Genomic DNA, 57671 nt, shown 5'->3' with positions numbered 1-57671 from the left:
CTGAAACCCGCAGGACCTCTGAGACCCCGTCCACGGTCACGCCCACCTTGATGCTGCCCATCGTGACGATGATGATTCGCGTCTGGCGCGTATCTTCTTTTGGCTGCAGGGCAAAGCGCGAACGCAGATCGATCACCGGCAAGACACTGCCCCGCAGGTTTGTGACTCCTTTTACATAAAAAGGAGATTGCGGCAGTTGTGTGATCGCCTGCATCTTGATGATGCTCTCAACCACAGCGATGTTGATGCCGTAGAATTCATTTGCCAGTTCAAAGATCACGAGTTGTTGTTCCATATTTTTATCTCCACAGAGTTATTTCAATTGACGGATCTGATCATTGATTTATCGCTGATCCCATAAAAAAAGTAAATTTTTTACCAAAAATTGCGAAAGAAACCCATTGTTTTTGCCATGCTTTAGTATAGGTTCAAAGGGGAGATTCTCAATTCGTTTAACTACGTAAAAACCGCATGTAAAACTACTTAATATTTGAAAGGAAGCCTGTGCAACCCATCAACTCGGTTTCTGGTTTATTGGAATTAAGTACTAATACGGATGGCAGGATTGCGATAATTCCGCTATTATGATTTTATGGTGTAAAAAAACCGACGTTAGTTGGCTTGGACAAGTCGGGTTGGAAGGAATGTGCTCATGGGCAAAATAATTCGGATCTTATTTATTGAGAACCAGCCTTCTGATGCAGAGCTGGCAATGAAAGAGATCACAAAAGAACTTACGGATTGTGAATTCCAGCGTGTGGAGACCGAGTTGGAATTTTTGGAAGCAGTCATAAAATACGAGCCGGATCTGGTACTTTCCGATTATTGGCTGCCGCATTTTAGCGGCATGCGGGCACTGGAAGTGTTACAGGAAATTGCGCCGCTGACTCCCCTGATCATCTACACCGAATCGAAAAATGAAGATATTGCTGTAGAGTGTATGAAAGCGGGGGCAGTTAACTACATCATCAAGGAAAACCTAAAACGTCTGGGGACAGCTGTAATTCACGCGCTTTCTGAGAAAAAAATGCAAACTGAGCAAAAAAAAGCCGAGGAAAAATTACTCGACTCGGAAAGCAAATTACGCAAGGCGCAGCACTTCGCCCACATGGGCAGTTGGACATGGAATATCAAGACCAATCACCTTGACTGGTCGGATGAGATGTACAACATATTTGGCCTGGAAAAAGAAACATTCTCAGGAGATCTTGCTGAAGTGATCGCGCAGGCGATCCACCCGGAAGATCGCGCTGCAGTGGAACAAAGCAACCTTTCAGTGATCACCCAAGGCAAGCCCGTGCCGCTGGAATATCGCATCATATGGAACGACGGCTCCGTTCATGTTGTCTGGGCTGAAGCCGGTGAGATAGTACTTGATGAAACGGGTGCGCCAAGTTTATTGAGCGGTACTGTCCAGGAAATAACCGAACGTAAGCGGAATGAAGAAATTCTGCAAAAAAGTGAAGCCAGCTTCAGATCGATCTTCGAAAAGACAGCCACCGGGTATGTTCTAACAGCCCTGGACGGCCGTCTGTTAAAAGTAAACGCTGCAATGGCCGATATGCTCGGCTATACGATGGATGCATTACAAGAAGTCAATTTTCAGGATATTACCCACCCAGACGATATTTCCATCAGCGCCGAAAGCGTTCGCAGCCTTCTAGCGGGGGAAAAGGATACATGTCAATTTGAGAAGCGATACCTGCATTGGAATTCCACGACTGTCTGGACATTTGTAAACACCACCCTGGTGCGAGATGAACAAAATATCCCGCTTTATTTTATAACCAGCGTCACCGATATTACCGCACGCAAACAAGCGGAAGATGCATTACAGGAAAGTCAAAACAGATATCAATTAGTATTTGAAAATTCCGGTACCACGAATGCAATTTTTAATAGGGAATGCCGGCTTATTTTACAAAACAGCCTGTCCAGAAAAAGCCTGGGGATAAAGGCCAATGAAGCATTGGGAAAAACAGCGCTGGAGATATTCGGACCCGAACGCGGGCCGACCGTTACCGAACGCATGCAGCGTGTCCTGGCCTCAGGTGTGACCGAATCCTTTGACACTGAGTTTAACCTGCCTTCAGGAAAAAAGTGGTTTCATTCCACCTACCAGCCGGTCTTTGACGAACAACACGCTTTGGTTGGGATACAAGTGATCTCGCAAGAGATTACCGAACGTAAACAAGTGGAAGAAAAGCTGTATTTACAGAGCGCCATGCTGGAGGCATCGGCAAATGCCATCGTCATTACCAAGGTTGATGGAACCATTCAATGGGCGAATCCGGCTTTTACTGCTTTGACCGGATATCGATTTCCCGAAGAAGTTTTTGGGAACAATCCGCGTGAATTGATCAAATCAGGCAGGCAGGATCAAGCGTTTTATAAGAACTTATGGAACACCATATTGGCTGGAAAAGTATGGCATGGCGAATTGGTCAATCGCCGAAAAGATGGCACGCTTTATGACGAGGAAATGACGATCACGCCCGTAAGGAACGAGGCCGGCGAAATTGCTCATTTCATTGCCGTCAAATCGGATATCACTGAACGAAAGAAGGTGGAAGAAGCGCTTCGCCAAAGCGAAGAAAGACTACGATTGTCGCTGCACGCAGCGAACCAGGGTTTGTACGATCTCAATGTTCAAACTGGGGAGGCAATCGTTAATGATGAATACGCACAAATGCTTGGTTATGATCCGAAAACTTTTGTGGAAACAAATACTGCATGGATCGAACGTCTGCACCCTGATGATCGCGAGATCACATCAAAGGCGTATTCGAACTATGTCAGTGGTCTCTTGCCAGAATATCGGGTTGAATTTCGTCAAAAGACGAAGTCTGGAAACTGGAAGTGGATCCTCTCCCTCGGCAAGGTAGTGGAGTGGAGCAAGGAAGGAAGCGCCCTCAGAATGCTGGGAACCCACACCGACATCACAGAGCGTAAACAAGCCGAGGAACTGATCCGTCAACATACCAGCGAATTGGAAACGCGGGTGGAAAAACGCACTGCCGATCTCAGCCGAGTCAACGCTGACCTTGCGCGGGCTTTACGATCACGGGATGAATTCCTCGCGAGTGTGAGCCATGAATTACGCACCCCTCTCACAGGCATTCTAGGTCTTTCTGAAGCGATGCTGTTGAACACGTATGGACCTTTGAACGATCGGCAGAAAAATACTTTATCCATGATCGAGGAAAGCGGCCGTCATTTGCTTGAGCTGATCAACGATATACTTGACCTTTCCAAGATCGAGGCGGGGAAACTGGAACTGCACTTTGCTCCCTGCATACTTGCAGATGTGTGCCAGGCGAGCCTGCAAATGGTAAAGGGAATGACCCAACATAAGAAACAGAATCTGCATTACTCTCCTGCGGTAGACCCTGTCATGATTGACGCAGACGCGCGCCGTCTAAAACAAATTCTTGTAAACCTGCTCAGCAATGCCGTTAAATTCACCCCGCCAAATGGAGAATTGGGATTGGAAGTTCAAGCAGATGAAACCGAGCAAGTTATCCGTTTAATCGTTTGGGATAAAGGCATTGGTATAAAAACTGAAGACCTATACAAGCTCTTTAAACCTTTTGTGCAAATCGACAGCAGCCTCGCACGTGAATACGCCGGCTCGGGACTTGGATTATCTCTGGTTCAGCGCCTTACTGAAATGCACAACGGAAGCATTGCAGTCGAAAGCGTAACTGGACAGGGCAGCCGTTTCATTGTTACATTACCCTGGGCGTATCAACGCGCCGTGCCAGCCCCCGTCCCATCACATTATGAATCTGGTTCCGGAATGCCCTCTGAGAATTCGCACCCGCCTTTAATCATGCTTGCAGATGATCACGAATTGGTTTTGCAGGTCATCGCAGAATTTCTTGAAGTAAATCAATATCGTGTGATCAAGGTTCGTAACGGTTACGAGCTGCTGGAGAGGGTCGAAGAAATCCATCCTGACATCCTGCTGGTCGATATCCAAATGCCCGGCATGGATGGGCTGGAAACGATTCGCCGTGTACGTTCCCATGCTGATCCATTGGTCACGAGCATCCCGGTGGTTGCTGTCACCGCCCTGGCAATGCCAGGTGACCGTGAATACTGTCTGAAGGCCGGCGCCAATGAATACATGAGCAAGCCGATACGTTTAAGAGAATTAATGGCTACAATACAAAAGTTGATCGGAAACAAGCCATGAGCGAACAACCTTATACAATCCTGATTGTGGACGATGACGCCATAACTCGCAACGCCCTGGCAGGCCTGCTTGCAAAACCCAATTACCAGATCGAAATGGCGGTGGATGGTGTGCAAGGAATAGAAATCGCAAAGCAAATCAATCCAGATGTGATTCTGCTGGACGTGATGATGCCGCGCATGAATGGCTATGAAGTCTGCAAGCGAATCCGTTCCGACCCTGCCATTGGTGAAGTTCCGATCATTATGATCACCGCCCTGGATGACCGTGACGTAAAACTCAACAGCCTGATGGTTGGCGCGGATGACTTTTTATCCAAACCATTCGACAGTCTCGAACTGGAATTCCGTCTGAACACTTTGCGACGGGTGGATCGATACCGTCACCTTCTCAATGAGCGTGAAAAACTGCAATCCACCCTCGCAGAACTTTCCATAACAAACCAGCAATTGCAAACCCTTTCAAGACAGATCCTGGATGCACAGGAAGAGGAACGGCGCTACGTGGCTGTGGAATTGCACGATGAGATCGGGCAGCTCATTACCGGGTTAAAGCTTATCCTTGAACGCCAGGATGAAGACACCTCCGGCCTTCTCGTGGAAGCACGGATGGTCGCAAATGAATTATTACAGCGGGTGCGCGAAATGTCACTTAACTTACGTCCAGCTGCGTTGGATGATTTTGGACTGCCAGCTGCGCTGGATGACCTCTTTAAACGCTTCACCAACCGCACCCGGATCGCCGTCCAGCACAATATCAATCCCCTGGCGGAGTATCGTTTTAATAAAAATATTGAAACCACGGTTTTTCGAATCGTTCAGGAAGCCCTCACCAACATTTCCCGTCACGCCGGGGTATCCGAAGCCATCGTTATATTGATCACAAAGCCGGACCTATTGCTGATCTCCATTGCAGATGCCGGCAAGGGATTTGATATCCAATCAAAGGACACCCTTGCCTCCAGCGGGTTATCGGGCATGAAAGAACGCGTAAAACTCGCAGGCGGGCGATTTGTGCTGCAATCAGCGCCTGGGAAAGGCACACTCGTCCTTGCAGAATTCGATCTTGATCCGACGGAGTAAATTATGAATCTGATAAAAATCATTCTTGCTGATGATCATAAATTGGTACGGCAGGGAATGCGTTCCCTGCTGGAGGCGCAGCCGGGATACGAAATCGTCGGAGAAGCAAGTAATGGATTGGAAGCCCTAAAGTTGATGGAGGAACTTTCTCCTGATATCGCCTTATTGGACGTCATGATGCCTGATCTGAACGGAATTGAAGCTGCCAAGATCGCACAGCAAAGAGGATACAAGTCAAAATTGATCATTCTATCCATGCATGCCAACTCCACTTATGTTGTGCGCGCATTACAAAGCGGCGCCATGGGATATGTTCTAAAGGATTCCGATTTTTCAGAGATCCTGCAAGCCATTCAAAATGCACTGGAAGGGAAACGGTATTTGAGCAGTTCCATCGCGAGCGAAGTGCTTGAGATCCTTCTGAATGCGGATCTCGACAAACCTGATCTTTTGGCTGTTTTATCAAACCGCGAACGTGAAGTATTGCAACATATCGCCGAAGGCAACTCAAACGCCGCCATCGCTGAAAAATTGACCCTGAGTGTCCGCACGGTCGAATCGCATCGCGCTCATATTATGGCGAAAATGCGCTTTACCTCCCAGGCAGACCTGGTACGGTTTGCCATCCAACAGGGCTTGATCTCACCATGAGCAAACCAAAAGGAATAATTCGAACCGATAATTCCAGACCCAAAATCCTGATCATCGATGATGATTCGGTCTCAGCCATGGCGATCGAAGGCTTGCTTGCATCCGAACCCTATGATCTGTTTTTTGAATTCAATGGTCCAGATGGAATAGAAGCTGCGGACAAACTTCACCCTGACCTGATCCTGTTGGATGTGATGATGCCTCAAATGGACGGGTTCGAAGTGTGCAAGCGCATTCGTCTCATGCCGGATATTGCTGAAATCCCCATCCTGCTGATCACGTCCCTGGATGATGACACTTCCCGTATTACCGGCTTAAGGTCTGGAGCGGATGATTTCATCAGCAAACCTTATAACAGAATGGAACTACTTGCCCGTCTTCAAACCATCTTGCGTCTAAACCGTTATCGCCGTATCGCTGAAAAACAAAGTGAATTGCTGATCGCATACGATAAGACAATTGAAAGCTGGTTAAGTGCCCTGGATCGAAGGGATAAGGGAACCGAAGACCATACGAATCGTGTAACACAGATGACCTTGAAATTTGCTCAAGCGGCCGGTTTTAGGGATGAGGAATTGGCTGATATTCGACGGGGCACATTGCTGCATGACATGGGGAAGTTGGGCATTCCAGATTCAATCCTGCTTAAGGAGGATAAATTAACCGAAGAGGAATGGCAGGTCATGCGTTTACATCCTGTTTATGCATACCAATGGTTGTCTTCGATCGAATTCCTGCTGCCCGCCCTCGATATACCATATTGTCATCACGAAAGATGGGATGGCAGCGGCTATCCACGCGGCTTAATAGGCGCGGAGATACCACTGGCAGCGCGGCTTTTTGCGGTTGTGGATGTTTGGGATGCTTTGCTATCAGACCGCCCCTATCGGAAGGCATGGTCGGGTAAGGATGCGATCAAATATATCGAGGACCAAGCGGGGAAGCATTTTGACCCGCATGTTGTTCACGAATACTTAAAAATGATCATCGAATATTGATCACGGAGTAGCGGTATGGCATCAATAAAAAACATATCCAATCTCAAGCCGGATACATTGCCCAACAAACAGACGCTTCAACTTATGTTTGACAACCACGCTGCGATCATGTTGGTGATCGAACCGGAGAGGGGAAACATTCTGTATGCCAACAAGGCTGCCGTAAATTTCTACGGGTATCCCAAAAAGAAACTTTGTACCATGCTGATCCAGGAAATTAATACCTTGCCATCACAGGAAGTGGCAGCGGAGCGTGAGAGGGCAATAAATTCAAACCGAAATTATTTTGTTTTTCCTCACAGGCTGGCCAGCGGGGAAGAGCGCATCGTGGAAGTTCATTCTTCTCCGGTCACTTTACAAAACAAGCAATACCTTTTCTCGATCATCCATGACATCACGGATCGCAAGCGCATGGAAAATGCGGTTATCAGCAATGAGACAAATTTTCGAAATCTTGCAGAAAGTTCGCCAAATGGCATTCTCATTGCATCCGCAGAGGGACAACATGTTTATGCCAATCAACATGCTGCCGAAATATTGGGATATTCCGTCCGGGAGTTGCTGCAAACCCATCTTAAAGATCTGGCAGATCCCACTGCCTATCCCATCCTTCAGCAACGATTGACAGACCGAATTGCAGGACTGCCTGTACCAAATGCTTATGAATCAATAATCAAACGTAAGGATGGCTCGAATTTCCCTGCCGAGGTGACCGGCACCAGGACAACCTGGCAGGATCAGGTCTGTGATCTGGTAATTTTCCGCGATATAACAGAGCGCAAGCTGGCACAAGCCGCGCTTCAAGAAAGCGAGCATAAGCTCAGAGCCTTGTTCGAGTTGTTGCCAGTGGGGGTTTCGGTGCTGGATCCAGATAACAACGTTATCTATGTTAATCCAGCGTTGGAAAGTATTCTGGGAATGACCCATGCCGCGCTACTGCAAGGGAATTACCGCCAGCGGACCTATCTTCGCAAAGATGGTACAACCATGACGGCAGATGAATTTGCAAGCGTACGGGCGACCCGCGAACGAGAGGGGGTATTTAATGTAGAAACCGGGGTTGTCAAAGAAAACGGTCAAGTGGTTTGGACCAACGTCAATGCAGTGCCGTTGGATTTTCCAGACTGGCGTATCGTTATCACCACAACCGATGTTACCTTACGCAAAATCGCTGAGGCAAAGGTGGCTCAACTCGCTGCCATTGTGGAGGATTCAGAAGATATCATCCTTAGCACAACATTGGATGGCATTATTTTGAATTGGAATAAAGGCGCCTGGTTAACCTATGGCTATACCGAAAGTGAAATGGTGGGCAAGTCAATTTCAATCCTTGTTCCGCCTGAGCTTAAGGATGAAGTCTTTCAAATTTTCGAAAAAATAAAGAACGGCATCCCAATCTCCCGTTTTGAGACAGTCCGCACTAGAAAAGATGGCCGCCAAATTAATGTGTCTTTGAGTATTTCGCCGATCAGGGATACGGAAGGCAAGATCATTGCCTCATCAACCATCGGGCACGATATTACGGAGCGTAAGCGTGTAGAAGACCAATTGCGTCAACTCTCAGGCGCGGTGGAACACAGTCCAGCCTCCATCGTTATTACAGATGTGGAGGGGAGGATCGAATACGTCAATCCAAAATTTACCAAGCTGAACGGTTATTTGATTGAGGAAGTGCGTGGCAAAATCCCGCGCCTATTGAGATCTGATAACCCACCACGCACAATATATCCTGAACCGTGGCAGACCATTCAGTCTGGAAAAGAATGGCGGGGTGAATTTCTCGCCCATAAGAAAAACGGCGAGTCATACTGGAGTTCCGCTTCAATTTCCCCGATTTTTGATCCAAACGGCAACATCACGCACTTTGTCTCGGTGAATGAAGATATTACTGCCCGCAAAGCGGCCGAAGAAAAGATCCGAACCATGAACATCGAACTGGAAAAATTGGCGGCAACCGATTATTTGACGGGCTTACACAACCGTCGATATTTTATGCAACGGGGCGTGGATGAGTTCAAACGCGCGATTCGAAATAATCATCCACTTGCATTATTAATGCTGGACGTAGACGAGTTTAAAAAAGTTAATGATACCTATGGCCATGAAGTCGGAGATACAACTCTCCATCAATTTGCAGCGACCTTGAAAGCCGTGTTACGTGAAATTGATATTCTCGGGCGATTGGGTGGCGAGGAATTTGCCGTACTTTTGCCAAACACATCTTTGGAGGATGCCTTCGTCCTGGCTGAACGAATTAGACAGACCATCGCAAACACAACTTTTGAGGAATTAAGGGAGGCATTGCCTATTACCACATCTATCGGAGTAACTGCTCTTTATAAGAATATGACAGGAATAGACGATATGCTCAGAAATGCCGATACAGCTATGTATCAGGCAAAGAATGGCGGGCGCAATCGGGTCATGAAGTTCGTAAAGGATTGATTAAGTAAACACAATTCATACTCAATAATACTTTTCCCATGCTTCGGAGACGTCATAGTCTGAACCCATAGTGGAAAAGTACAGAGCGTTTGCCGCTTCAGAATACCCGCCGACAAATGCCATCTTGCATCCCATGCCTTTGAGGCGCTGCAGTCCCTCCATTATTACAGCCTTGCCGAGTCCTTTTTTGCGGTGGGCGGGCACCGTCGCCACCGGTTCAATGTATGCTGTGCGAGTCACATCATCGAACCAAATCGTGCAGAAAGAGGCAATTGATCCATCAGAAGCAAGAGCAACAATATCCAAATCGCGGCGGTAGAGTGGTGCGGATTGAATATGGTGATACCAGTTCGAATGATCACGGTTATCACGCGCAACATGTATATCATCGTTGTGGAATCCAAGCCCCGAAGCGTAGCAGCGCTCAAGCAACTCAAGGCCGCCACCCAATGAACGGAGAGTGTACCCCGCAACCAGCGGTGGTTCCGGAAGCGGCTCATTTAATGAGAGGCGATGCTGATATTCCTGTGATTCGGGTAAATCGACTTTATGGAAACCACGACGGGTAAGAAACCCCTGATAGGATTTATCCTTCGAATCGATCCAGAAACATAATTTCTGATGACCATCTTTATCGACTGTGATCAGGCGCTCTTCGGCGACTGCGATCATTTCCTCATCAAGCTCGGGTGTACGGAAATCGGGATGGATCTGAGGAAAAGCATGGCCGCGTTGTTCAGGATTCAACACCGCTGCGATTTGCCCAGCCGCGGTCTCCCAGATAAACACATTTTTCTCGAGGGCTATTTTTTCGATATCAGGATTGGCAAACCATACCCAGTAATCCCAACGCGCAACATGCCAGCTTAATTCGCGGCGATCATTAGACAGCATCACAGATCGCAAAAATTCGCGGATCCGCCAGTAATCTTCCTCACTTTGATATAAACGCATTATCGGTCTCATTTTTTTCTCAGCCTTCGCCTTTCGCCAATTACTTGCGCCACCCGTCAGTGGGTCAATACCTACACATTATCGAGCGGAACAGCGCATCGGTGACAATATCCATCACAGCGGTCATGAACTCCCAGCCCATCTTTTTGCATATTCTCTTTTCACCAAAGGAATATTCCCAAGGCATATGGCAATAAAACCAATAATGCCAGCATGGGATGTCCGCGCCGCGTTGTGTTGCGACTGTCCCAGCTAAAAAGATAGACAGCCAGCCCAAATGCCAAAATTCCACTGATCAGTAACATAATGACCGAGCCCCAGGGAGAAAAGGCGGCATCCTTTCCCATTGCCAACCCATTGAAAGCATTCATCGCCTGAGTGGCAGGCAAAAGTTGGGCGAATTTCCCTGCGATATCCGGCAGCATTTTGTATGGGACCATCAGTCCGCCCAATAACATGGAAGGCACGAAAACAAGCTGTGACCATAGCACGGTCATGCGTGAACTGGGGGAGACCACACCGATCAGAACACTTAATCCCGCGCAGGCAATTGCCATACTGACAAAGATCAAAACGTAATTGAGCCAGTGTACCGGCGAAGGAGCATCAAACAACAAAGGCGCAGAGATCGTAATGATGACCGCCACGAGTACCAGATGCAGGATGGTTGTCAAAGCTGGAATGACCAGGATCGAGATGGAGGGAATGCCATTGATCTTGTAACTGCGGAAAACTCCATTCTCGCGGGCATTGACCAGCGGGTCAGGTATTCCCAGCAAGGTGGCCGCCAAAATACCAAACACGACCATGGCTGGGATGATATCCTCGCGGAAGGGTGGGTTGATCTCGGCCATCACAAATCCCATCATCAGGTAAAAACCCAAGGGGAATAAATAGTTCATCAAAAGCAATTGTTTGTTGCGGATGCCCGTCCGAAATTCAAAAGTGAAGTGATGGATAAAAGCGTTCATTGCACAACTCCTGAATTGGTGATCTCAAGGAAGCGGTCTTCCAGCGAGGGCCGCTCCACGCGCAAATCGATCAGCGCATCTCCGTGGGCAGCGAGGTGGGCAATAATAGCTGACACCGTCGGGCCGATATCCGAACTGAAGTAGATGTAGTATTCATCTTTCAACTTGTGCTGACTGACAGCCGGGAACGTAATACCTGGGGCAGACAAGCTGGAGGTTTGTGTCCGCACTGAGATTTTGGTCAAGCCTGCGCCGGTGGCAGTGATTTCCAGCGGAGTGCCGATATTGACGATCTTACTTTGCAGAAGGATGGCCACGCGGTCTGACATTTGTTCCGCTTCAGCCATGTCATGCGTCGCAAGGATGATGGTGGTACCAGCAACCTGCTGTTCCCGCATCACGCTATGCAGTTCGACACGGGTCGCCACATCCAGACCGGCAGTTGGTTCATCCATGAATAATACTTGAGGGTTATGAGCAACCGCCAATGCCAACACCAACCGACGCTGCTGCCCGGCAGAGAGTTCATAGAATTGAATATTCCGTTTCCCTGTCAAGTCAAATCTTTCCAGTAAATCGAAGCGGGGTGTCACATTGTGATAAGCGCAGAAGAATTTCATAGCTTCGTCCGGAGTGATGCTTTCAGGCAATCCCGCCGATTGCAATTGCACACCGATCAGATTTCTTAATTTATGTGTCTCTCTGGCCGGATCCATACCAGCCACCCGCATGGATCCTCCGCTCGGCGCGCGCAGACCTTCGAGACATTCCAGCGTACTGGTTTTCCCGGCGCCATTAGGACCGAGCAAAGCAAATATTTCACCTTGCCTTACATCGAAACTGATACCGTCTACGGCAACATAATCGCCGTAGATTTTACGAAAATCTTTTACCACGATCACGGAGTTATTCATGACTATTATCCTCATGCCGTTGATTATTAGGCAATTGCCAATTCATACTTAATCACACACCCGTAACAGCGCGTTGCGTGAGTGTCAATCCATTATTTACATTCTCTTTCTGCGGCGATAGGCTGTGGCAAGCCCACCTGTAGATGTCTCACGATAGAGCGAGGGCAGGGCATGACCCGTCTCGCGCATGACGGACACCACTTCATCGTACGAGATGCGATGTCCACCATCAGTGAAAAGCGCGAAATCGGCACTCGCGAGAGCTTGCGCGGCGGCGAAAGCATTGCGTTCGATGCATGGAATTTGCACCAATCCCGCCACGGGGTCACAGGTCAGGCCGAGGTTGTGTTCCAATCCCATCTCGGCGGCGTATTCGATCTGACGTGCCGTACCACCCAGCAGTTGAGCGGCCGCACCTGCAGCCATCGCGCAGGCAACTCCCACTTCTCCCTGGCAGCCAACCTCGGCACCCGAAATTGAAGCGTTATGTTTTGCCAGATTACCGATCAATCCCGCAGTCGCAAGTGCCCGCAGGATCGAATCATCCGAACACTTCAACACTTCCTGTAAATAACGCAGCACCGCAGGAACGATTCCGCACGAGCCGCAAGTCGGAGCGGTCACGATCTCGCCGCCACAGGCGTTCTCTTCTGAAACCGCCAATGCATAGGCAGAAACCAACCCAGCGCGCTGAAGGACAGGCCCCGAAAGCATGGTCTTGCGGTAGAACGACCACGATTTGCGCGCCAATCCCAATCCGCCGGGCAGCACCCCTTCTGCATGCAAGCCGCGTTCAATGGCTGCCTGCATCACATCCCAAACCTTGCGCAAGTGCCCCCAAATTTGCTCGCCCTCGTGCGCTGACACATATTCCCACAACGCCTGCCCTGTCAGTTTGCAATGATCGAGAATCTGGTACATGTTATTCAGGTCATACACCTGCTGCGGCACCGGCAGGCTGCCCTCGTCACGCAACGCGCCGCCACCCACGCTATACACCTCCCAACGTCCAAGCGCCTTACCATTTGCGTCCACCGCCGTAAAACGCATCCCATTCGGATGAAATGGAAGTTCCTTCTCCCTCCAAATCACTTCCAACGCGCCCGGCACAAAAACGCTTTTAAGCGCCGCATCGGTTAGATGTCCGCGCCCTGTGGCTGCCAGACTTCCATAAAGTTTTACGCGATACCCTGCCGCCGACGGATAACGCTCGCAAAAAATCTCCGCCGCGCGCCTCGGTCCCATGGTATGGCTGCTCGACGGCCCCGCACCGATCCTATAAAGTTCTTGAATGGATTCCATTTATGGCTCCTGCTTTAATATTCTACGCCAACATCATGGGGATAAATATTAATTTAAGCGAATTAAAAAAACACTCCTTCTATTTTTTCCACACTTTTAACATTTCCCGTACTGACCGACGCATCTCGGCCGAATACTCCGCACTGAATTTTCTCAGATATGTGGCTTTACCAAAAGTATCAATGCCTTCTGCGATCTTATTCTTCGATATGAGTTTCTGTCTTTCAAAGAACATCTCGTTGAATTCATCCTTATCAAGAGAGCGGTATTGATTTTCAAAAACTATGAATTTTTGATCAAAACGCGGGGTTTGGATCCGTTCTTTTTGGGTCTGTGTGGGATAACCAAAGACCACCATGCCAATTGGGAACGTATAGGGCGGCAAATTAAATATCTCGCGGTGCGTCTCATAATTTTCGATGATGTCGCCGATGTAACACGAACCAAGACCAAGCGCTTCCGCCGCGACCACTGCGGTTTGCGCAGCGATCAACGCATCACAACAGGCGAGAAATAAATCGCCCTCTTCCGGCTTCAGCATGGGTGTTCCCTTTTGAGCGCAAAGCTCTTCCACTCCGGAAACATGAAAGTAATCGTACCAACGCTGGTAATCAGCAAGGAATATCCATACCATTGGAGCAGTTGCTATGAAAGGCTGGCTGTCACATGTCGTTACCAACTTATCTTTCAAGGACTGGTCGGTAACATCCAGTATCGAATACAAAGTCAAATTCCCCGCCGTGGGGGCACGTAATGTGGCATTGAGTATTTCAGCCCTAACTTCAGCACTGACCTCCCGATTCTCATATTCCCGCACCGACTTGCGCCTTCGTAATATGTCTATGGTTTGATTCATTCTCCACTCCCATTTTTATTGAACTTGTGATGATCAGATTACTAAAAAATTATACTTCGTATCAACAATCACTTTAACCATCCTTACCAGACTGGCGTCAGGCTGCATTTTTGCCAACCTAAGGCGGGTGAGCTCATTAGTTTCCATGTTCGCTGATACTTTTCGTGGAATAAATCAAAATTCCCCCACCCAAAATCGGCATCTGGCAACTTCCAGGTTTGTCTTTGGAAAACATCTGTTTTTTTTCAAGGTCAATCGGGTGCGAAGCTATCCCAGAGGTACGTCTTTTCTGTTTAATTCCTCAGGCGTGATCCATAAACTTGACAGATTGGTTGAGTAGATCTGCATTTTCTGGAGCATGGATGAAACCCCAGAATACATCTCTTGGACGATGCGGAGGACTGATCCGTTTGCGCACCATATATGTAGCTCGCTGCATGTGCAGTCCATCCACCTCCACTCCCATAATCCTATGGGAGGCTCGAAAGAATTTACTTGCCAGACCGGAAACAAATGAAACCCCATACCCGCTTGAGACAGCCTCCATGATTCCTTCGGTACTGCCTATCTCCATAAAAATATTTAGGTCCTCAAGGCTGATGTCAAATTTTGATAGTTCCGTCAACATCGCCCAGCGTGTCCCTGACGTATCCTCGCGGATATATAAAGGTTCCTGTACAATCTCGGACGGTTCGATCAATGACCTTTTCGACCAGGGGTGATCCACAGGTACTATCAATCCGATCGGATCGCGAAAAAATTCCTGCGACTCCAATCCCAGATCAATCGCCTCCGTGCTCACAACTCCAAGCTGGGCATCTCCAGCGAGTAGATTCAGGGCAGCAGCTTCAGGTCTGCAAACCAGAATATGGATCTTGATCTTTGGATACAAAAGACGAAAACGGATCGCCAATTGAGGCAGGATATATTTACCGATAGTGGTACTGCACACAATACGCAATTCTCCAGCAGCCGACTCCTGCAATGACGCCATCATTTCCTTTAATTCATCCATGTCGTGTAGAAGATGGCGCGCCCAGGGTAACAAGATCTGTCCGGCTTCGGTCAGATGAAGACCGCTGTGATTGCGATTAAAAAGTTGAACCCCCAGTCCCTGCTCAAGCAGTTTGATCTGACGACTTACCCCCGGCTGGCTGAGGTGCAGTTGTTTTGCGGCTTCAGACAGGCTTGAGCTTTCCGCTGCGTAAATAAAAGTTTCAACTTTTTGGATATCAATCATAATTTTCTCTGCTGCGATGAAACTATATGCCGAAATAGCCACCAAAAATTTCCATTTCTCCCCATGATAAGCAGAAGCACAGATCGGCATTATGGCTGTCCTCGTATGGACATTATAGGATTAGGCTGGATTCACTTCTGAAACAATTTTTCGTTGGTGGGTAAAGAAATTATCCTCAACAAACTACCCTATGCACAAAGCATGTCTCGCATATTTCATCCACGATCTCATGAACGGCTTGCGACACTTCCACGCTGACAGTTTCACCGAAATCATTGGACTTGGGCTGTATGCCGATCAAAGCCACCATGCAATTCAGTTCAAGGGTCAGGTAGCGCGCGAGCATGGAAAGGGGCAGACTGTGGGTGGACGCGCTCATGCCTTCGATGGATTGGATCGGAACCCAGCAGATCGTACCGGGCACATCGCGCATGTCAGCCGCATCTATTAATAGAATCAATTCGGGCGCAAAGCTGCGTAATTCACCGGTCACATTTTCGGGGGCGTGACCCGCTTGAATGACAAGCAAATGGCTGGCATCTGCCGCCTGTTCGCGATGTTGTATCTCACGTGCCACGAGCATTCCAGCGGCATCGTCATTGCGGAGCGGATTCCCGATTCCGACAATCGCAACGCGCGGGGGTTCGCCAGATTTACTTGACAGTTGATTCAGCAGCTGGCTTAGCGAGGTTTGCCAGGAGTTGTTCGACATCTTCATCTTTTCCATAATAAATTGTAAACTCCTCTTTATTGAGGGATGCGTGTTCCCAGTCTGTATTGGACATGCCCATGCATTTGAACCTGCAATTGATGGCGCATTGCCCGCAATAGACACAGCGGTCCATGTGATACTTCAATACGAAGCGCTTGGCAGCACGGTCAAGCGTGACGAGTTCAATGGCTTTGGATGGGCAGTCTTTGACGCACAGACAGCAGCCAGTACATGCGGTTGGATTGTATTGCAGGTTGCCGCGGAATCTTTCAGGAGTGGGGGTTCTTTCGATCGGATATAGTTGAGTGGCGTTCTTCTTAAAAAATGACTCAACAATATCCTTGAGCATGGTTCCAATTTTCATAGCGCCAATCCTTTCCATAAGATCATGACCAATAGCTGTGCCAGAACCAAGATCGCACCGAAGCGCCACCAAAGCCCGACGGTCTGGTCAATGCGCAGGCGGGTCAGTAAAACCTGAAACACAGACATAACCAAAAGCAAGGCAAGTGACTTGAATAAAAATGATGGAATGCCGTTCAATCCGCCGAGATAAAAGGAGGAAACCAGTGACAACCCGATGATCAATTCCACAGACCTGCTGATTTTGAACATGGCCAGGCCGCGTCCGCTGTATTCGGTGAGCGCACCGGCGACGATCTCAGTTTCCGCTTCAGGAGCGTCAAAAGGCGGTAGTTCGAGCTTCCCCATCAAGCCGATCAGCGCAACAATGAATCCAACGGGTTGAGTTAAGATCAGCCAATGGTTTTGAGTGTAGCCGTTGATGGTGTTGATCTGCCAACTCCCCGCGACCAGAGCAGGTCCGAGCATTGCCAGCAGGAACGGCGCTTCGTATGCAAATAATTGGGTCAACGTGCGGGTGGCGCCGATCAATGAGAAACGTCCACTGGTGTTCCAGCCAGCTAGGCCGACACACATCGTAGGCAGGCTGAGCAGGTAGATGGTCACGATCAAATCACCGGGGAAGTTGGAAGCGGGGTTTAATCCCATCAACGGAACATACAGAGCGGCGGTCAGTGCGCCTGCGAGTGCGGCAACTGGCAATCCAAAAAACAGATATGGATTTATGATCGCAGGCTTGATCTGTTCCTTGGCAAAAAGTTTGAGCGCATCTGCAAAGGGCTGGAACCAGCGCGGACCAACGCGATTCTGAAAGCGGGCCACCAGTTTGCGGTCGATCCATTCGTAGAACATGCCAATCAATATGAGTGTCAGCCCGGCGGGAAATATCAACAGTGTAAAGAGTGATGTAAATGTGTTCATCGCTTGTAATACTCAATTCCATATTCGCGCAGCTGCTTCCACGACCAGTTCTCATTGCTGCCAGGGCGCGTTACCGTGACAACTCGGTCATTGCATGAGAAACACGGATCCATACCAGCGATCAACATCGGCACATCTGCAAGCTGACGGCCGACTGCCTTCTCAAGCACAGAGACCCAATTGCAAAGGCTGGGCGTGCGGATATGAATCCGCGCGGGGGTTTCCCCACCGTTACTTTTTATGAAATAAAATAATTCTCCACGCGGCGCCTCGATGCGGGAAATCGTTTCTCCCGCAGGAATTTTGCGCGGCATGCGGACTGTCAACGGACCTTCGGGGAGATTATCCACGATGGTGCGCATGGCGAAACACGAAACCAGTAACTCCTTCAAACGAACTTCACAGCGGGCTTCAAGGTCGCCGTTGGTTTCTGTCACCGCGCTGACGGGAAAATGAGTGTAGGCGCCGTAAGGAGCTTCAACACGCACATCCCGTACCAAGCCTGAAGCGCGCGCAGTTGGGCCAAGCAATCCAAATTTTACGGCTTCATCGAATGAGATCGTGCCGATGTTGCGTGTGCGGTTAAGGAACATTACATCCGTGGTCACGACTTCAAGATAATGGCGGATGCGTGTTTCGAGATAAGTTAATCCTTCCTTGACGGCTTTTGCCTGCTCAGGGCCGATATCACATTTGACCCCTCCAAGTAGATTCGCAGAATAATTGACTCGGTTGCCTGTGATCTGCTCAAGCAGATTCATCACGGTTTCGCGGTCACGCCATGAATACATGAACAAAGTATCAAAGCCAGCTTCGTGGGCGGCAACTCCCAGCCAAAGTAAATGACTGTGAACCCGTTCAAGCCCCGCCACCAATTCGCGGATGGCTTGCGCGCGCGGCGGCGCTTCGACCTGTGCGAGTTTTTCCACCCCGAGGCTGTATGCCATGGCGTGAGTATGTGAACATATTCCGCATACGCGTTCGAAGAGATATAAGTTCTGGATCCAGTTGCGGCTCTCGGCGGCTTTCTCAATGCCGCGATGAGCATAGCCGAGTCGCATGCGCGCGGCGGTGACAATTTCTCCGTCCACGGTGAATTCAAAATGGCCGGGTTCTTTGAGCGCGGGGTGCTGCGGGCCGATTGGGATAACGAAAGTATTGCCGCCAACAACTCCCTGCTCGGGTAATTCGTCAGCATGGCGGCCAGCTACCGGCGCGGCTTGATCGGGCGAGAAATCCGCCCGCATTGGATACACATTCTCAGGCCAGTCATCGGGCAAAAAGAGGCGTTCGCTGATATTTAATCCACTAAAGTGGAAGCCTAACATTTCCTGCATCTCGCGTTCAAAAAATGAGGCAGGCGGAAGAATATCCGCGATGCTTGGCAGGCTGGCGTTATCGTGCGGCAAACGAATGCGCAGGGACGTGATGGCGGGGCCGCTGCAAAAGTGATAGAGCGCTTCCATTTGAGCAGAAACAGGCCCAAGGTCCAGACCGGTGATCGCGGATAAATATCCCCAGTTTGCTTCATGTAATGCAGTCACCGCGGCGCGCAAATCATCGCCAGTAATGACAATATCCAGACGATTTGATTCAGGATGAATCGTTTCCTTGTTCCATGGGGCGAGAAGCTGCTCGGCTTGTGCTAAAAGTTGTTCGATGTTCATGCGGGCATCTCCTCGGCGATCATTTGTCTTCTGCTGTTTGCGGGCTTTGCCGCCCTTTAGCTCGGTCAGCAATTGAACGATGCCGTCGATGATGGCTTCGGGACGCGGCGGGCAACCGGGGATGTACACATCGACTGGAATGACATCATCAACCGAGCCGACGCAGTTGTAACAGCCTTCGAAGACACCGCCTGAAATACTGCACGAACCAACCGAGATGACGAATTTCGGCTCGGGCATTTGCTCGTAGGTGCGGATCAAACGCTCGCGGGCCTGGCGGGTAACTGGTCCAGTCACGATCAGCACATCCGCATGACGGGGACTGCCCTGAAGTTTGATGCCGAAGCGTTCCACATCGTAGCGCGGCGTCAGGGTGGCGAGTATTTCAATATCACAGCCATTGCAGGAACCGCTGTTAAAATGCACCGCCCAAATGGAATTTTGCCGCGCCCAGTCGCGTACTTGATTAATAACCTTTGTCCAAAGTTGAGAATTATTATTCATGGTTTCACCATTTCTATCCGAGGATCAAAGCGATCAATGCCAATATCAACCCGAGCAAATAAATTACGGTGACCGAGGAAAGATCGCTGCTGCCGACCATGATCACACCGAGATGTAATACCGCAAAAAATAATGCAATCACAAAAAACTGACGATAGCCCGGCGCAGCGGGAATCGGGTCATAATCTTCTCCGCTGGCGTAGGGTTCTGATTTGAATTGAGAATTGTGTCCTTTGGCTGCGAATAACCGTCCGAGACCAGATGCGGCTGAAACGGCGAGACCGTAGATAAGGAAGGCAATTAATGGTGTAAGGAGTAAGTTTGTCATAGGTTTATTTTCCAAACATGGTGATCAAAGTTTGTGCGGCGGGAATGGTTACCCAGTCCATTAGCTGAGGTGCAAAGCCCAGGATAATCACTGCCAACATCATGATCACCAGCGGTAATGCAATCGCCAGCGATAAACGTTTGCCTGCCAACACTTGAGCGGATGGCGATTTGCGATACATCATATTCACCAGCGGCGCATAATATGCCAGCGAGAGCACGCTGTTGAGCGCCATGAAGATCATCAACGCAATGATCCAAGTGTTCTGTGTTTGAAAGCCAGCCACAAAAATCTGCCACTTGGACATGAAGCCAGCCAATGGCGGCAAGCCGCCGAGTCCCAGCACGGCAAGGCTCAAGGCAAGCGCAACCATCGGATATTTTTGCGCGGTTCCAGCAAGGTCGGTAACCATCAACGAGGCATGCGAATCATTTTGCAGGAACAGGCCATAGATCAACGCGCCAACAGACAGGAACGCGAGTCCCTTCATCAGCATATGGTTAAAGAGATGGAAGAACGCGCCTTGTGCGCCAAGATCCATTCCGGAATAAAGCGCGATGCCAAGTCCCAAAAGGATATAGCCAATGTGACTCAGACTCGAATACGCCAGCATGCGCTTGACCACAGTCTGCCGCAGCGCCAGCAAATTTCCGTACAGCATATTTAGCGCGCCAAACGCCATGAACAAAATTCCCCACGAGAGTGAGAAACCTGGCAGCACCGAAAGGGCACGCAGCATTGCGATCAAACCGACTTCAATGACCACGCCAGAAAGCATGGCGCTTATTCCGCTTGGGGCTTGCGAATGCGCGTCGGGCAGCCATGTATGCAATGGGACAATCGCAACTTTGACTCCAAAGCCGATGATGAATAATGCACCCGCTCCCAACAAAGTCAAACGGTTCACATCTGACCCGCTGAATGCTTCTCGAATCCCGCTCAGATCCAACGTCCCGGCATTGGCGAGAACCAGAGCGATACCCATTAATACCATCACGGAACCAATCGCGCTTTGCACGAGATATTTCATGCCTGCTTCCAGTGAAGCGGCTTGTTCACGATAAAAGGCAACCAATAGATATGACGAGATCGCCATGCCTTCGAACCAGATCCACAAATTGAACAGGTCACCTGAGCAGGCGAGACCGATCATCAACCCGATCATCGCCAACAGCATGGCGTAATATTTTTCTTCGCCCACTTCGCCAGCCATGTATGGGCCAGAGAACAAAATGACTAAAGTGCCAAGCGTGAGGATCATGGCGGCCGCCAGCAGACTGATCCCGTCCACGCGCAGCCAGATGGCTTCAATATTGAATTCCTGTATGCCGCCTGTGAGGAAAGTTTGCATTGAAAGCACAAAGGGAATCCACGCGAGCAGGATGGCGAGCAGAGCCAGTCCGCGCACAAGGTAGGAGCGGCGATGCAAGGTTGTCTCATGTGTGCCGAGGCGGCCTGACAGATAAACAATCGGCGAAGCGACCAGCGGAATTAAGATCATGCCAATGAAAGTCAAGAGTGTCATTTATGCACCGCCCCATAACAGCACTGCCAGCACAATAAATAATGCGCCGATAATGCCGAGAATATTCCAGTTCAATTGACCTGTTTGTGTGATACGCAGACCTTCAGCAAATTTGCTGACTGTACTCACAACAAAATGATTCACTGATTCAAAACCGAAAGAGGATTCGGTCAATGTATTGAGCCAGCGCGGACTTTCTGTCAGCGCAGCCTTTCGTCCCAAAGTGAAGAATAATGTCAAACCAAGAGCAATGACCAGTAAAGCGACCCAGGTGGCGGGTGCGAAGCTGATCGCTTTGACCATCTCCAGTGTGGATTCCTCTTCGATCCCATGAAAGGGCATGGACTCAGATAACAGCTTGTTTAATCCGCCAAAAAATAACCATGTGGTACATGTGCCGATGGATAACAGGGCAAGTGAAATTTTCATCGCCATGCCAGTTTCGTGGACATGCAGTTCTTCGCGCGGTGTGCCGAAGAAGACCATCCATGTCATGCGGAAGGTGTAGAAGGCGGTCAGGCCTGCGCCGATCAGCATGAGGATGTACGCCCAGAGCGGCGAGTGTTCGAGGCCGACTTCGAGAATAAGTTCCTTGCTCCAGAAGCCGTTGAAGATCGGAAGTCCCATCAACGCGAGCGCACCGATGATAAAGACATTTCGAGCGAATGACATCTTTGCAGTGAGTCCACCCATGCGGCGCATGTCACGAGTGCCAACTGCATGAATGATGGAACCTGCTGTAAGAAAGAGCAGAGCCTTGAAAACAGCATGACTCAACAAATGGAATTGACTTGCAAGCACACCGCCCGCGCCAATTGCATAAACCATATAACCCAGTTGACTGACCGTTGAATATGCCAGCGCGCGTTTGAGATCAGTGGCGGTCAAGGCCATGAAGGCAGTGATCAGCGCCGAAGTGACGCCAACCATAATGACCGCAGTTTTCCATCCAGGAACAGACTCAAACGCAGGATAAAAACGCGCCAGTAAATAAATGCCCGCATTGACCATCGTCGCGGCATGGATCAGCGCGCTGATCGGCGTCGGCGCTTCCATTGCATCTGGCAGCCAGGTGTGAAATGGAAATTGCGCTGACTTTGCAGCGGCGGCGATTAGGAAACTAAAAGCCATGAACGATAAGGCGATTGCTGGAATTGAATTGGCATTTGCAAGTACATCTGCAATTTGAAAACTTCCAAGGTTTGCATAAGCGATCAACGTGCCTGCTAATAAACCAACTCCACCAACTTGGGTAATGATGAGCGCTTTGATGCCGCCTGCTACTGCTTTTGGATCGTCATTGTAGAAAGAGATCAATCCATATGAACAGAGCGCGGTGATCTCCCAGAAGAAAAATGTGAATAACAAGTTTCCGCTTAAGACCAGTCCAGCCATTGCGCCGATGAAGAACAAGACCATGAAGTAATAACGTCCGAGTTGTGCTTCACCTCGCATGTAATCGACTGAGAACAGAACTGCCAGTGAACCGATGACGGTAGCAATGACAGTCAATGTCACGGCGAGTCCGTCAGGGACGAAGGTCAGGTTACCGAAAGCAGGAGCAAGCGTCAGATTAATTGCGGAACGCGAATCTACATAAGCCAAAAGAATCAGCGAAGCAATCCCAGACAGCAGACTGAATATCACAGCCAGTGTATGTTGTGCTTTTGCACGCCAATCGCCAATCGCCCAAACAACAAGTGCGCCCAGCCAGGGAATGCCGATGATAAGAAGAATTAATATGCCAGCCATATCAACCTTTTAGAGTGGAAATCTTCGGCACATCCAATGTGCCAAAGCGACGGCGCACCTGCACAGCAAGTGCGAGCCCGACAACAGCCACGATCGTGTCGGCTACGATAACTGTCGCAGCAGTGGATTGTCCCAAACCTAAGTTGCCGCTGACTTTTCCTGCAAAGATCAATGCCAGCACAACAGCTTTTATAAGAATTTGCAGCATCATCACGACTTTGATCAAGTTGCGTGTGATGAGCAGTCCATAAAAACCAACACCAAGCAAGCCAGCGATACCAATCAGAATAATATTGAGAGGGGAAAAATTCATTGATGTACCTCTTCGCTATGACCAGGCGTTCGCTCTGATAACAAGCCTAAAACGCCCATCACACCAGAGAAGATCAAAACGACCTGTATCCAGACATCCAGGACGCGCTGGCGCCATAGGACACTGGCGAGGTCAACTGACCCCATCAAGCCAGCGAACTGAATTGCGGGGTATACCATCCATGCCAGCAAGATCGTCACCGTGGCAACAAGTCCAATAGCCAGCGGCTTTGGGATTACAGATGTCGGGTCAAGCGCGTCTTCGCCCACCACGCTTAATGCGTAGACCATCAGCACCGTGACCAGTCCCGCACCCACCGAGAGTTCCATCACTGCCACTTGAGTTGCGCCCAGCATGAAAATGACCACCGAAGTCAATGCGCTAATACACGCCAGATATAAAGTTGACGATAGGATTCGTTTTGATACAGTTGCACGATACGCGCAGAAAATAGCCCCCGTCAGAAGAAGAAAATACTCAATATATTCGATCATGTTCAACTCCAACGTACATTCGCCTTGGGCGTTTATCAATCCCCTGCCCGCCTCGTATTGTGAAATATACCACAAACAACCATTTACAGACACCCATCAATATTCTAATGAAGCCCAATGAAAAGTGGACTTGCAACACAGAGCACGCCATAGTAAACTACACGCCATGAATACGAGACCTGCTTACCCAATGGTGTTAATGACCATGGCCATGCGCCCGATGCACAGCATAATGCGAATGGAAATGTTCTGCTGCGCCAATTGGAAAGCACGTTAGGTTTACACACGTGAACGAAAACGGGCTGTCCATTTCGCGGACAGCCTTTTTGTTTGTAAAAGCGGATATTGGAAAATGGGTGATGGTTAATGGAGTCATCAATAACCCATTCCCAGCCAATATTTTCCAGCCACGATCCATGAGCCATTAAGTTCCCCATGATCCATTACGGAGTTACCCATGAATGAAAATATACTAATTGCAGTTGCCTGGCCTTATGCCAATGCCGAGATCCATGTTGGAAACCTGACGGGTTCTCACCTGCCCGGGGACATTTCCGCACGCTACCATCGCCTCAAGGGTGACAAGGTGCTGATGATCACCGGCACGGACTCACACGGCACACCTGTCACCATGAGCGCGGATAAACTTGGCAAGCCCGTTGAAGAAGTGTACAAGTTCTATCACGAAGGTTTCATTGAACTGTTCAAGCAGATCGGCATTTCGTATGATCTGTACACCACCACGCACAGCGAAAATCATTTCAAGGTTTCGCAAAGCATCTTTTTAGCCTTGCAAAAAAACGGATTCCTGTTCAAGAAGACCGAGCCGCAATGGTTCTCGCCCGGATTGAACCGCTTCCTGCCTGACCGTTACATCGAAGGGACTTGCTACATCTGCGGCACTGACGGCGCGCGCTCTGATCAATGCGACGCCTGCGGAAATGTGCTTGATCCAACCAAATTGGTTAACCCGAAATCAAAGGTCGAAGGCGATACATCCTCGCCAGAATTGCGCGACACTGAACATTTCTTCATTGATCTCTCGAAGCTTGAACCCGATGTTATCAAATATCTCAAAGACCGCGCCGAATATATGCGCGATACCGTCCTGGGCGAATCGCTGAGGAAGATCGAAGCCGAAGGTCTCAAGCCGCGCGCCATCACCCGTGACCTCGATTGGGGCATCCCCGTCCCAGTGGATGACCCAAGCTGGGAAACAAAAAAACTTTACGTGTGGTTCGAAGCGGTCATCGGATATCTCTCCGCCCCCATTGAGTGGAGTCAGGTATCGGGTAATGGCGAAGCGTGGCGCGATTGGTGGACGAATCCGAAAGCGAAGCAATATCACTTCATTGGCAAAGACAACATCTTCTTCCACACATCGCTCTGGCCCGCCGAGTTAATGGGCGTGGGCAGCGCGTTTATGGAAATTTTTGCCCCACCCCAGCCCTCCCCAGATGGAAAAGCGCCATCTGGAGAGGGAGTCAAGTTGATCCTGCCGTATGACGTGCCCGCCAATCAATTCATGAATCTCGAAGGCAAGAAGATCAGCGGCTCGCGCAATTGGGCGGTTTGGGGACGCGACGCGCTGACCCGCTTCGACCCTGATGCGCTGCGTTATTACCTGACCGTCAACATGCCCGAAAGCAAGGACAGCGATTGGGATTGGGCCGAGTTCGTGGCGCGCAACAACAACGAGCTGGTGGCGACCTGGGGCAACCTCGCGAATCGCGTGCTGGCATTTTGTTATAAGAATTGGGATGGGCAGGTGCCTGATGTGGAATTAAGTACGGGCGGATCGCGATCCGCCCCTGCATTGCGTCCCGCGGACCTTGAACTGCTCGCCACCATTGAAAATGGATTCAACACTGTAGGCGCGGAACTCGATGCCGTGCGCCTGCGCTCTGCATTGGGCGAGACAATGAAGCTCGCCACCGTGGTCAATCAATATCTCGATGTCAACGCGCCGTGGTCCGCCATCAAGGTGGACAAGGAAGCTGCATCGAAAACGGTTTACACCGCGCTCAAAGCCATAGACTCGCTCAAGGTGATGTTCGCGCCGTTCCTGCCCTTCACCTGCGAAAAATTGCATGGCTTCTTCAATTACGAGACTCCGCTCTTCGGCGAGCAATACACCGAGACGGTCAAGGACTCGCTCGGCGAGCATACGGTGCTGAGATATAAGCCCATTGAAGGCTTGCAATGGAAACCCAGCGAGCTACAGCCTGGGAAGAAGTTGAATCAACCGGGTCCGCTGTTTAAGAAGTTGGAGATTGAAGTGATCGATGTAGAGCGGGAAAGGTTGGGAAAGTAAATTAAAAATCGGATGTCGTTATGACATCCGATTTTTTTCTTAATCGTCCCGCAAAGAGCAGTATAGGGTTTTTATTAAGTTTTCTTTATTTCTTGGGCGAAATTACCAAGCGAAAACCCAAATTATCACTACTATTCTCCGCCCGTGCCCTATTTCGAAAAGCACAACGCGCATTCTTTGCAAGATTAAAAAATGATCCTCCTTTTAACACTAATAAATCCGTTACATTATGTTTGGTTTGCCCATTAGATTCTGCATATGGATATATTCTATACACAGACCGAGTCCACTCCCAAACATCACCAGCCATATCAGATGCACCATAAGGACTATCCCCATAAGGAGCATACATTCCTACCGGGGTTATATTACCTTTACCGCTTTCATGAACATTACATTTTTCACGATCGAATTCATCGCCCCATGGATAAATCCGGCCATCAGTTCCACGAGATGCTTTCTCCCATTCCGATTCTAATGGCAGGTCAAAAACATAACCTAAAGGCAAATCCGCTTGGTAGATTTTATTCAACCAACGAACAAAATCCTGGGCATCCTGCCAACGCACGTCAACAACTGGCAATGATTCCATGCCATTTTTCGTTCGAAAAGAGAATCCATCATCAATTGCAAAGCTTTCATATTGTTCGTTTGTTACCAAGGTTTTACCAATCCAAAAATCATATGGAATATCCATTTCAAACTGAGGGCTTGCAATTTCAATATCATCACTTCCCATTAAAAATTTACCCGCAGGTACTTGTACGTATTCCATTTTGCCAAAATAAATTGTCTTTACCCCCAATTTATTATCAGGTAACTCGCCCACAGATGCATTTTTATTTAATATATTTCCGTAAATTTGAATATCAAGACTGTCTTGCCTCAGTTTCAAGCTGGCTAACAATCGTTTATAAGCGACCTCCCTACCACTGGCAGGAAAATAATCGGCATATTGCCATAAACGCAACCTTCTCGGCGGATTACAATCCTCCAAACGCAATGGAATAATAAAAATTGCTTCTTCCGGTTTTTCCAGCGCAATATCCAAAACAAATTTTAATTCACGTTGAACATATCCCTCTTTTGTTACTGACTTATTGGAAAGACATAGAATCACCGCATCGGCGGTTTCCACCGCTTTCTCAATTTCCATATCCCAATTCTGACCTGGGAGAAGCTTTTCTTCATCTAACCACGGATCAATCCAGCCTTCGGCGTTGAGTCGCTGGTAGAGTTCGCGGACAATGGGCTTGTCCTGCGAAGAATGGCAAAGGAAGACGCGGAGTTTGCGGGTTTCGGTCATGTGGGTTTCCCCGAACGTGGGATGATATTCACAGAATATACGGCAGAATTCTTTTTACATCTTCAAAGTAGTTTTTGACACAACTGCAATTGGTCAAAACGAAAACTCCCTGCAGACCGGAAATTTCTGCAAGGAGTTTCTGTTCATCTTAGCCAGGAATATTACGTTGTCAGCTCAAACACGACCCCGCGAATTAATTTCCATTCCAGGATATGCCGCCAGTCAAAGATGCCTCGTCCGCGTGATTTCACGTCAACTCCTTCTGTAAGCGGGCCAACCTTGACTTCAAGGATGCAATGATATCCATGCTTCTCGCGCTGGGAGGAATTAAATTCCTCAAGGATCTGCTTTAGGATCTTCTCCGACTCGGAATTGGGGTCGAAATTCTGCCCATAGGAAACGAATTCGCGGCTCACACCGCCTGTCAGGACGTGAGTCAGCGCAAATGTGGCGGGACCGCTGACCCCGTTCAATATAACGATAAATTTTTGCGTCTCGGATTTTGAACAATATGGGTTAGGCACAACCACCAGATGAGCATGAACCGTAAATGGTTCAGGTGTCGCGGTCTGGCTGACAAAGCTGCCCGCGATCTTTTTATTTTTTACAAAAGGCGCCAGGAACCCTCGTTCCCTTTCTCCCTGATCTGTATATTCGCGATAAAAAGTACTGTTGACCCTGGTATTATCTGCAGTCGCACCCTCCTCCACCGGCTTGCGTTTGAAAGCTACCACAGCGTTAGGCGCGTGATTCGCGGCGTCAAACGCCGGGTCCGCGCCAAACCAGTATTCCTTATCCACCCCATAAATTTTTCCGAGAAGCAGTTCCGTGAGCGGATTGACATCCGGGGACGCGATGATCACACAGTTCTTTTCACTGACCATCTCCTCCAGTTTTTCGATATATACGTCCCGCCCGACGATCTTCTTCCCGACGACATGCTCAATCTGGTAAATGGGCGACTCGATGGTGGCGCGATATTGGTGGCTTGCAAAGTAGGAAGTTAATTCAGACGCGGCGCGCAGGTCCCAGTCACCGATCATCTCGCGCCCGATATCCTTGTTGTGCAATGCGCCTGTGAATATCGAAACCTTTCCCCTCTTTTCCAGCATCTCATCCCAGAGCCTGCGGCGTGACCATTCGGTGAAATCGGAAAGGATCATTTGATGAAGAGTTTCCTCCACTTCACTCGCCAGTGAAGATGGGTCCTTCAGGGAAAAGGTCATATGCCAAAGTGCGCGAATATCAAATGCCAGGTCATCGATCGCCTCGCCCTCCCTGGCAATGGTCGTGATCGGTATGACATTCTTGCCGCGCGCGTGACAATACCCCAGCCAGAAATACATCATCGGATTGCAATTCTTCCCGCCCGTTCGAATGATCGCGCAGAACGATTGCTCTATCTTCTCAAGGATGTCGTTAAAATTGGCATCCTTCTGTACTTCCCTGGCTGTGCGAAGTTCATTTATTAATGGATAGTAGGTATCTGGGATTTTTATTGAAAGCTGGCCGCCTTTTATTTCTGTTGAGATGTTGTCAATTGCGACCCCGACAGCGGCGGCAACATTTGAAGCAAAACTCAAAGAAATATCACCGACCATATCATCTTGTGGATGCTGCTCTCCCAATGAGTTAAAACTCCCGCCCGGAAAATTCAGATTGTCAATTAACAATGTGGTCGGCATCGTCTCAGCCGCGAAGGATGCGCTGCGCTGCCAAATATAATTACTAATGGGGAAATGTTCCATCATAAGCGGCTTAAGGTCTTCATACGCATATGATTTACAACCGGCTTCACTAAGATATTTCGATATCTCCACCCCAAAGGTCTCTTTGTAATGATAGATCGTTACGATTTTTGACCGATGCCATAGGCCAGCCCCAACTCATAAAACACATTGGCGTTTGGCATGGAAATATCCGCGATGACAAAATCCGATTCCTGGATCTTCTTGCAAATTTTTTCACAGATCACATAACCGGTCTTGCGGACCTGATCCGCCTTGATAATGCTCACGGGTCCATCGGCTGCCCCGTAGGAGGAAACAAACCTCTTCAAACAGAGATCATAAAATACGGAAATATTAGGCCGAAAAGGAAGGATCATAAAACCAGAAAATGACTGCTTCTCCCGCCGATGCTCAAACTCGCGGTCAATTTGTTCGGTATAGACGCACCCCTTACCCGTCATGAAACATGGATTTATCCGACGATGCGGCTTGGTAGCTTTTTCACGAAACTCACTTCTCTCATCAGACACGTTTGCCTCCCAGGCGCGGATAATCTCTTCAAGTGTTCGATATCGTTTCCAACCTGTAATCATTGTACGTCGAATTCACATAAATACAAGTGACGATCTTCACAAGCTACTCGCTTATGAGAGTGTACTTCAATTTATGAAGATCGCCGGAGCCTGGCAAATCAGGTATACAATGTAAAATATGGAAAATATCGATCACCCACAAAGGAGACCCAATGACCACTGTATCTGCTGAAATACATGTACACGCCCCGCTGAAACTTGCCTACCGCGCCTTTACCAATTCCACTTCCCTGCGCGAATGGCTGTGTGATGTTGCCACGGTCGACCCGCATCCGCGCGGGCGTATGTATCTCTGGTGGCGTGGAGATTTTTACTCGAGCGGTCATTATCTTGAATTGGATGAAGACAAACGACTCAAATTCCGCTGGTTCTCAAGCATCGATCCCGCCCCGACCGAAGTGACTGTTACCGTTACCGAGATGGATGGCGGCACGCTGATTCGGATGGATCATGAAGTCCCTGATGATTCCGCGTGGTCAAAATTAGCGGAAGGATTCCGCGCAGAATGGACGGGCAGCTTGGAGAATCTCAAATCCGTGCTCGAAACCGGGCTGGACCTGCGGATCGCCAACCGTCCCATGCTGGGAATCTTCCCCGGCGATTTCACCGAAGAGCAGGCCGGTGTGCTGGGAGTTCCAGTCCGTGAAGGCATGCGGCTGGATGGTGTCGTGGATGGAATGGGCGCGCAAAAATGCGGTCTGCAAGCCAATGATGTGATCGTCGAAATGGCAGGTCATTCGATCAGAAACGATGCCTACAGTCTGCCAAATGCCATTGCCGGAAAGAAAGGCGGTGACAAGATCGAGGTTGTCTTCTATCGCGGTGCCGAAAGGAAAACCGTCACAATGGAATTAAGCAGGCGTCCGATGCCTGAGGTTCCATTCAACGCGGTTGAGCTTGCCGGTAAGGCGCGTGAATTATATAAAGTCGGATTGGCTGAAGTAGAGGGTTGTTTTGAAGGAGCTACAGATGCTCAGGCAATGGCCCGTCCTGCTCCACAGGAATGGAGCGCGCTTGAGACTGTCGCCCACCTAATTCAAGGGGAACGCTTTAATCAAACCTATCTCACCAGCCTGGTCGACGGCTACGAACTGGTCAACGACGGCTTTGGAAGCAACGTCCATGCCCAGGTACAGGCAACGGTGGCGGCAAACCCAAGCATCGAATTAATGTTGAGCGAACTGCGCCGCGCGGCTGAAGAGACCCTTGCCTATGTTTCCTTCCTGCCTGATGAATTCGTCGCAAATAAAGGAAGTTTCTATCGCTTCGGGTCTGTACTACTCCAACCGAATTTCCACCTGACAGGACATACACAACAGATCAAAGACGCGATTTCCGCCGCATTGAAATAGAATGCGAATCAAAAATAGATGGCCTTTATGCCATCTATTTTTTGATTTAAACGGGGGGCGCATCTTTCTTCAAAAACAAGATAAATCCCACCAGCCTTAGGCCTGCACTCACCCACAACGCGCCGCCGAGACCGATATAGTCCGCGATCCAGGTGCCAAGCAGCGGCGCAATGATCGCGGATAAGTATTGCATGGACTGGGCCAGCGAGACAAAGGTCGCTCCATATTCGGGCGGTACAGTCTTCATCAACTCATCAAAGAAGACCAGGTCAAGGCCTGATTGGAAAAGTCCGGCAATGCCTGCATAAAGGATGATGAGCGGAACCTCGGAGTTGCAGCGGTAAGCGCCGGATAGAAGATCATGCCGAATGTCGTGGCAAGCAGAACGAAGCGTCCGCCATATTTGCGGGAGGACCACGGCCAGAGGAAGTACCCCACGAGCATGACGAGCGTCATGGTCATGGTAATGGTCCCGATCTGTGAGTCAGTGGCTTTGACCTCGCGGACCAGGAACAACGGCATGATCGGTGCGCTCAAGGTCATTGCAGAGAAATACACAAATTTTTTTGAGGCAAAGGATATGAACGCAGGTTCACGGCGGATCAAGGAGAAATAATTCCGGGCTGAATCCCAAACCGATGAGGATGGAGCAAGCGCGGGCGGAGGCGAAGCCTGATCCGGGCAGTTTGATCCGATTCGAAAAATAATAGCTGATCAATCCGCCAATGGACAGTCCGAAGAACATCATCTCATAGTTGCGCGGAAACTCAACCAGATCGATCACACGCGTCACAAGAAAGGTCATGACCACGCTGGTCAGACCGAAGATTGCCCAACGGCGGCTGAGCAGGGCGTAGCGTCCCTCAGGCCCCGCAACCGCATTCATGACAACCGAGAACGCGACCGCCAGGGCAGTTTGCGGCAGCGTGGCAAATGCCCAGACCGCAAGCGTGGCGATCACCGCATATTCCTTTGATAAAAGGAATGTGAACAGCCCCGTCATGGTGAAACATGAAATGACAAGCAGGCGTGAGACGCTGTACCAGGGCACGATGTTGCGGCGCGTCTGCAGGAAACGGCCGACGATGATCGCGAGCACCAGCCCGGTCATACCCGGCATGGATGTGAGCAACCCCACCTGAAAATTACTCGCGCCGAGGCGTGTTAGAAAGACAGGCAGGAAGGGCGCGGCGACATTCGAAATACTGACGCCGATCGCATCTATCTGTACATAGCGAAAATTTCTTTTCTGGATTTCCCGTTCATCTGAAGGATTCAACATAAGGTTTGACCGCTGAAATTATAACGCCTCGAAGATTGGTAAAATTACGAGATGATCAGAATTACAGAAATCCAGGCGAATCAGGTAACGGAAGCAAAATACGTGATCTCGGCCGTAGCCCAACGTATCTTTGTGCCCGAAAAAACGGTCCAGGAGTTTTACGATATTCTGGAGGAGGAAGGCGAGTTAAGCGATGTGGATAATTTTCAAAAGGTATATGTTGAAAATTGCGGCTTATTTCTGGCAGTAATGGATAATGATAAATTGGTCGGCACGGGGGCGGTAAAAAAACTGGACGGGAAGACTGCCGAGTTAAAACGGCTCTGGCTGCTTGAAGAGTATCACGGACAAAAAATCGGCTACCAGGTTGTCTCCCGCCTGCTCGATTTTGCACGCGCGCAAAAATATGAAAGGGTCTGGCTGCAAACCAGTTTGAAACAGGAGCGCGCGATCAGTTTTTACACACGCGTAGGATTTTATAAGATCGCCAATTATCGCGAAAGCATGGATAATTATTCGATGGAAATTATCTTGTAATGATGCGTATCAGAAATTAATAACCCCTGTATCCCCGCGCGACACTTTCGATCGCATCCTGCCATTTGGGTAGTTGATCAAACAGCTTGCGCATCACCTCTTTTGTGCGCTGACTGAACAGATCATAATTCCCATAGGCTTCACCAGTCTGCGGGTTGACCAGATCGGTCACGCCGCGCAGGATCAGGCACTTGATCGCATTCTTTTTCGCCACCCAGGCGATCGCGCCCGACTCCCAATCTGCGGCGACAGCATTATATTTTTCGATCAAGGCTGGAATATCCGTACTGACGATATCGCGGTCGGCTGAGACCAGTAATCCGCGCAAAACAGGGACAGGCAAAATACGCGGCAGGAAAGACATATCCATTTCAGTGGAATAATACTCAATGGCTTCATCTGGATCTGACATCTGTTCAATGATGTCATAAACGATGGTCTTCTCGACCAAAATGATCGTTCCGCGTTCGATCGATCCCTCAAAGCCGCCGCAAGTCCCAAGATTGACGATCAACTCTGGCTGAAAGTGATCGATGACGTATTGTGTGGAAGCCGCCGCTGAAATTTTCCCCCACCCGCCGTGGAATAAAATTACAGGCTGGGCATCAAAAGTATGTTCAGCAAATTCGCCATAGGGTGAATTTTGAATCTCGAGATGTGGATACAGCTCCTTCATCACGCGCCATTCAGCATTTGCAGAAATTATAGTGACGGTTTTCATGAGACCTTCCCTTCCAAATAATCAATAACAAATTGCAAAGCCGCGTCCGCCGAATATTGTTTGTTTTGCCCACGATCGCCGTCCCACAGAAAATGACGCACCCAATTCCCATCCCTGGCCGAAAGGCCAAACCAGGTTGAGCCAACAGGTTTTTCCGGTGTTCCGCCGCCAGGCCCCGCCACCCCGCTGACCGAAACAGCGATATCAGCGTCAAATAATTTCCGCGCACCAAGCGCCATTTCAAGGACCACTTCTTTACTGACCGCGCCATGCGTATTGAGCGTATCCCAGGAAACGCCAAGCAGTTTGCTCTTGGCTTCATAGGAGTATGCCACCACGCCGCCGGAAAAATATTCTGACGAACCGGAGATGTTCGTGATGCGGTGTGAAATCAATCCGCCAGTACAGGATTCTGCCGTGGCAAGTTTATATCCACGCACGCGTATGGTTTCTTTCAATACCTCTTCAAATACAGTTGTCATACCGATCTCCTGAAAATTTGAACCATTATACTTCGGGTATAATGCGGCAATGTCCAACTGGAATGGGAAGACGATTGGCAATGTGCAGATCGGTGAGTTCATTGCGCGCGGGGGCATGGCTGAAGTCTATCTCGGTGAACATAAATCACTTAATCGAAAAGTAGCCGTAAAGATCATGCGCGATCATGTTGACCATGATCCGGACACACGCCTACGTTTTGAACGTGAGGCGCGAGTGGTCGCAGGCCTGCGCCACCCCAACATCATTCAAATGTTCGACTATGATCTGGTGGAAGGTCAGCCCTGTCTCATCATGGAATATGTGCCGGGAGCGACGCTTGCCAATTATCTAAAGGCTCTGCACGCCCGCAAGGAAAAACTTCCGCCAAATATGATCGCTCGTATTATTTCCGCGCTTGCTGCCGCAATAGATTACGCCCATTCACACCACATTGTTCATCGGGATATCAAGCCCGCCAATGTTATGCTGCGCTCCGCCAGCGGACCGGTCAATGCCGATGAGCCTTTACCCGCGGATGTAGAACCGATATTGACTGATTTTGGATTGGTGCGCCTGCTCGACTCATCCATCCAAACCTCAAGTGGAACAGTCTCCGGCACTCCTGCTTATATGAGCCCGGAACAGGCGCGCGGCGATAAAGTCAGCCGCAAATCCGATATCTACTCACTCGGCGTGATCCTGTATGAAATGTTGGCAGGAGCAGTGCCTTTCGAAGCAGAATCATCCTTTGGCGTTTTGATGAAGCATATCAACGAGTCGCCGCCGCTAATTTTCGGGATCTCACCAGACCTGCAAGCCATCATCAATCGCGCTCTCGCAAAAGATGAGAAGCTGCGCTATCCTTCCGCGACGGAAATGGCCGAGGAACTGACAGCAGTTCTCAATGGGCAGCGGATTTCAAAGAACACAGCCGGCATTGCCAAACACGCACTTGAATCATCAAAGAACAAAAATCAAACGCACTCTTTCAATTGGATCTGGGCAGGCTTCTTTACTCTTATTCTGATCGGAGCGAGTTTTATCGCTTTTCGATCTTTATTTCTCCAATCGGTGGATAAGGACAAGCCCGTTGGCCGTGTTGTTTTCTCTGACCAAAACGCCCTGATGGATAAGATCTCGATCACACTTGGCGATCTTCCCGCGCTGAAAACTGGCTCCCATTACGAGGTTTGGCTGCTGGCTGGAGGCGGAGAGATCCGACGTAATATCGGCATACTTAAAATGGATGAGTCTGACCAGGGGCAGTTGGTTTACACCAATCCCGATCAGGAGAATATCCTGTCGTTGTTTGACCAGATCGAAGTTACGATCGAACCGAACAATGATCCCGCTCCTGATAGATCCTCCGCCGATATTGCAGCATCCTCCGTATTTCCTGCGCTGGCATTGGTCCATGTACGGCATATTCTGACAGTATTCGAACCTGCCCCGCAGGAGACCGCACTCATCCAGGGATTATGGGGCGCGGCAGACGGGTTGTATACAAGCGTGGATGAATTGCAGGAAGCATTCGCGAACGGTAACGAGGAAATTGTTCGGAAAAAAAACGAGGAGATCATTAATCAACTTACCGGGAACATGAACACAGCCCAGTACTTGGACTGGAACAGCGACGGCACAATTGACGACCCATACGATGGTTTTGGATTGCTTCAAAATGGCGACCCCGGCTATAACGATCAAGGATATATTTCACAGACCGCTTCACACGCGCAATTCGCCAGACAAGCAGCTGATGCAACAGAGAATATAAAAATACAAAGCGCGAATTTGGTTTTCTGTTTGGATAACATGAAAAGCTGGTCTGAACAGCTGCTTACAGAAGCGCTGCAATTACAGGCGATGTCTTTTGGCCCGGAAATGAAAACACTTATTACGGAAATGACCGTGCTCACAAATCAGATCATTTCCGGAGTCGATTCAAACGGCAATGCATTAATCGAGCCGATCATCGGCGAAGGCGGAGCCACTACCGCGTATGAATACGCCTACTATCTGGCAGAAATGGCGCTCCTGCCAGGCTCATCCTCCGCACCAAAGACAGGTGAGTAAGCAAGTATTAATCATAAAAACGGCGCTTGAATCTTAAATGATCCAAGCGCCATTTTTTTATTATCCGCGCACGATCAACTATGGCATCAAATTATTGATGCCGCCAAAAGTATCGCCAATAACTGGCCCAAGTAAAAGGACGGATATACCCGCCACACAAGCGCAGAAGATAAAAACAACACAACCCGGCAGGAACACGGAACCTGCCGCCTGTCCGTAACCGAAGCGATTGACAGCTTTTACCGCCATTACTTGCAGCATGAGAGCATAAAGACTCAAGCCCAAAGAGATCACTCCCGTGCAAATCCCTACGAACGGAATCACACCAAGAAGCGCGAACAACGATGATGCAATTGTGAATGGAACCGTGATTGCAGCCATGGCATATAACATTTTTTCATACGTCCCCGTTCCGCCGAATAATTTTGCGATCCACTGGATAATCGCCGCCCCAAGCGCAAAGAATACAACAGAGAACAGCCCGGCCAGTGGGGATGCGCAAAGCCCGCCAATGAGCGAAACTCCAACGCTTCCACCGCCGCCTGTGGTTTGAGGCAAGTATTGTTCCAACCCAGGTATTTGCTGAAATTGCGAGCCGACACCAGTTGCCATGCGGATCGTGACTGCGAATGCCTGAATGATCCCGGAAAGCGTCCCAGCGATAAAGACCCAAATATAAGCGGTCTTGGCGCTCACATCTGGATGTTCGGTAATATCCACAAAGGTCTGCTCATTGGGTTTGGTGACTGCCTTGATCCAAACTGGCAGCCAGCCGGCCGGTCCAGGTTTGGACTCGATCACTGGTGTATTAGGGGGCATTTGTTCCATTTGAATTTCTCCTTATTAAAATATTAACTTCATATCGCATTATACGCATCAAATCAAATTAAGTTCCGCTTTATTAGTAAACTGCCTGATCGGTAACTTCCAGTGCTTTGTCCAGAACATCCATGCCTTCCTGTAATTGATCTTCATCAATGATCAGCGGCGGTATGATCAACACGGTATGCCAGTGAGTATATAAAAACAATCCATGATCCATGCAATATTTTCTCAACGCAACCATCTCCGGTGCAGACCCGTTCCAAGGGGTCATTGGTTCTTTTGTCTTTCTATCTTTGACCAATTCGATGATGCCGAACAGTCCGATATTTCGGACTTCCCCAATAGATGGATGCGCCTCGCCCAGATCCGTCAGCATCCGCCTCAAGATTCCGCCCATACCTGCCGCGTGCTCGACAAGTTTATCTTCCCTGATGACATTAATGTTCGCAACAGCAGCCGCCAGTGAAATGGGATGCGAGGTATAGGTCAGCCCGCTTTCAAAGGCGTGTTCGTTAAAAGCCGCAGCGATCTCGGGTTTCATGGCAACCGCGCCGAGCGGCGCATACGCTGAGGTGAGTCCTTTTGCCATGGTCATAATATCCGGCACCACATCCCAATGCTCGATGGCAAACATCCTCCCTGTACGGCCAAACCCGCTCATGACTTCGTCTGCGATCATCAGGATGCCGTATTTATCGCACAAGGCGCGCACACCTTGCATATATCCCTGCGGCGGGATGATGATGCCGTTCGTGCCTGTCACCGATTCCATGATAATGCCCGCAATGGATTCAGGACCTTCATATAAAATTATCTCTTCCAAATGGTTGACATAATCGCGCGCAAAATCCTCTTCCAAAATATTTGGATTTGTGCGATGAAACGTGGAGCGATAACGATACGGGTCAAGGAAATGCACCACCCCCGTCATCAGATTCGGCTCCCAACCCACGCGGCGTGGATCACCGGTGACAGCCATCGCGCCCGCGCTCGCGCCATGATACGAACGATAGCGCGCAAGGATTTTGTGACGTTTTGTATATCCACGCGCCAGCTTGATGGCATTCTCATTCGCATCTGCGCCGCCGAGGGTGAACAGAACCTTGCTTAACGCGCCCTGCGGTGTGACATCCGCCACAGCCTTGCTCGCAATCGCGCGGATTTTAGTCGCCATGCCCGGCGCGGCGTAAGGCAATTCCGCGGCTTGATCTTGCATAGCTTTGATAACACGTTCATTTCCATGTCCGATATTGACGCACATCGTCATAGAATTGAAATCAAGATAACGCTTGTCATCCACATCCCAGAAGTACACACCTTTGGCGCGCTTCACAGCAATGGGATTTACTTTGGCTTGCGCAGACCATGTCCAAAAGACATGGTCCTTGGAAAGAGATAGAATTTCGTCATCGGGTAGCTCAAACATCGGAAAGCCTCTTTGGGATTTATGAATTTAGAAAGGGTACACCAGTAGTTGATGACAAATTATAATCCCCGTCAGCCTATGAACACATTTCGTTATAAGCGCATCGTTGTGATCGGCACGACCTCATCGGGCAAATCTACGCTGGCAAAAAGATTAGCCGAAAAGATCGGCGGAGACTTTATCGAATTGGATGCTTTGCATTGGGAATCCGATTGGGTGGAAGCAAAGCTCAAAGTGTTTCGAGAGCGCGTCGAAACGGCGACCGGTTCACAGGTCTGGGTGGTGGCGGGAAATTACCATGTTGTGCGTGATCTGATCTGGCCGAAGGCACAGGCTGTCATCTGGTTGGATTATTCATTTTCACTCGTCTTCTGGCGATTGCTTACCCGCACGATCCGCCGCTGGGTCACACAGGAGGAATTATGGAATGGAAATCGTGAGCAATTTTGGGGACATTTCAAGATTTGGTCTGAGGAATCTCTTTTTCACTGGTTGTTCAAATCATATTGGAGAAGAAAACGGGAAACACCTCAGCTTTTGGCTTTGACCGAGCATGTCCACTTAAAAGTATTCCATTTTCAAAAGCCGAACGAGACTGAAAATTGGCTAAAAAATATATGATTCACGTCCTGCGAAGCCATGCGATAAATTGAAATGATTCGAGCGTGATGACGGTCAACAAAAGTATTCTCCATTCATTTGTAAAGCTCGCCCGCAAAAGCATAGTGATGGAAGCAAGGAACAAACCAACCAACGAAAGCAAACTCAACCGCACAATATGACGGCGCTCCACTCCCTTTTTATCTTCTTTTACAGTAATAAAATGCAGATGATGGCGAAACCGTGTCAGATCCCATGCGACCAGTGTAAAGATACCGCCTGAAAACATCCAGCCCGGCGTGAACCGAAACCATAGTCCAAATGCAGACGCCAGTATCGCAAGGATCAGCCCAATCCATGAAAACCAGCGGACACCATTCCAAGCCGTGATGAGCCACAAGATGCCAATAAAAACGATCCAGCGCACAACAGAATCCAAGCCCACTTCCGCGTATCCCCAGGCAAGCGAGCCGCTACCGATTAGAATACTAAAAAAAAGCGCAATCCCTGTCAAAATATCCTCCATTTGAATTCTACCATTTGACCACAAGCCGCATGTTATACTGCCAAAACAAAGGATGAGTTATGAAGGATGAATTCGTTTGCAACGGCGCGCTGCATCCCAAAGCAATTGAGGGATTGAAATTATTTAACAAAAAAAAATTCTTTGAAGCGCACGAAGAATTGGAAGATGCCTGGCGCGACGAGACAGGGGAAATCCGTAACTTGTATCAGGGCATATTACAAGTGGCAGTCGCCTATTTACACGTCACACGCAGAAATTTTAATGGCGCGGTCAAAGTATATGAACGCAGTGCCAGGTGGCTGAACGGCTATCCTGATGTTTGCAGGGGAATTTTTGTGGGGAAATTGAGAAGAGATGCAGAAACAACTATAAAAAAGCTAAAATCACTGGGGGCGGAAAATATAGCGGAATTCGATATGTCGTTATTCCTTCCCGTGGTGTGGAAGGAGAAAAGAGCGTGGTTCTGCGACCGCTGTGGAACTGAGATGCACGAAAAAAACTGTAAAGTCAGCTGCCCCAATTGCGGCAATCGTTTTGACTGCTCGGATTTGAATATTTATTTTGATTGACGAGTGCGCTGCGCACGAATTGTGCTTACGGCAATGCAATCGGTGTGAGGGTGGGTGTTGGCTGGGGAATTGGCGTTGGCGATAATTCGAGCCAGCCACTGAGATTAAAGTATTCGGATAAAAACGCATTACGCTCAATTTCCGTCATTGGGCGCGGGCGGGAGAAATCCTCAAGCATCGCCGTGAGGATTTCCACTCCAAGATAATGGCCGTCATAAAAAACATGACGATCCAAAAACTCGCGGCGCGTTCCATCAATGACCGTCCCATCAGAAAGAGTGTAGTACATCTGATCGAAGAACAAATTCCCCAAGCCGTAATGAACAAATGAAGCGCCGCGAAATTCCATGATGTGCGGATAATGCGCCTGACTGCCACTGACCACGGTCGCACCCGCATCCGCCACTTCACGAAAACCCTTAACGTGTGTATAGCACGGGCCGGCGTAATAACATTCCTCATGTTGGAATGTGAAGATCACCATATAGCCCTGCGCCTTCAACGAGTGAATTTGATCCACAAAGAAATCGTAATCACAATCTGCTGCCCCAGGCGTAGTATCCGTGGCTTTGGCATATTTCAATTTTCCATTGCACCCCATGAATGCGATCTTGTTTCCATTCACATTCATTAAGATTGGCTGACGCGCTTCTTCAGAATTCGCACCACCGCCATAATAGGGCAGGTTATTTTTCTTATATATCGCAAGCGTTTCGAGCATCGCGTTCACACCGCGGTCTGCAAAATGATCGCCAGTCAATTCGACAATATCTGTGCCGATGTCCAAAAACAGATCGAGATATTTTGGGTCACTGCACAAAAGCAAGTTTGTATAACTAAAATTCGGAGTTGGGCAGGCCGCATCAAACGGCACCTCGTTGCTGATATGCGCCACATCAGCTTCCCGCATCCAATCCCTGATCAATGAACCGGGATAGGTCACACCTTTTATTTCCATGGTGGCGGCAGTAGCGCGCACCAATGCGGTCACGCCGGTCAATATAACAGTCGCGAGTTTGGATTCGTCTCGATTCGACGCAGGCAAAACAAATGTCAAAGATGACAAACCAAAATTTATTTTCAGCGGATATTTAGCCACATCGAAATCTTTACGGAGCGGAGATTGACCATCCACACTCAAAACCTTCCATTTTGGCTGGATGTCTTCAAATGGGATGATCGCCCAGACAGACTCTCTCCACGCCGTATCCATTAATTCATCGCTTGACACGACTCGGACGGCGCCTGAAGCTGGTTCACCCCAAACGGCTGTAAACGCCTTCAGTGTGGATTCTGCCATTAGTAAGCCACGCCCAGCCATTGGTCGTCCCGAAGCTGAACCGTTCCATAAAGAAAGCAGATCCTGCTCGGTCGCATTATCTGTCACAGTTGCAAATGGTGCAACCAGGGCATACACCCACAATGTGCTTTGAGACACGTCTGCGATATCTAATTTTTGAGTGGCAATCGATGGATCGATCGTAAAAGGAATATTCCAAGTCTTGGCAAGATCAACAAGGGCATCAGGAACAGCAGGACTCACCCACAAGGCTTCAGGCACTGAAGTGTTGGTGGCTGCCGGCAAAGATGGAATTGGGGAAGGCGGAGGAGTCGCCCTGCCAACTTCATCAGGTACACATGCCGCGAGAATCGAAAAGCAAATCAGGTAAATTAAAGTTTTTTTCATACAATTTCTATTGTTCTTATATTCAGATATAAACGCGAGGCGTTTTATACGCCTCGTGTTGGGTAAGTATTATTGATCAATATAATGAATTATGCTTTGGAGGAAAATGATATTTTAGAAAGTGTAAATTCCTTTAACACATCTTCGTCAATGGTCACACCCAGGCCAGCTCCGCGCGGCACGTCAATGGTTGAATCTGAATTTAATATAAAGCGCTCGTTCGTAATATCGCGCACATAATATCGATCTGATGCCGAGATATCGCCGGGCAAAATAAAGTTAGACAGAGAAGCCAGGGCAATGTTTGAGGCGCGTCCCACACCCGTCTCCAACATTCCCCCACACCAAACAGGCATCGAAACGTTCTTACATAGATCATGCACCATCACTGCCTGACTCAAACCGCCTAATCTACCCGCCTTGATATTAATGATACGGCAGGCTTTCATCTCGATAGCATAACGAGCATGGCGCGGAGTAATAATGCTTTCATCCAGGCAGATCGGTGTCTCAAATTGTTCCTGCAATTTATGATGATCCCAAATATCGTCTTCAAACAAAGGCTGTTCGATCAACAATAAATTCAGCCTATCGAGCGGAGTGAGTATTCTCGCATCTTGCATTGTATAGGCAGAATTCGCATCCACCTGCAAACGAAGATCGGGAAATTCTTTTCTTACAGCAGAGGCATCATCCACATCCCTGCCGGGTTTGATCTTGATCTTTATACGGGCATATCCCTGCTTAACATAGTCTGTCACACTTTTCACCAGGTTTTGAGCTGATGGCTGTATCCCAATTGAGACACCCACTTCAACTTTTTCGCGCACGCCCCCCAGCAATTCGCGCAAAGATTTGCCCTCGCGCTTGCCGAGCAGGTCCCATAGCGCCATTTCCACCCCAGCCTTGGCAAGGTGATGTCCGCGAATGCCGGAGACTCGCTCCTGAAAATCCAACGCACCTTTAATATCTTTTCCAATAATTAACGGCGTGATGAATTCCTTAAGAATGTGAAGCGCGGTCCCAGTCGTTTCATAGTTATAGCCTGGGTCACGTGAAGCGACGCACTCTCCATACCCGATCAATCCCTCTGAATGAATTGTGATCAAGATACATTCGCGGTCGGTCTCACGGCCAAAGGATGTTTCAAACGGCGAGACAAGCGGCATGGACAAATGCTGAAAGGTAATCGATTCTATTTTCATTTGTTTAATAACCTTGTTTGAACGACAAAAATATCAATGATCAACCTGGACATCTGTTTGCTCATCCCCAACTTTCAGCGCGCGTAATACGTCATCAATACCAGATGATTCCAAACGCATGCCAGGCGCAGGTGTGCCGCAATACGGACAGATATTCCAGGGTAATTCCATGAATTTTGAACAATGATGGCAGGTCTTCTTTAATTTTGTGTGGCAATTTGGACAGATCTGCCAATCTTCCTTCACACGCCGCTCGCAGCCCGGACAAAGCGGAAGATCTTCCAGCGCTTGCAGCAAAGCTTCCTCTTCCAGCGTGCGTTGATATTCCTCCTCCAATGTCCGCTGTGGACGCAGAATCAAATAGATCAGCACGCCGGGCAAGTTCAATACAGCCACCAGTAAAGACGCGAGTGTTTGCACGAGCGGATCACGCGCGCGCGCGCGAATATCCCGATATGTCCATACTACAAGGCTTATCCACAATGCAGCTAAAAATGCGCCCCCAAATGCGGTCAACACGAGCGCAAAACTACTTAAAAAAACCGGGTCAAAGGTCATAATAACTCCAGAACTGTATCCTCTTAAATCAATTTATTCGTTACAAAATGGTATGAATGGAAAGCTATTTTAATCCATTATCTCATGGAGTTTGGAAAACAAAACGCCAATCCGTCCCGCTCTGAGTGTAGGAAGAGTTCACACCCATCACCTGATAGAAAGTTCGCCCTGGACGCATATAGATGGGTTCCCCTTCCAAAGTGGTAAGCAGTACCGGTTGATCCTGGTAGGCACGATGCCAAACAGCAGGTATTGCCACCCCGTCACGGAACACATAGGCATTCCCAAAATCCAACAGGTCAATGTTAAATACTTGATCATGCGCGTTATAGGAATTTGCGTAAATATGAGGAACAAACAGCACAACTACATTTTCAGCGGTAACAGGCAACCCTGTTTGCGCATCCGAAAGCGGGGCATACGCTTCTGGCTTCCCTTTTACCATGTCATTTGCTTCCTGGTAGCGAAAATATTTATGAGTGGCGGGATCATACTCCCAATAGTTGTAACTATAAATTGAATAGGAAGAGAAAATGCGGGTCACAGCTAATGGACTTTCGGGCAAATCCTCTGTGAAAAATCCGCCATTGATTACCTGTGGAGAATTATCTACGCCTTTCTTTATGGCGCAAGCAGCCCACTTTGTAGAGTTAAAAAATTGATTGTTATAGGAGTCGCGGTGATATGGTCCCGTGAAATAAGGGGAACAGCCACCAAACCCAACAATGACCAGGAAATCATTGAGGTCACTGCTTTTCAAGTAATTTAATTCACGCGGATCCGCTGATTTAAATACGAGGAATGCATGATACATACGCGTGACATGTTCATCAAAAAAGCGACCTGAGCGCACAGGTCCGACCATTTTGGGGTTATTTGAATAGAATACTGCGATAAAACGAGTATCACCCCATTCTATATAGTATTCATAGACGACATCCGCCAGAGTCAATCCTGATTGAGGGCGAACATAATCGGGCGAGTTCGCTATTTTTATTGCAAATGGTCGATGTTCGAAAGTAGATGGATCGCTGACAATCAATCCGGTCAGCGGGTTGGTGATACTTAGGGGGGTAACTTCAGGTGGAGGCAGTATCTGCACAGAACCAGATAATCCCTGAGCGGGAACATAATAAGACGGGTAGGGTGTATAGGTAGGTTCGATTTGCGGAGTCGACAGGATTAAGTAAGGGTCAATATTTGTATCGGCTAAGGGCTGGAAAGGTGTCAAGGTAGTGTCAAAAGGTAAAATCACACTCGGTGAAACTGGGATAGGGGCCAGTTCGGGAGAAGAAGCGCAGGAAGCGATCAACAAAATATTTAATATCAGAACAACGGCCCTGAACTTAATGCGCCTGTAAAGTCTAAAATCCATACGAATGATTGTACCAAATCAGGATGCTCGTTGACCTTTGGGGGATTAACCCAGTAAAGTTAATGCAGATATTTCACGGAATGCAATACTACACGCAAACTCCTACTCAAAAAAAATCCATTCATTCTATGCACTTTGCGGCCGGGTATTGATAGAGATTTAACCACTGCAATTCCCACCATCCATAAAAGGCAAAGTGCCTGACAATAAAACTGATACAATTGTTTTTCCCATGTTGATTTTGATTTCCTGTTCGATTCTTTTCATATCTGCGCTGGCACTGATCGTGTTGCGTGTGACCCAACAAAACTCACGCTATGCATGGTGGACGGCAATGGGCGGCGCCACCCTGACTACGATCAGTATATTCATCTGGCAAACTCAAATGCCTTTCAGATTAAATCTACTCGCCTGGCAGCCAGACAAATTATTCGTTAACCCGATCTCATTTCATGCGGATGGAATTTCATGGCCTCTGGCGCTCAGCATTGTCACGCTTACCCTGACCAGCATGCTCACATCTGTGGCAAGGCCGGGTGTTTCCAATTCCCTTAGCTGGGCTGGCAGTCTTGCGCTAGGCGGACTTGGATTAATGGCTGTTACGTCTGATAACCCACTGACTCTTGTACTGGTATGGGGTGCGCTGGATATCACTGAGCTTATTACGCAGATAACATCAGCAGACAGCGCAGCAGACAACGAAAAAATCGTTATTTCCTTTTCCACGCGCGCACTTGGAATTAGTTTATTGTTATGGGCGCATATTGTCAGTATTTCTCAAGGGGGTAGTTTCGATTTTCAATCAATTGCACCAATTTCGGGTTTATATCTTGTTGCCGCTGCGGGGCTGAGATTGGGTGTGTTGCCGCTGCATTTGCCTTATTCATCAGAATCCATATTAAGGCGCGGACTTGGCACATCACTTCGATTAATATCAGCAGCGTCAAGTCTCGTGCTGCTCACACACATCCCTGCTGTCAGTTTAAATTCCAATCTGACCCCATTTCTGCTTGGACTTGCGATTATGGCCGCGCTTTACGGCGGCTGGATGTGGCTGCGTGCACCCGATGAATTAACAGGCCGCCCCTATTGGATTATTGGTTTGGCTGCGCTCTCGGTCACATCGGCACTCAGCGGGAATCCATTAGGGGCTGTTGCCTGGGGATGCGCCCTCGTTCTGGTTGGAGGTGGGCTGTTTCTCGCATCGGTCCAACAACTTTGGCTAAACCGGGCCTTGCTCATTGGCGCGTGGAGTCTTTCCTCTTTTCCCTTTTCTTTAACAGCAAGCGCCTGGCTTGGCAATTTGGGCTTCTTCATTCCATTCGTTATTGCGGCACAAGCCCTGATCTGCGCAGGATTTCTTCGTCATGCCCTGCGTCCATCTGGACGAGATACATTTGAATCACAACCACGTTGGGCCCGCGCAGTATATCCAGCTGGTATTCTTTTTCTGATCACGGTTCAAATCCTATTGGGTTTTTTCGGCTGGGACGGCGCATCTCAAATCGGCGCATGGGTACAAGCCATTATCGTTTCAGTTTTGACGTTTGGATTAGCTTGGGCAACACCGCGTTTTCGAGTACTGAACCCGATCCGCGCACACTGGGTAAGTTCAACAACAACCTCCAGTCCAGATAGTATCTACAGTAATATATGGGGGGTGTATCGAGCTATTGGAAGGGTCAGCCAGTCCATAAATAGTACGATTGAAGGGGAAGGCGGTATTATGTGGACATTGCTTTTTTTGATTATCTTCATATCTTTATTAACACAAGGGCTTCCATAGAATGACCTCTGAAATCATCTCATGGATCGCAGTTGGGTTGATCTTCGCAGCCAGCACCGTCATGTTGATCAACCTTGACTGGCGCACAAACCTCGGTGCGCTGGCCATACTCTATCTCGCGGCTTTCTTGCTGATAACACATCACATGCCTTTTATAATGGCCTCTACAAAACTCATTACAGGCTGGATGGTGGTAACCGCATTGGGCATGACACGGTTGAGTTTACAAACTGTCGAAAATGAAAAAGGGGAATCCTTCTGGCCGCGTGGACAATGGTTCCGCTTGATCTTGATGTGCATTGTTGTGATCGTTACCATAGGGTCAACACCACGAATTGAAGCTATGATTCCCGGTCTTGGCTTACCGGTTATTGCTGGCGGGCTGATGTTGATCGGAGCAGGCGTTCTTCAACTCGGCGTAACTTCAAACCTGTTGAGTATGATCCTTGGTTTGCTTATCTTGCTGGCTGGTTTTGAAATTATTTATGCGGCTGTGGAAAGTTCGATCCTTGTAGCAGGTCTACTTTCAATTACCAGCCTCGGATTAAGCCTTACAGGTTCTTATTTAATGATCGCCGGTTCCTTTCCACATGATATGGAGGAGGAATTATGAGCGCACCAGTTCTGTGGATCGGTATTCCCTTTCTTTCCGGAGCATTGATCCTGCTCTTTTTACGCGAACGGATTTCCCCTCTCATCGGCGGAACAGCAGCAATGATTCTTGCGCTTATAGCGATGGCCATTCCGATCGATACCGCGCTGCTGCTTGGTTCAATATCAATAAAAATTTCTCCATCTATTGACTTCCTGGGACGCAGCTTTGCTCTTAACACCGCGGACGGCCCCCTGCTTGTGATCATATATGGCTTGGCCGCATTATGGTTCTTCGGGACGGAGGCCTCAGGCACCGCTAACCGTTTTGTATCTCTTGGCTTGATGATCGTGGCATTATTGACTGCTTCCATCGCAGTTGAACCTTTCCTTTTTGCAGCTCTGCTGCTTGAGATGGCTGCCATGTTAGTGATCCCCTTATTGGTACCGACGTACCAAAAACCCGGTCGCGGCGTGATCCGTTTCCTTATTTATCAAACGCTGGCAATGCCCTTCATCCTCTTTTCAGGGTGGATGTTGGCAGGCGTGGAAGCTAGTCCGGGCGACATCAATACTACGATACAAGCTGGAACAATGCTTGGTCTGGGTTTTGCCTTCTTGCTCGGAATTTTCCCGCTCTACAATTGGATTCCCCTAATAACCGAAGAAGCGCCGCCTTATGTAGCTGGATTCCTGCTTTGGGTACTGCCGACTTTCACAATTATCTTCGGACTGGGATTTTTAGATCGCTACACGTGGCTGCGCACCTCGCCACAACTTTCAAACGCCATCCAATTGGCGGGTGTATTCATGGTTGCCAGCGGCGGGATTTTTGCAGCCTTACAAAAACACATTGGGCGGATGATGGGATATGCGGCAATCGCTGAAACAGGCTTACTCATCCTTGCCATGGGATTAAGATCCGCTGAAATTGTAAATGTCACATTCCTTCTCTTAATTCCACGCGGATTGGAACTGGCAGTCTGGGCCCTGGCACTTTCGATCATGAAACGCAAAGCCTATTCATTGCGTTTCAGCGAGGTCAAAGGATTGGCGCGCAGCTATCCGATCGCCGCTTCGGCAATTATATTTGCTCACCTTTCGATGACTGGTTTTCCCCTTCTGGCAGGTTTTCCCCCACGGCTGGCCTTATGGCAGGAACTGGCGGGACAATCACTGGCGCTTTCATTTTGGTCCTTTCTGGGAATGCTTGGATTGCTTATGGGCGCGATCCGCACAATGGCTGTTTTCGTGACTGTCGAGGAAAATAAAGCCTGGGAGTTGAAAGAAACATGGGTGCAAATGCTCATGCTCGGGCTGGGTGTGATCGGTCTCTTCATCCTGGGAATTCTTCCACAAATAATACAGCCATTTCTCAAAGGCCTGCCCACTCTCTTCCTTCACCTGGGCAAATAAGCTGATTGAATGAGCGTGCTATAATTTCAATCATAATTTTTAACAAAAATATCGGAGTACAACATGGAATTCGAACAAATTATCAAGCGCCTTGAATGGCTGGATAAACAACAACGCGAGAATCAAGATACACTCACAAAAGTGAGTGCGCGCTTGGCCGCATTCGAAACCACGGTGGATGCCGTTTCGAAACAGATTAAACCGCTCAGCAAACAGATATCGGAAATCTCCCCCACTGCACAGCGTCTTGACCAATTTGAAGCGCTGCTCACAAAACAACGCAATGAATTCACAAAGCTGCTTGAAGAAAATGAAAAAGCGCAGGCGCTTGCCGAGAAGGAAAATGAAAACCGCTATAAGAATGAATTGATCGAGATCCAAAAATCGATCGTACAGGTCAAAGCTGCCACTGATCAGACGGAAATAAAAAAGCAGATCAAGGCGAGGGAAAACGAAATACAGCGGGTTCTAACCAACTTCAGCGATCTAAAAATGAAGGTGGATGAAGTCGTGCGGACAAAAGACGACGCAGTACACGCAGTCAAGGCGGTTGAAGAAACCCGCAAGAATGATCTTAAACGAATCGCCGATGTACAAGGTGAAGTGACCGCCTTGCGCAAACGCATCGACGAAAACCGCGATAAAGCCACCATAACCGCCGACGGGCTAAAAAATGTCGAGAATCGTTTTGCAAGCCTGCTCTCCTCAGAACAGGAACGCAAACAAGCGCAGGCGGCGTTCCTTGAACAACAGGCTATAGCGCAGATCAACCGTGACCGCGCCTGGAAAGAATGGAAGGAAAAATACGAATCCTTCATAAAAGAATCCGCGAACCTTGACCTGCATATTCAAAATCTCGATGAGGCTCTGCGCGGCGCAAAAAAAGCGCAGGAAGCGTATCTTGAACTCAACACAAAACTTGAACGCCGCATCAACGAAGTGACCGAAATGCAGCGTCTCGCGGAAGACCGTCTCAGACAGGAATGGGCAAGCTTCAAGGCAGACGATCAAAAACGATGGACTGGGTACAGCCTGTCAAACGAGGAATCCTTCCGCGACATTCGCAAGGATATTGCAAAAACGGAAGTGCGCTTCCCGCCGATCACCGATGCCCTGCAGGTCTTACAGGACCAATTGCAACAGACCACCGATGTCGCTGAAAAAGAATTGCAGGATCTGATGAATGTGGTACATGAATGGATGACATCCTATCAACGCATCATGGGGCACGGCAAGAAGACAAAAAAGTAAAACTATAAATCATGCGAGTTATCGGTACGGCAGGTCATGTAGATCATGGAAAATCCACGCTGATTGCGGCGCTCACGGGCACGCACCCAGACCGTCTCAAGGAAGAACAAGCCCGCGAGATGACCATTGAATTGGGTTTCGGCTGGCTCACGCTCCCGAACGGCGAAGAAGTGGGGATCGTGGATGTACCCGGGCATCGCGACTTCATCGAAAACATGTTATCAGGCATCGGGGGAATTGACGCGGCATTGCTTGTCATCGCCGCAGACGAAGGTGTCATGCCGCAAACAAAAGAACACCTCGCGATACTGGATCTATTGCAGATTCCCGCTGGCATCGTGGTTCTCACCAAAATAGATCTAGCTTCAGACCCCGCCTGGCTTGATCTGCTGGAAATTGACATTCGCGGCGCTCTTGGTGGAACCGTCCTGCAAGATGCGCCTATCATTCGAGTCTCAGCAAAAAATAAAACAGGACTTGATGCCCTCATCACAAGTCTCAGTAAAATATTGGAAGAAAAACCCGCGCGGCTTGACCTTAACCGTCCGCGCCTGCCCATTGACCGCGTATTCAGCATGAGCGGGTTCGGTACAGTCGTTACAGGCACGCTCCATGATGGTCATCTTTCCGTTGGCGACGAAGTGGAAATTTTGCCAAGCGGAATAAAAGGAAGAATACGAGGACTCCAAACTCACAAGAAGAAAGAAGATCGAGCCACCCCCGGGTCACGAACAGCCGTCAACATTTCAGGAGTGGACACAGAATTAATTAATCGCGGGAATGTAGTCGTCCACCCGAACCAATATCAAGCCACCCGAAGAATCGATGCGCGTTTTCGATTACTGAAAGATGCCGCATCTTCCCTAAAACATTCCAGCGAAGTGAAATTCTTTGTCAGCGCAAGTGAAACCATTGCGACATTACGTTTGCTTGGAACTGAAGAATTGCTACCGGGCGAAGAAGGCTGGATTCAACTTGAACTGCGTGATCCTGTCGTGGCTGTGCGCGGTGACAGATACATCCTGCGCCGTCCATCGCCAAGCGAAACACTCGGAGGCGGGATAATCATAGATCACCAGCCGAAAGGCAGGCACAAACGCTTTGACAAAAAGATTCTTAAATCACTTGAAGCGCTTGCTCAAGGCTCGCATGAAGATATCCTATTCGAAGCAGCAATTGCGCTTAACATCGCTTCAGTGAAGGAGATGGTCTCCAAATCACGTTTGGAGACTTCAATTGCAGAAAAGACGTTGAAGGAATTGATCAATACTGGCCAGCTCATTCTTTTGGAAGATGTTCCGCCGTCAATTTCGAGCAACGCTCTCGCCATTCCGCTTCCGCGCTGGAATGAATTGCAAAACAGTACGATAAACACGATCAATGCCTATCATATACAATACCCGCTACGTCGTGGAATTCCACGTGAGGAATTAAAAAGCAAGCTAAAACTCACGCCAAAAATATTCAATGCAGTCGTCAAGTTAAGTATTGTGAAGTCTATATTTATTGAACATGGCAACTTTCTCACTCTACCCAACCACGAGATAAAATTCAATGAACAGGACCAGATTAAAATTAAAGGATTGATGCGAAAGTTCGAAGCGAATCCATATGCAGGACCAAGTGTCAAGGAATGTCAGAGTGAAGTCGGCGAAGAAATTGTCAGCGCGCTACTTGAACTCGAAGAGTTATTTACTGTTTCACAGGATGTCATTTTTTGCAAAAAAGATTATGATGACATGAGAAAAAAACTTAGTGAACAGTTTCAGCATCAGGAAAAGATCACGCTAGCAGAAGTACGTGACCTTTTCAGCACCACCCGAAAATATGCCCAGGCGTTTCTTGAACATCTGGATTCGATCGGTTTTACCGTGCGGGATGGTGATTTTAGAAAGTTGAGGAAATAATGTGCGGCAGATTTACTCTTACAGTTGACCCAGCCGAATTAAAAGACGCGTTCGGAGATTATATTTTTCCTAATAAATTTTCACCACGCTTCAATATCGCACCGTCACAGCCCGTCCTCGCGATACCGAACGATGGCAAGAATACAGCTGATTTTTTCCTATGGGGGTTAATTCCATCCTGGTCGAAAGACCCGAGCATTGCGAACAAACTGATCAATGCGCGTGGTGAAACCATCGCGGAAAAGCCATCCTTCCGCGGCGGATTTAAATACAAGCGCTGTCTTATTTTGACGGATGGCTTTTACGAATGGAAAGCGGTTCAAGGTGAGAAAACAAAAACGCCTTATTTCATTCACATGAAAGATGGAAACCCATTCGCCTTCGCGGGGCTGTGGGATGAGTGGCAATCGCCTGATGGCGGCGTGCTGCGCACCTGCACCATCATCACCACCGAGCCAAATGAACTGATGTCAACTCTTCACAACCGCATGCCTGTGATCCTGGATCGAGCAGATTATTCTCAATGGTTGGATCCCGCACCTCGTGCAAAGCATCCCGAAAGCCTACTCCCGCTCATTCGATCCTTCCCCGCCGACAAGATGTCCGCCTACCCGGTTTCGACAATGGTCAACAGCCCAGGCAATGACCGCGCTGAGTGCCTTTTACCCGCATAACCATAATCGTTAACCGTCACACCTGTCCTTCCGCCGGAAGCAATCTCTCGCAATATAAAGAAGACTGCTTCACCGGAAAGTGATTCCTCCTCGCAGTGACGAAAAAAACATGACCAAACTCCTCATCCTCCTATCACAACGCTTTCCCGCGCTGGCATCTCGAGACTTTGCCATCTTCTGGGTGGGACATTTATTTTCGCTGATCGGCACCTCCATGCAAAATACGGCGCTGCCACTGCTGGCGTATCGGATCAGCGGCCGTCCCTTTGACCTGGGATTGATCGGTTTTGCGACGACCCTCCCCACTTTTTTCCTGGCCCTGCCAGGCGGAGTTTTGATCGAGCATGTCGATAAACGTAAAGCAATCATTTTTTTACAAACCATCATGATGCTGGATACACTTGTGCTGGCATTTCTCGCATTAGGCGGCACAATCCAGATATGGCAAATCGTTATCACGTCCCTCATCCTGGGTACGGCAAGCGCATTCGAGATCACAGCACGTCAAGCCATGCTGATCGAACTGGTTGGGCGTGAAGCACTACCGAACGCGATCGCTCTACAATCCACAGCCTTTAATCTATCCCGTGTGCTCGGCCCTTCACTTGTCGCGCCTATATTACTTTTATCTACAAAAAATGGAGAAGGCTGGGTCTTTTTGCTCAATGGGATTAGTTTTGGGGCAATCATTATCGGCTTATTTTTTGTGCACGCAAAATATAAAGCTCCTGTCATGCCGCGCACACGTTCCATTATGGAGGAATTTCGTGAAGGCACGCAATATCTCGTAAAGAATTCATCGGTGGGATTAATCATTGTCCTGGCGGCTACGATTGGTATCCTTGCCATGCCGATCACCCAGCAACTGCCCGTCGTTTCAAAAGACCTGCTCGGGCAAATTGGAGATACCAAAAGCGTTGTAGACCTGAGGAATAGTCTGCTTTACACAGCGCAGGGAGTCGGCGCATTGACAGCGGCTTTCTCCATCGCGATGAACAATACCGCGCGCTGGCGCGGACTTCGTTTGATCCTGGGAGAAGCAGCTTTCATTCTAGGGATGATCGCGATCCCTTTTTCGCATTCGTTGTGGCCAACCTTGATCATTATTGCATTGATGGGCTGGGGCGCAGTCACACAGCTCGCTACGATGAACACATTGATCCAATTACAGGTACCGGATAATTTGCGCGGACGTGTCTTCAGCATTTATCTTTGGGCGCTACAGGGAGTAGCGCCATTCGGCAGCCTGTTAATCGGCTGGATGACACAGGAATTTAGTCTTTCATACACAGCTTTGATCTGTGGAACTGTCTCGCTCGCCATTATTGGCGGAATTCAGGTATTTCAACCAAAAGTCAGGCAAGCGGCGGGTTAACGCAGGATTAGCGTTTGGCACACTCCTTGACTGTGATTTTTTGCCCATGTTATGATGAATAATATGCAAAAAGATTTTAAAGAAGAAACTCCAAGATCAGATATAAAACAGGATCAGATCCCCGCCCCCATCCATCGGCGCAGTCTATTCACGCGCTGGATGAACAGCCTCGTGCAAATGGGGTTGGGCGAATCATTATTGCGGATTGGAACAAATCTATTTTCCATTATTGCGATCGGGATCGTGATCATGCTGGTGCAGGCCTTTTACCGTCAGACGCCAAATACATTTTCAGGAAACAGTGCGCAGGCCTCAGGTCCCACGCCGACCGCTGTTGTTGCCGTCGGTTCAATTCCAGCAGTGGATGTGCCGGTGATTTCTGGAATTGCGCGCGGCGCGCAGATCCACACGAACATCCCTTCACGTCCAAGGGATGAGATCACAACGTACACCGTCCTGGAAGGCGACACGGTCTTTGGTATCGCGGAACGATTTGGCCTTGAACCGCAAACCATTTTGTGGGGAAATTACAATCTATTGCTGGATGACCCACATTCGTTGAATCCCGGACAAGAGTTGAATATTCTGCCAGTGGACGGCGTTTACTGGGAATGGCTTGGCGGTATTCCTTTTGGACAATGGGCAAATTTTTACGGCGTCACCGCGGCGGACATTATCGAATACCCCAGTAACAATATTGACCCAAACACTGTCGGCGACTTTGAAAACGCGAACATCAAGACCGGTACCTGGTTAATAATTCCGTATGGAAAGAGGGAATTTATTAGCTGGAGCGCGCCGCTAGGCGTGACGCGCGAAAACCCATCCTCAGCCCGCGTCATGGGCGAAGGCGCCTGCGGACCGATCAGCGGCGGGGCTGTGGGATATGGCGCATATATTTACCCAACAAATAAACATTATCTGTCAGGGTTTGATTATTCAGAGCAAACCAATCACCGCGGGATCGACTTGGCAGGCAATGAAGGCGAAGCTGTCTACGCTTCTGATGCCGGCGTGATCGTTTATGCGGGCTGGAATGATTATGGATATGGGAACATGATCATGGTCGATCATGGAAATGGATTCCAATCCTTGTATGCCCACTTGAGTGCGCTTAATGTCGGCTGCGGACAAAGTGTTGGGCAAGGCGAGGTGATCGGCGCGGTTGGATCTACAGGACGATCTTCAGGTCCGCATTTGCATTTTGAATTAATGGCTGGCGCGAAGGTAAACCCGTGGGATTATCTGCCGCCGCCGTAATGACTTGCCAAAGCATAAAGGCTATACTATAATCTTGGAACTTCTCCGGGCACGTAGCTCAGTTGGTTAGAGCGCATGTATCACACACATGAGGTCGGGGGTTCGAGCCCCTCCGCGCCCACAAAAAACTGTCGAAAGGCAGTTTTTTATTTCCCACACTTTGCAGATTCCTGATCCCATTTTCAGAGTAGATATAAATTAGCCGCTCGCTCAAAAGGTATAATGAACTCCACGATCATGCGAAGTTCATCCTTTATTTCACGTTCATCCCAATATCTTCTTGCATTTGGATTGATTGCCCTGGTGACAGGCATTCTGTTCACTCTGCGTGAAGCGCTTGATACTACGCTGGTTGCCCTTCTATATTTAATTCCGCTTGGGCTGATCACCGCGTATTTGGGACTTGGCCCCGGCATCACCAGCGCATTGACAACCTTCCTGACGTTCAATTATTTTTTTATCAAACCCTATTACACCTTCTCCGTTCATCGCCCAACGGATGTGGTGATCCTTGTCATATTTTTGATCGTGGCCATCGTGATCAGTCAACTGGTGGGACGCATGCAGGTCAGCCTTGCCGCTGCCAACGCGCGCGAACGCGAAGCCACGCGGCTTTACGAACTCAGCACCGCGCTGGCTGGCTTACACAATGATCATGCCATTGCCCAGATCCTTGCCAAACAGGTGCAGGAAGTTTCACAGGGCGAAGCAGTGGAATTAAGTGTTACAGGTGCGCAGCCTTTTTCTTTTTGCCTGCCTGAAACACATCAGCCGAATCGTCCGCCAGAGTGGGTTGTGCCTATCGGGGTGGCGCGAGGCGTACTCGGGGGAGATTCGGCTTTGGAGAGCGGCACCAGCCATAACGTCCAGTGAGAAGCGTTTATTCCAGACCTTTGCCAGTCAGGGAGCGTTGGCGCTTGAGCGGGCGCGGCTCGCACAGGCTGAGTCACGCGCCAGAGTCCTCGAAGAGAGCGACCATTTAAAATCCATTCTCTTATCTTCTGTCTCGCATGAATTAAGAACACCGCTTTCCACTATTAAAGCGGCCGCCTCAAGTTTGAGAAGTGATGATGTCCATTGGGATTCAGCAGCACGCCCTGAGTTGATCGCCGCGATCGACGATGAAGCCGACCATTTGAACATGCTAGTGGGCAATCTGCTCGATATGTCGCGCATTGAGTCTGGCGTACTAAAACCAAAACGTGAATGGAATATTTTGTCTGAGATCGTTGGAAGTGTTCTGGCGCGTATGAAACATTTAGCAGAGGAGCATCGCATTGAAGTGGATTTGCCTGAGAGTCTGCCGCTCATGCCCGTGGACTATGTCCAAATGGAACAGGTCTTTACTGAATTTGGTCAGCAACAGTGTAAGTATGCGCCTGAGAAATCTGTGATCTGTGTGCGCGCATTTGTGGAAGATGAGTCTGTGCATGTGGTGGTCAGCAATCAGGGGCCGCAAGTACCGCAGGAACATCTCGAAAGGATCTTCGATAAATTTTTCCGCATCACTGCTGCTGATCGAGTGACGGGTACAGGCCTCGGGCTTTCAATTTGCAAGGGAATTATTGAAGCGCATGGCGGGCGGCTTTGGGCGGAGAATATGCCAGACGGCCTGGCTTTTAATTTCACGCTGCCTTTAATTTGGGAAGGTGCATCACCTCCCAACCTGACAATGGATACGGAGACCGAATGAGCAACGCGCCGCATATTTTAGTCATCGATGACGAACCACAGATCCAGCGCGCCATACGAACCATCCTGACAGAAAAAGGATTCAAGGTTACAACTGCAAGCCGTGGTGAAGAAGGCCTTACTCTCGCTGCTACAAATGAACCCGACATCATCATCCTTGATCTGGGTTTGCCTGACATGGACGGTGTGGAAGTCTGTACACGTCTGCGCGAGTGGACTCAATGTCCGATCATTATTTTATCTGTGCGCGACAGTGAGCGGGATAAAGTTTCCGCGCTCGATAAAGGCGCGGATGATTACCTAACCAAGCCATTCGGGATCGAAGAATTGTTGGCGCGTGTGCGTGTGGCATTGCGTCATTCCGCGA

The 57671-nt window shown here is 48.9% G+C and carries 53 protein-coding genes and 1 tRNA gene (1 of these 54 running past the window's edge); 23 read left to right on the top strand and 31 right to left on the bottom strand.

From position 1 onward, the window contains the following. Window positions 1-295, bottom strand: the 5' portion of a protein-coding gene (locus tag IPL17_RS09715; protein WP_345306889.1) for a chemotaxis protein CheW. The gene continues 158 nt to the left of window position 1, outside the view; only the first 295 of its 453 coding nucleotides appear in the window; the start codon lies at window positions 293-295; its stop codon lies beyond the left edge, outside the window. Window positions 296-652: 357 nt separating this feature from the next. Here IPL17_RS09715 and IPL17_RS09710 point away from each other — a divergent pair, with 357 nt between their 5' ends. Genes IPL17_RS09710 through IPL17_RS09690 form a run of 5 tightly spaced genes read left to right on the top strand, consistent with a single transcriptional unit; the run spans window position 653 to window position 9374 of the window. Beyond that, window positions 653-4198, top strand: coding sequence for a PAS domain S-box protein (locus tag IPL17_RS09710; RefSeq protein WP_345306888.1), 3546 nt, complete (start codon window positions 653-655; stop codon window positions 4196-4198). Further along, window positions 4195-5280 carry a response regulator gene (locus IPL17_RS09705; RefSeq protein ID WP_345306887.1) on the top strand — a complete coding sequence of 362 codons (1086 nt, stop codon included), beginning with the start codon at window positions 4195-4197 and terminating at the stop codon, window positions 5278-5280. Before IPL17_RS09710 ends, IPL17_RS09705 begins: the two co-directional genes overlap by 4 nt. A gap of 3 nt (window positions 5281-5283) precedes the next feature. Then, window positions 5284-5931, top strand: coding sequence for a response regulator transcription factor (locus IPL17_RS09700; RefSeq protein ID WP_345306886.1), 648 nt, complete (start codon window positions 5284-5286; stop codon window positions 5929-5931). Continuing rightward, window positions 5928-6929: an HD domain-containing phosphohydrolase gene (locus IPL17_RS09695; RefSeq protein ID WP_345306885.1), complete on the top strand. Its 1002-nt coding sequence runs from the start codon at window positions 5928-5930 to the stop codon at window positions 6927-6929. The genes IPL17_RS09700 and IPL17_RS09695 overlap by 4 nt, the downstream gene beginning before the upstream one ends. A 15-nt stretch (window positions 6930-6944) precedes the next feature. Then, entirely contained in the window at window positions 6945-9374 is a 2430-nt protein-coding gene (locus IPL17_RS09690) for a PAS domain S-box protein (RefSeq protein ID WP_345306884.1), read from the top strand. 21 nt (window positions 9375-9395) lie between these two features. Here the strand turns inward: IPL17_RS09690 and IPL17_RS09685 are convergent, their stop codons facing one another. From IPL17_RS09685 to IPL17_RS09615, 15 genes are all read right to left on the bottom strand, one after another. After that, the gene (locus tag IPL17_RS09685; RefSeq protein ID WP_345306883.1) at window positions 9396-10340 is read right to left on the bottom strand and encodes a GNAT family N-acetyltransferase; all 945 of its coding nucleotides are present in this window, start codon (window positions 10338-10340) and stop codon (window positions 9396-9398) included. 149 nt (window positions 10341-10489) lie between these two features. After that, a complete protein-coding gene (locus IPL17_RS09680; RefSeq protein WP_345306882.1) occupies window positions 10490-11299 on the bottom strand; it encodes an ABC transporter permease in 810 nt (269 codons plus the stop codon). Further along, window positions 11296-12213, bottom strand: coding sequence for an ABC transporter ATP-binding protein (locus IPL17_RS09675; protein WP_345306881.1), 918 nt, complete (start codon window positions 12211-12213; stop codon window positions 11296-11298). Before IPL17_RS09675 ends, IPL17_RS09680 begins: the two co-directional genes overlap by 4 nt. 96 nt (window positions 12214-12309) lie before the next feature. Next, window positions 12310-13515, bottom strand: coding sequence for an L-serine ammonia-lyase (locus IPL17_RS09670; RefSeq protein ID WP_345306880.1), 1206 nt, complete (start codon window positions 13513-13515; stop codon window positions 12310-12312). A 79-nt stretch (window positions 13516-13594) separates the two neighbouring features. Beyond that, window positions 13595-14371: a nitroreductase family protein gene (locus IPL17_RS09665; RefSeq protein ID WP_345306879.1), complete on the bottom strand. Its 777-nt coding sequence runs from the start codon at window positions 14369-14371 to the stop codon at window positions 13595-13597. 301 nt (window positions 14372-14672) lie between these two features. Then, complete coding sequence (locus IPL17_RS09660) at window positions 14673-15611, bottom strand: LysR family transcriptional regulator (RefSeq protein WP_345306878.1); 939 nt, start codon at window positions 15609-15611, stop codon at window positions 14673-14675. Window positions 15612-15786: 175 nt separating this feature from the next. Continuing rightward, window positions 15787-16338, bottom strand: coding sequence for a hydrogenase maturation peptidase HycI (gene hycI / locus IPL17_RS09655; protein ID WP_345306877.1), 552 nt, complete (start codon window positions 16336-16338; stop codon window positions 15787-15789). Next, window positions 16265-16687 (bottom strand): 4Fe-4S binding protein, encoded by a 423-nt coding sequence (locus IPL17_RS09650; protein ID WP_345306876.1) that lies wholly within the window; start codon window positions 16685-16687, stop codon window positions 16265-16267. The genes hycI and IPL17_RS09650 overlap by 74 nt, the downstream gene beginning before the upstream one ends. Next, complete coding sequence (locus IPL17_RS09645; RefSeq protein ID WP_345306875.1) at window positions 16684-17607, bottom strand: complex I subunit 1 family protein; 924 nt, start codon at window positions 17605-17607, stop codon at window positions 16684-16686. Before IPL17_RS09645 ends, IPL17_RS09650 begins: the two co-directional genes overlap by 4 nt. Then, on the bottom strand, window positions 17604-19778 hold the full coding sequence (gene nuoB / locus IPL17_RS09640) for an NADH-quinone oxidoreductase subunit NuoB (protein ID WP_345306874.1): 2175 nt from the start codon (window positions 19776-19778) through the stop codon (window positions 17604-17606). The genes IPL17_RS09645 and nuoB overlap by 4 nt, the downstream gene beginning before the upstream one ends. Window positions 19779-19791: 13 nt before the next feature. Then, window positions 19792-20106 carry a hypothetical protein gene (locus IPL17_RS09635; RefSeq protein WP_345306873.1) on the bottom strand — a complete coding sequence of 105 codons (315 nt, stop codon included), beginning with the start codon at window positions 20104-20106 and terminating at the stop codon, window positions 19792-19794. A gap of 4 nt (window positions 20107-20110) precedes the next feature. Beyond that, window positions 20111-21631, bottom strand: a complete 1521-nt coding sequence (locus IPL17_RS09630) for a proton-conducting transporter membrane subunit (RefSeq protein ID WP_345306872.1) — start codon at window positions 21629-21631, stop codon at window positions 20111-20113. Then, window positions 21632-23383: an NADH-quinone oxidoreductase subunit L gene (locus IPL17_RS09625; RefSeq protein WP_345306871.1), complete on the bottom strand. Its 1752-nt coding sequence runs from the start codon at window positions 23381-23383 to the stop codon at window positions 21632-21634. 1 nt (window position 23384) lies between these two features. After that, a complete protein-coding gene (locus tag IPL17_RS09620) occupies window positions 23385-23696 on the bottom strand; it encodes an NADH-quinone oxidoreductase subunit K (RefSeq protein WP_345306870.1) in 312 nt (103 codons plus the stop codon). Then, window positions 23693-24190 (bottom strand): hydrogenase subunit MbhD domain-containing protein, encoded by a 498-nt coding sequence (locus tag IPL17_RS09615; RefSeq protein WP_345306869.1) that lies wholly within the window; start codon window positions 24188-24190, stop codon window positions 23693-23695. Before IPL17_RS09615 ends, IPL17_RS09620 begins: the two co-directional genes overlap by 4 nt. Window positions 24191-24647: 457 nt before the next feature. On the opposite strand from IPL17_RS09615, the gene IPL17_RS09610 reads away from it, so the two are divergent. Further along, the gene (locus IPL17_RS09610; protein WP_345306868.1) at window positions 24648-26504 is read left to right on the top strand and encodes a class I tRNA ligase family protein; all 1857 of its coding nucleotides are present in this window, start codon (window positions 24648-24650) and stop codon (window positions 26502-26504) included. 85 nt (window positions 26505-26589) lie between these two features. Here IPL17_RS09610 and IPL17_RS09605 read toward each other — a convergent pair whose 3' ends face one another. The 3 genes from IPL17_RS09605 to IPL17_RS09595 all read right to left on the bottom strand — a co-directional run bounded on the left by IPL17_RS09605 (window position 26590) and on the right by IPL17_RS09595 (window position 30070). After that, window positions 26590-27810: an SUMF1/EgtB/PvdO family nonheme iron enzyme gene (locus IPL17_RS09605; RefSeq protein WP_345306867.1), complete on the bottom strand. Its 1221-nt coding sequence runs from the start codon at window positions 27808-27810 to the stop codon at window positions 26590-26592. Between the two features lie 161 nt (window positions 27811-27971). Further along, the gene (locus tag IPL17_RS09600) at window positions 27972-29561 is read right to left on the bottom strand and encodes a hypothetical protein (protein ID WP_345306866.1); all 1590 of its coding nucleotides are present in this window, start codon (window positions 29559-29561) and stop codon (window positions 27972-27974) included. Between the two features lie 98 nt (window positions 29562-29659). Then, window positions 29660-30070 carry a hypothetical protein gene (locus IPL17_RS09595; RefSeq protein ID WP_345306865.1) on the bottom strand — a complete coding sequence of 137 codons (411 nt, stop codon included), beginning with the start codon at window positions 30068-30070 and terminating at the stop codon, window positions 29660-29662. Window positions 30071-30285: 215 nt separating this feature from the next. Between IPL17_RS09595 and IPL17_RS09590 the strand changes: the two genes are divergently transcribed. After that, window positions 30286-31485 (top strand): SRPBCC domain-containing protein, encoded by a 1200-nt coding sequence (locus IPL17_RS09590; protein ID WP_345306864.1) that lies wholly within the window; start codon window positions 30286-30288, stop codon window positions 31483-31485. A gap of 46 nt (window positions 31486-31531) precedes the next feature. On the opposite strand, the gene IPL17_RS09585 is transcribed toward IPL17_RS09590, so the two are convergent. From IPL17_RS09585 to IPL17_RS09575, 3 genes are read right to left on the bottom strand one after another with little or no spacing between them, the layout of a single operon-like run. After that, the gene (locus IPL17_RS09585) at window positions 31532-31783 is read right to left on the bottom strand and encodes a hypothetical protein (RefSeq protein WP_345306932.1); all 252 of its coding nucleotides are present in this window, start codon (window positions 31781-31783) and stop codon (window positions 31532-31534) included. Then, the gene (locus IPL17_RS09580; protein WP_345306934.1) at window positions 31732-32091 is read right to left on the bottom strand and encodes a hypothetical protein; all 360 of its coding nucleotides are present in this window, start codon (window positions 32089-32091) and stop codon (window positions 31732-31734) included. The genes IPL17_RS09585 and IPL17_RS09580 overlap by 52 nt, the downstream gene beginning before the upstream one ends. After that, complete coding sequence (locus IPL17_RS09575; protein WP_345306863.1) at window positions 32078-32767, bottom strand: hypothetical protein; 690 nt, start codon at window positions 32765-32767, stop codon at window positions 32078-32080. The genes IPL17_RS09580 and IPL17_RS09575 overlap by 14 nt, the downstream gene beginning before the upstream one ends. 51 nt (window positions 32768-32818) lie before the next feature. On the opposite strand from IPL17_RS09575, the gene IPL17_RS09570 reads away from it, so the two are divergent. Then, window positions 32819-33304, top strand: coding sequence for a GNAT family N-acetyltransferase (locus IPL17_RS09570; RefSeq protein ID WP_345306862.1), 486 nt, complete (start codon window positions 32819-32821; stop codon window positions 33302-33304). 16 nt (window positions 33305-33320) lie between these two features. On the opposite strand, the gene IPL17_RS09565 is transcribed toward IPL17_RS09570, so the two are convergent. Both IPL17_RS09565 and IPL17_RS09560 read right to left on the bottom strand, forming a co-directional pair. Continuing rightward, a complete protein-coding gene (locus IPL17_RS09565) occupies window positions 33321-34025 on the bottom strand; it encodes a 5'-methylthioadenosine/S-adenosylhomocysteine nucleosidase (protein ID WP_345306861.1) in 705 nt (234 codons plus the stop codon). Then, entirely contained in the window at window positions 34022-34507 is a 486-nt protein-coding gene (locus IPL17_RS09560) for a CinA family protein (RefSeq protein ID WP_345306860.1), read from the bottom strand. The genes IPL17_RS09565 and IPL17_RS09560 overlap by 4 nt, the downstream gene beginning before the upstream one ends. A 49-nt stretch (window positions 34508-34556) precedes the next feature. On the opposite strand from IPL17_RS09560, the gene IPL17_RS09555 reads away from it, so the two are divergent. Beyond that, window positions 34557-36581, top strand: a complete 2025-nt coding sequence (locus IPL17_RS09555) for a protein kinase (protein WP_345306859.1) — start codon at window positions 34557-34559, stop codon at window positions 36579-36581. A gap of 78 nt (window positions 36582-36659) precedes the next feature. On the opposite strand, the gene IPL17_RS09550 is transcribed toward IPL17_RS09555, so the two are convergent. Next, window positions 36660-37409, bottom strand: a complete 750-nt coding sequence (locus IPL17_RS09550) for a Yip1 family protein (RefSeq protein WP_345306858.1) — start codon at window positions 37407-37409, stop codon at window positions 36660-36662. A gap of 73 nt (window positions 37410-37482) precedes the next feature. Continuing rightward, complete coding sequence (locus tag IPL17_RS09545) at window positions 37483-38832, bottom strand: aminotransferase class III-fold pyridoxal phosphate-dependent enzyme (RefSeq protein ID WP_345306857.1); 1350 nt, start codon at window positions 38830-38832, stop codon at window positions 37483-37485. 78 nt (window positions 38833-38910) lie between these two features. Between IPL17_RS09545 and IPL17_RS09540 the strand changes: the two genes are divergently transcribed. Next, entirely contained in the window at window positions 38911-39453 is a 543-nt protein-coding gene (locus tag IPL17_RS09540) for an AAA family ATPase (RefSeq protein ID WP_345306856.1), read from the top strand. A 1-nt stretch (window position 39454) separates the two neighbouring features. Here IPL17_RS09540 and IPL17_RS09535 read toward each other — a convergent pair whose 3' ends face one another. Next, window positions 39455-39946 carry a hypothetical protein gene (locus IPL17_RS09535; RefSeq protein ID WP_345306855.1) on the bottom strand — a complete coding sequence of 164 codons (492 nt, stop codon included), beginning with the start codon at window positions 39944-39946 and terminating at the stop codon, window positions 39455-39457. Window positions 39947-40017: 71 nt separating this feature from the next. Between IPL17_RS09535 and IPL17_RS09530 the strand changes: the two genes are divergently transcribed. Beyond that, window positions 40018-40527 (top strand): DUF309 domain-containing protein, encoded by a 510-nt coding sequence (locus IPL17_RS09530; protein ID WP_345306854.1) that lies wholly within the window; start codon window positions 40018-40020, stop codon window positions 40525-40527. Window positions 40528-40552: 25 nt separating this feature from the next. On the opposite strand, the gene IPL17_RS09525 is transcribed toward IPL17_RS09530, so the two are convergent. The 4 genes from IPL17_RS09525 to IPL17_RS09510 all read right to left on the bottom strand — a co-directional run bounded on the left by IPL17_RS09525 (window position 40553) and on the right by IPL17_RS09510 (window position 45352). Continuing rightward, complete coding sequence (locus IPL17_RS09525) at window positions 40553-42214, bottom strand: CapA family protein (RefSeq protein ID WP_345306853.1); 1662 nt, start codon at window positions 42212-42214, stop codon at window positions 40553-40555. Window positions 42215-42303: 89 nt separating this feature from the next. Beyond that, window positions 42304-43419 (bottom strand): o-succinylbenzoate synthase, encoded by a 1116-nt coding sequence (menC, locus tag IPL17_RS09520; protein WP_345306852.1) that lies wholly within the window; start codon window positions 43417-43419, stop codon window positions 42304-42306. Window positions 43420-43452: 33 nt separating this feature from the next. Further along, on the bottom strand, window positions 43453-43977 hold the full coding sequence (locus tag IPL17_RS09515; protein ID WP_345306851.1) for a zinc ribbon domain-containing protein: 525 nt from the start codon (window positions 43975-43977) through the stop codon (window positions 43453-43455). An 82-nt stretch (window positions 43978-44059) separates the two neighbouring features. Then, window positions 44060-45352, bottom strand: a complete 1293-nt coding sequence (locus IPL17_RS09510; protein ID WP_345306850.1) for a DUF3048 domain-containing protein — start codon at window positions 45350-45352, stop codon at window positions 44060-44062. 232 nt (window positions 45353-45584) lie between these two features. On the opposite strand from IPL17_RS09510, the gene IPL17_RS09505 reads away from it, so the two are divergent. The 12 genes from IPL17_RS09505 to IPL17_RS09450 all read left to right on the top strand — a co-directional run. After that, window positions 45585-47138 carry a hypothetical protein gene (locus tag IPL17_RS09505; RefSeq protein WP_345306849.1) on the top strand — a complete coding sequence of 518 codons (1554 nt, stop codon included), beginning with the start codon at window positions 45585-45587 and terminating at the stop codon, window positions 47136-47138. Window position 47139: 1 nt separating this feature from the next. Further along, window positions 47140-47751: a hypothetical protein gene (locus IPL17_RS09500; protein WP_345306848.1), complete on the top strand. Its 612-nt coding sequence runs from the start codon at window positions 47140-47142 to the stop codon at window positions 47749-47751. Beyond that, a complete protein-coding gene (locus IPL17_RS09495) occupies window positions 47748-49145 on the top strand; it encodes a proton-conducting transporter membrane subunit (protein ID WP_345306847.1) in 1398 nt (465 codons plus the stop codon). The genes IPL17_RS09500 and IPL17_RS09495 overlap by 4 nt, the downstream gene beginning before the upstream one ends. Before the next feature lie 63 nt (window positions 49146-49208). Continuing rightward, complete coding sequence (locus tag IPL17_RS09490; RefSeq protein WP_345306846.1) at window positions 49209-50396, top strand: hypothetical protein; 1188 nt, start codon at window positions 49209-49211, stop codon at window positions 50394-50396. A gap of 11 nt (window positions 50397-50407) precedes the next feature. Beyond that, entirely contained in the window at window positions 50408-52303 is a 1896-nt protein-coding gene (gene selB / locus IPL17_RS09485; protein WP_345306845.1) for a selenocysteine-specific translation elongation factor, read from the top strand. Further along, window positions 52303-52977 carry an SOS response-associated peptidase gene (locus IPL17_RS09480; protein WP_345306844.1) on the top strand — a complete coding sequence of 225 codons (675 nt, stop codon included), beginning with the start codon at window positions 52303-52305 and terminating at the stop codon, window positions 52975-52977. Before selB ends, IPL17_RS09480 begins: the two co-directional genes overlap by 1 nt. A gap of 109 nt (window positions 52978-53086) precedes the next feature. Then, the gene (locus IPL17_RS09475) at window positions 53087-54352 is read left to right on the top strand and encodes an MFS transporter (protein WP_345306843.1); all 1266 of its coding nucleotides are present in this window, start codon (window positions 53087-53089) and stop codon (window positions 54350-54352) included. 63 nt (window positions 54353-54415) lie between these two features. Beyond that, window positions 54416-55612: a M23 family metallopeptidase gene (locus IPL17_RS09470; protein WP_345306842.1), complete on the top strand. Its 1197-nt coding sequence runs from the start codon at window positions 54416-54418 to the stop codon at window positions 55610-55612. A gap of 47 nt (window positions 55613-55659) precedes the next feature. Then, window positions 55660-55733: transfer RNA gene (locus IPL17_RS09465), tRNA-Val, on the top strand. A gap of 101 nt (window positions 55734-55834) precedes the next feature. Then, window positions 55835-56485, top strand: a complete 651-nt coding sequence (locus tag IPL17_RS09460; protein ID WP_345306841.1) for a DUF4118 domain-containing protein — start codon at window positions 55835-55837, stop codon at window positions 56483-56485. A 37-nt stretch (window positions 56486-56522) separates the two neighbouring features. Continuing rightward, window positions 56523-57305 carry an ATP-binding protein gene (locus IPL17_RS09455; protein ID WP_345306840.1) on the top strand — a complete coding sequence of 261 codons (783 nt, stop codon included), beginning with the start codon at window positions 56523-56525 and terminating at the stop codon, window positions 57303-57305. After that, the coding region (locus IPL17_RS09450; protein ID WP_345306839.1) for a response regulator at window positions 57302-57671 on the top strand (370 nt) is incomplete at its 3' end. The genes IPL17_RS09455 and IPL17_RS09450, both read left to right, overlap by 4 nt.

Source organism: Candidatus Villigracilis saccharophilus (assembly GCF_016711665.1).
The sequence above is the reverse complement of the archived record's forward strand: the minus strand, read 5'-3'. Positions and strand labels throughout refer to the sequence as shown.

Bases quoted from the DNA above. Each gene is read 5' to 3' on its own strand.
- IPL17_RS09710 (WP_345306888.1), top strand. From the start codon at position 653: ATGGGCAAAATAATTCGGATCTTATTTATTGAGAACCAGCCTTCTGAT.
- IPL17_RS09705 (WP_345306887.1), top strand. From the start codon at position 4,195: ATGAGCGAACAACCTTATACAATCCTGATTGTGGACGATGACGCCATA.
- IPL17_RS09700 (WP_345306886.1), top strand. From the start codon at position 5,284: ATGAATCTGATAAAAATCATTCTTGCTGATGATCATAAATTGGTACGG.
- IPL17_RS09695 (WP_345306885.1), top strand. From the start codon at position 5,928: ATGAGCAAACCAAAAGGAATAATTCGAACCGATAATTCCAGACCCAAA.
- IPL17_RS09690 (WP_345306884.1), top strand. From the start codon at position 6,945: ATGGCATCAATAAAAAACATATCCAATCTCAAGCCGGATACATTGCCC.
- IPL17_RS09685 (WP_345306883.1), bottom strand. From the start codon at position 10,340: ATGAGACCGATAATGCGTTTATATCAAAGTGAGGAAGATTACTGGCGG.
- IPL17_RS09680 (WP_345306882.1), bottom strand. From the start codon at position 11,299: ATGAACGCTTTTATCCATCACTTCACTTTTGAATTTCGGACGGGCATC.
- IPL17_RS09675 (WP_345306881.1), bottom strand. From the start codon at position 12,213: ATGAATAACTCCGTGATCGTGGTAAAAGATTTTCGTAAAATCTACGGC.
- IPL17_RS09670 (WP_345306880.1), bottom strand. From the start codon at position 13,515: ATGGAATCCATTCAAGAACTTTATAGGATCGGTGCGGGGCCGTCGAGC.
- IPL17_RS09665 (WP_345306879.1), bottom strand. From the start codon at position 14,371: ATGAATCAAACCATAGACATATTACGAAGGCGCAAGTCGGTGCGGGAA.
- IPL17_RS09660 (WP_345306878.1), bottom strand. From the start codon at position 15,611: ATGATTGATATCCAAAAAGTTGAAACTTTTATTTACGCAGCGGAAAGC.
- hycI (WP_345306877.1), bottom strand. From the start codon at position 16,338: ATGGAAAAGATGAAGATGTCGAACAACTCCTGGCAAACCTCGCTAAGC.
- IPL17_RS09650 (WP_345306876.1), bottom strand. From the start codon at position 16,687: ATGAAAATTGGAACCATGCTCAAGGATATTGTTGAGTCATTTTTTAAG.
- IPL17_RS09645 (WP_345306875.1), bottom strand. From the start codon at position 17,607: ATGAACACATTTACATCACTCTTTACACTGTTGATATTTCCCGCCGGG.
- nuoB (WP_345306874.1), bottom strand. From the start codon at position 19,778: ATGAATAATAATTCTCAACTTTGGACAAAGGTTATTAATCAAGTACGC.
- IPL17_RS09635 (WP_345306873.1), bottom strand. From the start codon at position 20,106: ATGACAAACTTACTCCTTACACCATTAATTGCCTTCCTTATCTACGGT.
- IPL17_RS09630 (WP_345306872.1), bottom strand. From the start codon at position 21,631: ATGACACTCTTGACTTTCATTGGCATGATCTTAATTCCGCTGGTCGCT.
- IPL17_RS09625 (WP_345306871.1), bottom strand. From the start codon at position 23,383: ATGGCTGGCATATTAATTCTTCTTATCATCGGCATTCCCTGGCTGGGC.
- IPL17_RS09620 (WP_345306870.1), bottom strand. From the start codon at position 23,696: ATGAATTTTTCCCCTCTCAATATTATTCTGATTGGTATCGCTGGCTTG.
- IPL17_RS09615 (WP_345306869.1), bottom strand. From the start codon at position 24,190: ATGATCGAATATATTGAGTATTTTCTTCTTCTGACGGGGGCTATTTTC.
- IPL17_RS09610 (WP_345306868.1), top strand. From the start codon at position 24,648: ATGAATGAAAATATACTAATTGCAGTTGCCTGGCCTTATGCCAATGCC.
- IPL17_RS09605 (WP_345306867.1), bottom strand. From the start codon at position 27,810: ATGACCGAAACCCGCAAACTCCGCGTCTTCCTTTGCCATTCTTCGCAG.
- IPL17_RS09600 (WP_345306866.1), bottom strand. From the start codon at position 29,561: ATGATGGAACATTTCCCCATTAGTAATTATATTTGGCAGCGCAGCGCA.
- IPL17_RS09590 (WP_345306864.1), top strand. From the start codon at position 30,286: ATGACCACTGTATCTGCTGAAATACATGTACACGCCCCGCTGAAACTT.
- IPL17_RS09575 (WP_345306863.1), bottom strand. From the start codon at position 32,767: ATGTTGAATCCTTCAGATGAACGGGAAATCCAGAAAAGAAATTTTCGC.
- IPL17_RS09570 (WP_345306862.1), top strand. From the start codon at position 32,819: ATGATCAGAATTACAGAAATCCAGGCGAATCAGGTAACGGAAGCAAAA.
- IPL17_RS09565 (WP_345306861.1), bottom strand. From the start codon at position 34,025: ATGAAAACCGTCACTATAATTTCTGCAAATGCTGAATGGCGCGTGATG.
- IPL17_RS09560 (WP_345306860.1), bottom strand. From the start codon at position 34,507: ATGACAACTGTATTTGAAGAGGTATTGAAAGAAACCATACGCGTGCGT.
- IPL17_RS09555 (WP_345306859.1), top strand. From the start codon at position 34,557: ATGTCCAACTGGAATGGGAAGACGATTGGCAATGTGCAGATCGGTGAG.
- IPL17_RS09550 (WP_345306858.1), bottom strand. From the start codon at position 37,409: ATGGAACAAATGCCCCCTAATACACCAGTGATCGAGTCCAAACCTGGA.
- IPL17_RS09545 (WP_345306857.1), bottom strand. From the start codon at position 38,832: ATGTTTGAGCTACCCGATGACGAAATTCTATCTCTTTCCAAGGACCAT.
- IPL17_RS09540 (WP_345306856.1), top strand. From the start codon at position 38,911: ATGAACACATTTCGTTATAAGCGCATCGTTGTGATCGGCACGACCTCA.
- IPL17_RS09530 (WP_345306854.1), top strand. From the start codon at position 40,018: ATGAAGGATGAATTCGTTTGCAACGGCGCGCTGCATCCCAAAGCAATT.
- IPL17_RS09525 (WP_345306853.1), bottom strand. From the start codon at position 42,214: ATGAAAAAAACTTTAATTTACCTGATTTGCTTTTCGATTCTCGCGGCA.
- menC (WP_345306852.1), bottom strand. From the start codon at position 43,419: ATGAAAATAGAATCGATTACCTTTCAGCATTTGTCCATGCCGCTTGTC.
- IPL17_RS09515 (WP_345306851.1), bottom strand. From the start codon at position 43,977: ATGACCTTTGACCCGGTTTTTTTAAGTAGTTTTGCGCTCGTGTTGACC.
- IPL17_RS09510 (WP_345306850.1), bottom strand. From the start codon at position 45,352: ATGGATTTTAGACTTTACAGGCGCATTAAGTTCAGGGCCGTTGTTCTG.
- IPL17_RS09505 (WP_345306849.1), top strand. From the start codon at position 45,585: ATGTTGATTTTGATTTCCTGTTCGATTCTTTTCATATCTGCGCTGGCA.
- IPL17_RS09500 (WP_345306848.1), top strand. From the start codon at position 47,140: ATGACCTCTGAAATCATCTCATGGATCGCAGTTGGGTTGATCTTCGCA.
- IPL17_RS09495 (WP_345306847.1), top strand. From the start codon at position 47,748: ATGAGCGCACCAGTTCTGTGGATCGGTATTCCCTTTCTTTCCGGAGCA.
- IPL17_RS09490 (WP_345306846.1), top strand. From the start codon at position 49,209: ATGGAATTCGAACAAATTATCAAGCGCCTTGAATGGCTGGATAAACAA.
- selB (WP_345306845.1), top strand. From the start codon at position 50,408: ATGCGAGTTATCGGTACGGCAGGTCATGTAGATCATGGAAAATCCACG.
- IPL17_RS09480 (WP_345306844.1), top strand. From the start codon at position 52,303: ATGTGCGGCAGATTTACTCTTACAGTTGACCCAGCCGAATTAAAAGAC.
- IPL17_RS09475 (WP_345306843.1), top strand. From the start codon at position 53,087: ATGACCAAACTCCTCATCCTCCTATCACAACGCTTTCCCGCGCTGGCA.
- IPL17_RS09470 (WP_345306842.1), top strand. From the start codon at position 54,416: ATGCAAAAAGATTTTAAAGAAGAAACTCCAAGATCAGATATAAAACAG.
- IPL17_RS09460 (WP_345306841.1), top strand. From the start codon at position 55,835: ATGAACTCCACGATCATGCGAAGTTCATCCTTTATTTCACGTTCATCC.